This window comes from Nocardia sp. NPDC058633 (assembly GCF_042717045.1).
In the GTDB taxonomy this organism is placed as follows: domain Bacteria; phylum Actinomycetota; class Actinomycetes; order Mycobacteriales; family Mycobacteriaceae; genus Nocardia.
The window spans coordinates 173,015-229,699 of the sequence record NZ_JBHXRA010000012.1 but is presented as its reverse complement, the minus strand read 5'-3'; the positions used below and the strand labels follow the sequence as shown (position 1 = coordinate 229,699).

Below are 56,685 nucleotides of genomic sequence, written 5' to 3'. Positions count from 1 at the left end.
TCGCCCCACACGACCTCCCGCAGCGGCATGTCCAGCTCTGCCAGGACCGCGTCGAAGGCTTGCGCGAACACGGGGAACGCGTTGCACAACTCCCGCCCCATCCCCAACCGCTGCGCACCCTGACCCGTAAACAAGAAAGCGAGCTTTCCGTTCACCGTCTCCTCGATGCCCGCGCCATCTGCGATTGCTTCCAGCGCGGCGGCCAGCTCTGCGCGGTCGGTGCCGACCGCCACCGCGCGGTGTTCCAGCGCGGCGCGCGAGGTCGCCAGCGCCTTGCCTGCGGCCGTCAGCTCGCCTTCCCCGAGGGTGTCAAGGAAGTTCCGCAGTCGCACTGCCTGAGCGCGGGTCGCCGCCGGGGTCTTGCCGGAGATCTGCCACGGAATCACCGGGGCCTCGGTGCCCGGCGTGGTGGCGTCCTCGGCCGGTGCCTGCTCCAGGATCAGGTGCGCGTTGGTCCCGCTGATGCCGAAGGAAGAGACACCCGCACGGCGCGGGCGACCGGTCTCGGGCCAGTTGCGGGCCTCCGTGATCAGCTCCACCGCGCCCGCCTCCCAGTCCACCTGGGGCGAGGGCTCGTCCACGTGCAGGGTCTTGGGCAGTACGCCGTGGCGCATCGCCTCGACCATCTTGATGACACCGGCGACTCCGGCGGCGGCCTGGGTGTGGCCGAGGTTCGACTTGATGGAACCCAGCTGCAGCGGCGTGCCGTCGACTGGCCGCTGCAGGCCGTAGGTGGCCAGCAGCGCCTGCGCCTCGATCGGGTCGCCTAGCGTCGTACCCGTACCGTGCGCCTCGACGGCGTCCACGTCGGCGCCCGTCAGGCCGGCCGAGGAGAGGGCCTGTTCGATGACCCGCTGCTGGGCGGGACCGTTGGGGGCGGTCAGGCCATTACTGGCACCGTCCTGGTTGACGGCCGAACCCTTGATGACGGCGAGGATCCGGTGGCCGTTGGCGCGGGCGTCCGAAAGCCGCTCCAGTACGAGCATTCCGGCGCCTTCGCCCCAGCCCGTGCCGTCGGCTGCTGCGGAGAAGGACTTGCAACGACCGTCGGCCGCCAGGCCGCGCTGGCGGTTCATGTCGATGAAGGTGTCGGGCGTGGACATGATCGTCACGCCGCCGGCCAGGGCCAGGGAGCATTCGCCGGCGCGCAGCGCCTGGATAGCCCAGTGCATGGCGACCAGCGAGGACGAGCACGCGGTGTCGACCGTCACCGCCGGGCCTTCCAGGCCCAGGGTGTAGGAGATGCGGCCGGAGACGACACTGGCGAGGCTTCCGTTGCCGAGGTAGCCCGCGTACTCTTCGGCGACCCGGCCGCCGAGCCGGGTACCCCAGTCGTGGTACATCACGCCGGCGAAGACGCCGGTGCTGGTGCCGCGGGCCGACAGCGGGTCGATCCCGGCCCGCTCGAAGGCCTCCCAGGAGATCTCCAGCAACAGGCGCTGCTGGGGGTCCATGGCCTGGGCCTCGCGCGGGCTGATGCCGAAGAACTCCGGGTCGAACTCGGCGGCGTCGTAGAGGAATCCGCCCTCGCGGGTGGAACTCTTGCCCGAGACTCCGGGCTCCGGGTCGTACAGGTCCTCGATGTCCCAGCCGCGGTCGGCCGGAAAGTGCGACACCCCGTCGCGTCCTTCGGCGACCAGGTTCCACAACTCCTCGGGCGAGGTCACACCGCCCGGGTACCGACAGCTCATGCCGACGATGACGATGGGTTCGTCATCGGCGACGGCCACGTCCTGCCGTACGGCGGGCAGGTCCTGCGCGGGCGCCAGCTTCGAGGCGATGTGCTCGGCGAGGGCGCGCGGCGTCGGATAGTCGAAGACGAGGGTGGCGGTCAGGCGCAGTCCGGTGGCCGCGTTGAGGCCGTTGCGCAGCTCGACGGCGGCGAGCGAGTCGAAGCCGCTCTCGCTGAAGGCACGGCCAGGTTCGACGGCGTCGGCACCGTCGTGGCCGAGCACCGATGCGACCTGCACGCGGACCAATTCGAGCAGAGCCTCGGCGCGCTCGGGCCCGGTGCGGGCTGCCAGATGGTTGGCCAGCGTATCGGCGACCGAAACAGCGCCGCCGGCCGCGGCGGTACGGCGGGCCTTTCGGATGCGTACCAGGCCGCGGAGCACGGCGGGGATATCGCCGACGCGGTCCGCCAGCGCGTGGCCGCTGACCCGTACGGGGACGACCGCGGCCGTTCCGGTCCGCAGGGCCGCGTCCAGCAGTGCCAGGTTCTCGGCGGTGGACAGCGGTTCCAGGCCCAACTTCGCGATGCGTTGCAGAGCGACCGCCCCGAGGGCGGCGCCCATGCCGACGTCGCCGGTCCACAGCCCCCAGGCGAGCGCGGTGGCGGCCCGCCCCTGCGACCTGCGCAGGTGAGCGAGGGCGTCGAGGAATACGTTGGCAGCTGCGTAGTTGCCCTGGCCAGCGCTGTCCAGGAATCCGGCCGTGGAGGAGAACAGGACGAAGGCCTTGAGATCGATGCCCAGCTCAGCGGTGAGCTCGTGCAGGTGCCAGGCCGCATCCGCCTTGGGCCGCAGCACGACGTCGATGCGCTGGGGGGTGAGGGAGTTGGTCAGACCGTCATCGACGACCGCCGCAGCGTGCACGACCGCAGTCAGAGGATGAGCCGCGGCCACGCCCGCCAGCAGACCGGCCAGCGCCACACGGTCCGAAACGTCGCACGCGACGATCGTGACCTCGGCACCCGCCTCGACCAGCTCCCCGCGCAACTCCTCCACACCCGGAGCCCCCGCCCCACGCCTACTGGTCAACAGCGCGTGCCGCACACCGTGCTCCACCACCAGGTGACGGGCGACCAGCGCACCCAGACCACTGGTACCACCCGTGATCAGAACCGTGCCCTCACCATCCCACGGCGAAGGGAGTTCTTCGACGGGGACGACGCCATGGACGAGCCGGGGGGCATGGATCCGGCCGCTGCGGATGGCCAGCTCCGGCTCGCCGGTGGACAGTGCCGCGGAGATCAGGTCGTCGTCCTCGCGGTCGGTGTCGACGAGGACGACGCGGCCGGGGTTCTCCGCCTGCGCCGCGCGCACCAGGCCCCATACGGGCGCTAGTTCGAGATCGAGAGTGTCGTCGGCCGTCGTGGCGACGGCAGCGCGAGTGACGATGGCGAGCTTGGTGTCGGCCGCGGACTCGTCGGCCAGCCAGTTCTGTAGCAGCTCCAGCGCCCGGCCGGTGTTGCTGCGGATGGCATCGAGGGTCTCGCCCTCGGTCGCTTCGAGACGGACCACGTTCCAGCCTTCGGTGCTGGAGGCGCCGTGAGCCTCCAGGGCCGTCCACTCCATCAGCATCGGTACGACGCCGACGTGGGATGCGCGCAGCTGTGCGGTATCGACCGGGCGTAGGACGAAGGAGTCGATGCGGGCCACCGGGACGCCGATCGGATCGGCGACCGACAGCGAAACCGAGTCGGTGCCGGTGGCGGCGATGCGTACGCGGATCGAGGAGGCGCCCGTGGAATACAGCGACACCCCGGTCCAGGCGAACGGCAGTCGCGTCTCGTCGGAGACCGGATCCGGCGAAACGAAGTCGGTCGCGTGCAGAGCAGCATCGAGAAGGGCCGGGTGCAGGCCGAAGGCGCCTGCCTGGGAGGCGACTTCGCCGTCCAGGGCGACCTCGGCGTAGACCTCGCCGCTCGTGCGCCACACCGTCCGCAAGCCTTGGAACGCGGGTCCGTAGCCGTAGCCGTTCTCGGCCATGTCGGCGTACAGCGTGGTGATGTCGACCGGCTCGGCACCCGCCGGCGGCCACTGGGCCATGCCGAAGGACTCCGCGGTCACGGCCGGCGCACCCGCCCGGGCCAGCACACCGGTGGCGTGCCGCGTCCACTCCGCGTCGTCCGGCGCGCCCTCGGGACGGGAGAAGAAGCCGATGGTGCGGCGGTCGTCGGCTTCGGGGACGCCCACGACGACCTGGAGGGCGACGCCGCCGGTGGCCGGGAGCGCCAGTGGCGCCTGCAGGGTCAGTTCCTCTACCAGGTCGCAGCCGACCTGTTCGCCCGCGTGAGCGGCGAGTTCCACGAAGGCGGTGCCGGGCAGCAGGGCGACGCCGGCGATGACGTGGTCGGCCAGCCAAGAGTGCGAGCGCAGCGAGATGCGTCCGGTGAGGACCACACCGCCCGCGTCGTCGCCAGCGAGCTCCAGCACGGAGCCCAGCAGCGGGTGATCGGAGGCGATCTGCCCGATTCCGGCCGGGTCGCCGTGGGTGACGGGCGCGCTCAGCCAGTAGTGGCGGCGCTGGAAGGCGTAGCTGGGCAGCGGGATGCGGCGGGCGTCGAGCCCCTCGTAGCAGGCTGCCCAGTCGACGCCGGTCCCACCTGTGTGCAGGAGGGCCAGGGCCGACAGCAGCTCGTGCAACTCGTCGCGGTCGCGGCGCAGAGCCGGGGCGAAGGTAGTCCATGGCCCGCCGGAGACGCACTCCTGGCCCATGGCCGAGAGCACCGCGTCGGGGCCGAGTTCGAGGTAGGAGGTGACGCCGGCGGCCTCTAGGAAGCGGATGCCGTCGGCGAATCGGACGGCGTCGCGCACGTGCTCGACCCAGTAATCGGGCGAGCAGAGCTGCTCCGAAGTGGCGAGCGTGCCGGTCATGTTCGAGACGACCGGGATCTGCGGCGCCTTGTACGCCATGATCTGGGCGACCCGGCGAAACTCAGCGAGCATCGGTTCCATCAACGGCGAGTGGAAGGCATGGCTCACGCGCAGGCGCTGAGTCTTGCGCCCCCGCGCGGCGAGCTCGGCGGCGACTGCGAGCGCCGCATCCTCCTCGCCGGAGATCACGATCGAGTTCGGACCGTTGACGGCCGCGATGGCGATGCGCCCGGCGTGGGCGACCAGCAGCGGGAGGACTTCCTCCTCCGTAGCCTGGACCGCGACCATGGCGCCGCCCGCGGGCAGCTCCTGCATCAGCCGACCGCGGGCGGCGACGAGCGTCGCGGCGTCCTCGAGGCCGAGTACGCCGGCGACGTGCGCGGCGGCCAGCTCGCCGATGGAGTGTCCTGCCACAAAGTCGGGCTTGACGCCCCAAGACTCGACCAGGCGGAAGAGCGCGACCTCGATGGCGAACAAGGAGCACTGCGCGTACCGGGTCTGGTGCAGCAGCTCCGCCTCGGGGCTGTTCTCGGGGGCGAACAGCACGTCCCATAGGGAGAGCTCGAGCTGCAGGTCGAGGTAGCCGATGGCGTCCTGGAGCGCCTTGGCGAACACCGGCTGGGTGCGGCTGAGCTCACGACCCATGCCCAGGCGCTGGCTGCCCTGCCCGGTGAAGAGGAAGGCGAGGCGTCCCGCGGTGTCGGCGCCCTGGCCCCGCGGGTCGATGAAAAGCCCGGGAGCGGAGTGCTCCTCGGTGACGGCCCGCAGTGCGCGCTCGAGGCCGGTTCGATCGGCGGCGAGGACGACCGCACGGTGCGAGAGCGTGGCCCGCGTGGCAGCCAGCGAGTAGCCGATGTCCGTCAGCGAGGCTTCGGGTTCGGCGGCCAGGAGGGTGAGCAGTCGCGCGGCCTGGGCGCGAAGGGCGGGCGCGGTGCGGGCGGAGACGACCAGCGGCAGCTCCGTCGCGGCGCGCGGCGGGGCGGCGGCCGGAGCGGCAGTCGCGGGCTCCTCGGCCGGCGGCTCCTCCAGGATGACGTGGGCATTGGTGCCGCTGATGCCGAAGGCAGAGACCCCCGCGCGGCGCGGGCGGTCCCCTCGCTCCCACGGGCGGGCCTCGGTCAGCAGTCGCACGTTCCCGGCCGACCAGCGGATGTTGGGGGAGGGCTCGTCGACATTGAGGGTCTTGGGCAGGACGTCGTGGCGCATCGCCATGATCATCTTGATGATGCTCGCGGCGCCGCCCGCAGCCTGAGTGTGCCCCAGATTGGACTTTACCGAGCCGAGCCACAACGGCTCGTCCTCGGGACGGCCCTTGCCGTAGGTGGCGAGGATCGCCTGGGCCTCGATCGGGTCGCCCAGCCTCGTGCCCGTGCCGTGCGCGTCGACGGCATCGACCTCGGCCGCGGTGAGTCCGGCGTCGGCGAGCGCCTGGCGGATGAGCCGCTGCTGCGAGATGCCGCTCGGAGCGGTGAGGCCATTGCTGGCGCCGTCCTGGTTGACGGACGTGCTGCGCACCACGGCGTGCACGGTGTGGCCCAGCCGTCGAGCGTCGGACAGGCGCTCGACGACGAGCAGGCCGATACCCTCGGAGAAGCCGGTGCCGTCGGCGGCTCCGGCGAACGCCTTGACGCGGCCGTCAGGAGCCAGGCCCTGCTGACGGCTGAAGGAGGTGAAGATGCCCGGGCTGCCCATGACGGTCACACCGCCGACGAGGGCCAGGGAACACTCGCCGCGGCGCAGTGACTGGGCGGCGAGGTGCAGCGAGACGATGGCACCCGAGCAGGCGGTGTCCAGAGTCATCGCGGGGCCCTCGAACCCCAGGGTATAGGAGACGCGGCCGGAGGCGACGCTGGGCGCGTTGCCGATCATCAGGTAGCCGTCGAGGCCCTCGGGTGCCTCGTGCGCCTTGACGCCGTACTCGTGGACCTCGGCGCCGATGAAGACGCCGGTACGGCTGCCCCGCAGGGAGTCAGGGGCGATACCGGTGTGCTCCAGCGCTTCCCACGCGGTCTCGAGCATGATCCGCTGCTGGGGGTCCATGGCGAGGGCCTCGCGCGGGCTGATGCCGAAGAAGTCGGCGTCGAAGCGGGTCGCGTTCTCCAGGAAGCCGCCCTTGTTGACGTAGCTCTTGCGCGGGGCGGTCGGGTCCGGGTCGTAGAGGTTCTCCAGGTCCCAGTCACGGTCCGTCGGAAAGTCGGAGAGCACGTCCCGACCCTCGTCGACCAGCTTCCACAGGTCGTCGGCGTTCTCTATGCCGCCCGGGAACCGGCATGCGATGCCTACCACGACGATGGGGTCACCGTCGTCGACGGTGACCGGAGCAGGGTTCGCCGTATCCGTGCCGAGGTCAAGGCCGAGGAGTTCACGGCGCAGGAACGCGGCGAGGGCGGCTGGTGTGGGGTGGTCGAACCCCACGGTGGGCGGCAAGTCGAGCCCGGTCGCGTCGCACACCCGTGTATGCAGGGACACCAGGCCGAGGGAGTCCACGCCCTGATCCTTGAAAGGGAGGTCCGGGAGGACCGAAGCCGGGGGTTCGGGACGGATGCTCCGCAGGACTGCCAGTGCCTCTGAACGGACGAGATCAAGCAGCACCCGCACCTGCTCGGCGGCCGGCAGCGGCGCCAGTCGGCCAACCAAAACGGGCCGGACGCCTGGCGCGTGGTCCGGCCCGTGCTGGGTGTCAGAATCGAAGCTTCCGGACCCGCTCATCTGCACACTCCACACCTAATATTCATTGTTGCTGTTGCCACAGCCAGAAATTGTGAATGCTCCGAGAAATACCCGGAGCTGTAATATAGGACGGGCACCGAGGGCATCCACACCCCTATCGCCCCCTACGAACTCGTAACAGGATCTTGTTGCGCCAGTGGTTCGTTGAACATCCGGTGCCCATGGTGGAGACAACTCATGAGGTCAGCGGAAATAGTCTTTCTTGGACCTACCGCATTCCGCGATTCCGGCGAATGGAAGGCTCCCGGTGTCCGCCGAGTGGAGCCGGCCGCCGGAGCCTGTACGGCTGCGCGATCGGGGTGTACGCAGTAGGGCACGTCGAGGTATCCGCGACGGAACGCGGTGCGCAGAGCGCCCTATGTCCCCGTCGATTTGAGCACCGCGTCGACGAGGGCGCGCGCTTCCACATGGTCTGCGCATTGCCGCACGCGTACAGCGTTCTTCCGTACTGGGTCAGGGGAACTCGGCCAGGGCCCGGCATGGGGGTGCGGCGGCGATCAAACCCCTATCTCCCCTATCCGGAAGTGGATTTGTGGAGCCTTGTTGTGCACGGAACTCGAATTCACCTGAAGGACGGCCGGATTTCGTCAGGAATCTGCTCCGTACGGCGCAGATACTCCTCTGCGGTCTCGGCCAGCGTCGGAAGTACCGTGCGTGAGCGCCTCGGTAGTGCTCTGAAAGATGGTGCGCAGCCGCCGGAAGAAACGCCACCCCTAAAACTTTAGGGGTGGCACTCCCCTCCTCCCGGCCCTCCACTGCTCCGATAATGAGAGCGGGGCATTGTCGTTCCGATGAATTTCCGTAATGAAAGCAAGGAGGGCCTCACATGGGTCGGGTAGCTGGCAAAGTCGCGGTAATCACTGGAGCGGGGCGCGGCCAGGGCCGCAGTCACGCTGTGCGACTTGCCGAAGAGGGCGCCGACATCATCGCCATCGATCTGTGCGAGGACATCGCGTCCGTCGCCTACCCCATGGCCGGTGCCGACGATCTGGCAGAGACCGCGCGGCTGGTCGAGAAGACGGGCCGCCGCATCGTCACCAGGCGCGCCGATGTCCGGGACCGGGACGCACTGAAGGCGGCCATCGACGAGGGGGTCGCCGAGTTGGGCCGCCTCGACGTGGTGATCCCGAACGCGGGGATCCTGCCCATCGGCGCGGGGCGCCCGATCGGCGCGTTCGTCGACACCGTCGACATCAACCTCGGCGGTGTCGTCAACACCGTCCACGCTGCGCTGCCACACCTCGGCGAGGGCGCGTCGATCATCATCATCGGCTCGATGACCGCGCTGCAGCCGGGCCACGGCGACGTCTCGCCTGCCGGTCCAGGCTTCGCGGCGTACCGGTTCGCCAAACACACGCTGGTCGAGTACGTGAACACGCTCGCGCAGCTCGTCTCCAGCGCCGGGCAGCGCGTCAACGCGGTGCACCCGACCAACGTCGACACCCACATGCTGCTCAACGACTCGGTCTACAAGACGTTCCGGCCCGACCTGGAGGAGCCGACCCAGGCGGACGTCGATCCGATCTTCACCGGCATCCAGTCGATGCCGATCCCGTACGTGAACCCGATCGACGTCTCTCACGCGGTCGTCTACCTGGCCTCGGACGAGTCCCGCTACGTCACCGGCCTTCACCTGAAGGTAGATGCCGGAGCGGCGGTCAAGCAAGGCCTGTAGGACAGCGGCATTGCCGACCGCTGAACCTGGATCCACCGAGGGGGATACTGGGTGTCTCCACGCCTGCGGCGCGGGGATCGCTGGGCGTGGGTAGCCGGTAGTCGATGGCCTGCCCAGCTTTTCCACTGTCGTTCCTGGTAGGTCCGATTTCGGGTGGTGGATGGGTCAGGCCGCGGCGGGTGGTGCGAGGGTGGGGTGGACAGCACGCCCTGGCCCTGCGGGTGACCGGCACCCAGGCGTTCGACCTGCCGCACGATCAACGTCGCGGTGCCCCGGCGGCGTTTGGGTCTACTCACGACCGTGGCGGAGGGGATGCGGACGATCTCGGCGTCGCAGATCCAGCACCCGCCTCCTCGTCCCATAGACAGCCGAACTGCTGGGATTGTCAGTTCGAGCTGGACGGTGCGGGGATCGACGCGCTGAAATCCAGCGGGAGATCGCTGCGCCCGGCGACATTGAGCTTGCGGTAGATCCTCGTGAGATGCTGTTCCACGGTACTGATCGTGAGATAGAGCTTTCCCGCGATTTCGCGGTTGGTGTACCCGGTGGCCGCGAGCACGACCACGCGGCGTTCGGCCTCGCTGAGCACCGTGAGCGTGCCCTCGGCTTCGAAGGACTCGGCGTCGCCGTCCACCCCGATGTCGGACGCTTCCAGAGCAAGCTGCCTGCGTAGCGGCTCGATCTCACGCACCTCCGCCAAATGCGCGGCACGGCGCAGGATGGTCCGGGCCCGCTGGCGCTCGCCCAGCGCCTGGTACGCCGTGCCGAGGTCGGCCAGTGCCCGCGCCAGCTCCAGCTGGTCGCCGCACTCCTGCAGTTCGTCGACAGCCTGACGGAGCAACGCAACCCTGCCTTCGGGATCCCGCGTCGCCGCCTTCATCTGCAGCGTGATGCCGGACGCCCGCGCCTGCCCGCGGTCGAGGCGTGCGATCTGCTCGTCGATGAGCCGCACCGCGCGATCCTGTTTGCCGAGCCGCAAGAACACCCGTGCCGCGCCGGTCCGCCAGGGCAGGAAGCCTGGCACGTCGATCCCCCACTCCCCCATCAGGCTGCCACACAGGGCGAAGTCGCCGAGTGCGGCTTGCAGGTCGTTGGTGGCGAGATGGTATTCGCCGTAGGCGTAGAGATAGTGCAGACCGAACCGGGTTCGGTAGATGTCTTCAGGAACGGGCACGGCCAGGTACTCCGCGGCCCTACTCAACTCACCCATCGCGGTCGCCGCCATGATCAGGCTGGACAGCGGCATTCCGATGACTACTCCCCACGCTTGCGGGGTCAGCCGGGCGAGCGCGGCGTCACCACGCTCCAGCGCGATGGCCAGCCTGCCCCGGCGAATCGCGATCTCCGCGTGCAACGCGGACAGCCGCGCGATCCAGGCCGCGCTGCCCAGCCGCTCGGCTATGCCGAGCAGCGTCTCGCCGACCGTGTCTGCCCGGTCGAGGTCGTCCGTGTAGATCAGCGCGAGCAGCGTGCACTCGACTTGCTCGAACGCCTTGTGGGACAAGCGAACCATGCCCAGTGCCGCGGTGGCTGTCGTGATCGCGGCACCGTCCGGCCGTCCGCTGAGCACGTCGGCGAGCACTGTCGCAGCATATCGGAACGGCTCGGCCCGGCGGGACGTCAGAGGCGCTTGTCGTCCGGGTCCGGCTGGCGCCAGCTGGGCGAACAACGGCGGGTAAGACGAGGCAAGGAGTAATTTGGTCGAACCGAGGTCGACAGGACTGTGACCGGTCTCCCCCAACGCGCCTACCGCGTCGAGCGCGGCGGAGACCTCGGCAAACCTCCCGTACCGCAGCAGATACCTGACCAGCACGGCCGTGTGTTCGCTGCCGCTGGCGATTTCCTCACCTGCGTGCGCCACCTGTTTGATGTTCCGAGCGAGGTTGAACGTTTCGAGCTGCCAGTCGAGACCGGCGAGCTCGGTGTCGATGTCCGCGCGGCGCCGGTCGTCGACGCAGGACGCGCTCGCCAGCTCGAGGTACTGGCTGCCCAGCGCGGCGTCGTCCGTCTGCTCCAGCTCCTTCGCGGCCGAACACAGCATATCGACCATCCATGGTTCGTCGAGGTCGCCCGCGCCGAGCAGGTGCTCGGCTACGAGGGACGCGGGCGCGGACTGCAGATACAGCAGGCGGGCCGCACCCCGGTGCAGGCGGATCAGGTCAGCGGACCGGATGTCGAGGACCGCGCTCTCGATCGCCTCGTGCCGAAACCGCCCGGCGACCAGCAAACCGCTGTGCTCCAGGCCCTGCAGCACACTCGCGACGATGTCAGCAGAGAGGTCGAGCAGATCGCCGAGCAGTGCCGGAGTGGAGCACTCACCCAAGACGGCGAGCCCGCCCGCGATCTCGATCGCCGCAGGCTCATGGCGCAGCAAGCAGTCGAGCACGGCCTGCCGGAACGCGTCGCTACGGACGAAATGGTCCGGCAGCGGCACTTGCCCGGTGGCTCCCATCTGGCGGCGCTGGGCGACAACCGCCTGCAACAGCAACCGATTGCCACCGGTGATGCCGTGGTATTCGGCACCGTGCCCACACCCGCCGCCGCAACACAAGCACACCAGCTTGGCGACCCCTTCGACAGTCAGCGGGGCCAGTCGGATCTCGGCGCACCAGGAGAGTTTCAGCAAATCACTCCGATATCGCTGGTAGTCCAGTGAACGAAGGGCGGATTCGGTCAGCACGATCGCGATCCGGGCGGAGCGGATCCGTCGAGCGACAAACAGCAAGCACTGCAACGAAGCGACGTCGGAATGGTGAACATCATCCACACAGATCACCAGCAATCCCCTGTCGGCTATCTCGACGAAGATCTCGCACAGCTCGAAGACCAGTTGTGGCTCGACGAGGCCGTCATCGAGGCGCTCGGCGCCCGGCGTCGTCCCGCGGATCAACTGTGCGATGCATGTCCGCCACTCGTCGTCCAAACCGATGCCGGCGAGCAGTTGCCCGATCAAAGCGAGCGGCAGACCCTGCTCGAAGGTGGAACCCACCGCGGTCAACACGGTGGCACCCGTATCGGCCGCGTCCTCGGCGAATCTGTGCAGCAAAGTGGTTTTGCCGCTACAGACGGGGCCATTCACAAACGAGAGAGTTCCGTACCCGCGAGCCGCGGCGTCGAGCCGCGCGTTCAACTGCGCTAATTCGCGGTCCAGTTCCACCAAAGCCAGATCGGCGTCATAATGCACCGGATCATCGGACGAGTCCGGTGATCCGACTTGAATTCCTTCCACGTTTCCCCCCTAATGCAGTCGAACACAACTACTCTGGTGCGATCGTGCAGGCTGATTCGGTCGGCCAGATGCGGCTGATAGTTGACGAAGCCGTGCCGCACGGTCATGCTCTCCCGTGCGGGAATGTCGAGCCACCCGGAGTCTTCCACGCCAGTACTCCCGCGTGAGAGAGTGACGAACTCGGTAATCACGATGCCCGCTTCCACGTCGAAGTAGAACCCTTCGCTGACGGGATGCCAGCGACTCAGGGCCGTCGAACGCTCGAGCGGCATGATCGGCGATACCGACAGGAACCCCGCGGATACGCGAGCGGGGGGCGCTATGAGCGACACTGTTGCGAAAATTCGTCGATGCGCAAGCGACCACGCAAACGAAAGCACTTCTACCCCAAGACGGTTGGAACTTCACACCGCATCACACTATGTAGCCGCTGCGGCGAGATCGGCAGCGGCACAACGACAGTGCGCCGACTCCCATCAGTGGAAATACGGTCAACCTGCCTATGGGTAGCGGCTGCTTCCGCGATAGCGGTCGTCGCTTCCGACAGCGTAAGTCGATGGTTGATGATGCGATCAAGCGGAACCAGCACCCCCTGAACCTCTGTTGATTGCACGATCAGTTGGCTGAGCCGGTGCTCATCACAGTTTCGAAACGAGTTTGATGATCAAAACCTGGGCGCGGCCCTGCTCTACACCGGCAAGGATCGCGTGAGCAGCCTTGCCTGCGTCGGTGCGAGCGATAGGAGGTCGATTCGACGTTGCCGACATGAAGGATCCCCGCGTTGGCCAACGACACGTCACAGCGGCCGAAACGATCGACGGTGCTTGCATCGGAGGCGGCCACTTCCGTGCGGTCACAAACGTCGACCTGGAACGCCTCGACATCGCCGAGAGCTGTACACAGCTTCTGGGTCTCGCGGAGATTCTCTTCGCGTCTCCCTGCCGACGCGAGGTGAGCGCCTCTGCGGTTGAGCTCGATCGCCGGTTCGCGCCCGATCCCCGACCCTGTGCCAGGTAGTGCGACCACTCGCCCGGCATCGAAGTCAGGTTCCCACACCCTCGCCAGTCGTCCGAACAAGGTCATGACACGAGCACTTGAACCGCAACTACTCACGCATTGCAGCCTACGGCGACAATAGGTTTCGCGCATCCCAAGATGACACGCACTGGCATGAACGAGAGCCCCATCCGACTGTTGGGGGGCGCTGGTCGCCACCATGATCGACGGCATCCGAGCTCATAATCGGCCGAGGGCAATCCAGCTCGCCTGACGAAAACCGGCTGCCAATGGTAGAACCCTGGAGGTGACGATATTCATGATGTGTCATTCGACGACCGCTACTTCCGAGCACCCGTCGCCTTCGTTCGTCAACTCGCACACGAGGCTCCGGTCCACCGATTAGCCGGCCAAAACAGTGCTCACTCGTCCAGCCGTAATCAAGACCCCCGAAACGATGGTTGGCTTGCGCAGCGACAATGATCCCCAAACCTTGCGACAGCGGATCCACCACACCCTCTGCTCCCACATGCTCGCCGCCGAACCGCCCGACCACGACCGCCTTCGTCGCGTCGTCGCCGAACCCTTTACGCCGCGCGCCATCACCGAGCGAATCCCCCGCATCACCGCTATCGCCGACCAGCTCATCGATGATGTCGACCCAACCCGGACCGTCGACTTGGTCGCGGCCCTGGGCGTGCCGCTGCCGGTGCGGATCATCACGGATGATCTGTGGGATCCCGGTGTGTCATTCCGCAGGCATCAGCCGTTCATCACATGTTCTCGGCGGCGTCCTGTCCTGCGGTGTCGACGAACCGAACAGGGCCGCATTCGATTTCAGCCAGCTGATACCAACCAGCCTCGCCAGTCGCAGGCTGCGGCGCCGCGACGATCTGCCGAGCACTGCATCGGCGCCGAAGCATCCGATCCCGACCGCTCGAAACGCTGCCGGTGACGCTCCACTGAAACAGGCCCGCGGGCACCGGTACAGCAGCGAGCCCGGGTGCTTGCGATCCGGCGGACTGCGGCGTTGAGCCGGCCTTCCTCTGCGCGACAAACGATGGCGCACACGCCTGCTGTCTCGCCAAGGATCTCGGCGGCAGTCAACGTGCCGCAGCTGGCGATTGTTGGCAACGATGACCAGCGGTTTCGTAGCTCTGCGGTGTTCAGCCAAGGCTGAACACGTCGCCCCACACTGTGATGACTTCCTTCGACCTACCGGTGTCGACCGAGGCTGTCGCGAAGGCGCGGGCCTGGGCGTAACCTCCACAACCGTTGAGCGCGATTGTGGTGTCCTTCCAGCTCACGCTGGCGTGGTCACCACCGGCGAAGACGTTGGCGGGATTGTTGATTCGGGTATCGAACGGGCTCCGCTCCTCGCGGTCGAGAATGCTGAACGATTGCTGCTGTCCGGGACCGAGGCTGAGGCTGGCGCCACCGGTACCTGAAGGGGCCACGGAATCACTGGCCCCGGTCACGCTCGCGCCGCCGTTGACACCTCCGCCATTGATCTGCACCTGGCAGCCGACAACGTAGCCGGGGGTGAGGATGCCGAGCAGCGCTCGGCCGTTGGCCACCTCCACGCGCGCGGTGGCAGTGACCCAGGTATTGCGGTGCAGCGGAGTGGACCCCATGGACGGGTTGATATTGGCAGACTGATTGGTCAGCGTCACCGTCACGACGCTGCCATCGGGAAGGGTCTGACTCGTGACGGAATCGGCCAGCGGAATGAATACGTCGGCATTGGCCGCGCTGTTGGAGAACAGGCCTATCGCGACGGTGGTCACCGCCGCCAGGTTAGCGGCACACGCGGCCTTCTTACGGTTGATCATGGTGATTGTCCCCTTGGAACTCGGATGATTTCAGCGATGAGCGGGTTGACGAATTTCGACAATGTCAGCCAATGCTGAACGGCTGCCCGTAGAGCGTAATTCGTGAGTGGTCGACACCGATGAGCTCGACGTTCGTGTAGGCGCGGGCCTGTGAATAGCCGCCGCAACCTTCGACGTTGATCATCACGTCTTTGTACGCAACCGAATTCGTGCCGGTGGCGAAGAGATCCTTATCGGCGACCTTCACGAAAACCACCTGGCCGGGGCCGAGCTGAATAGCGATCGAACCACCGACGTTGCCGGAGTTCGGGGAGACGCTGACCGACAACCCCGCGGAAATTGCCGAAGTGCCGATACTGACCTGGCAGCCGACAATGTAACCAGTGTTGATGGCGGACGTGCCGTGCGTCGAGGAATTGTTGGTGCCCGGGGCATTGCTCGGGTACAGCTGCGGTCCGGCCGGACCAACGTGGACGCCGTCGGCGATCTCGGCGGTGATAGTGCCCGATACTCGCGCGGTGCGGCCGGCGCCGTTCGCGGACATGGACGGCGCGATGAACGCGGACTCGCCGGTGCGCGTGAGCTTCGTGACGCCGACGCCGGAGGTTTCACCGTCCGGAAGCGCCACGAAGGTGTCGGCGCTGGCCGCGCCGGTCGACAGAAAGCCGATCAGCACAGCCGCAGCCGCACCGGTAACGGCGGTCTTCGCGCTGCGGCCGAGAATCGCGGTGCCGCAGTGGGCGCCGCAGTTTGTAGCATCCGTGTTTTTCATATTGTGAGAACCCTCATCTTGTGGAAGGACTGTCGGACAGTGTCGAATGACACACCCGAGAAGCCTTCGAGCTGGTGTCCGGTGACTGCCGCATACGGATCAGGCTTCGGCGGTGGGCAGGGCGCTGGGGAGCAGGGCGACCATGATGAGGTCCCGATCGTGCTCAGCAGCGCGATGCCGATCGAGCCACCGACCTGCTGGGTCATCTCGACCATCTCCGAGGCGATCGCGTGCCTGCCTGGTCGACACCGGCGCCCGACCCATGCAGAGCAACCGATATCACCGCGCCCATCCCGAGTCCGAGCAGCAGCCCCGGCAGCACCGCCGCCGCGACGTCGATCATGTCTGCGCCGGGCGCAGTTCATCGGCGCGGTGACCAGGCAGTCGGCGAATACGGAGGCACGGCTAACTCGCCAGTGTGTCAACGGAATCGAGCTCTTGATCGAACTTCCGGCTGACATAGGTCAGCGACCCGATCAGCTCGCTCGAGGTCAGCGTCCGCGGACCTGAACCGTCGACCATCCCGGACAGCGGCAACCGTCCGATATCCGCCCAGCACAGGTAGCCCCGGTCATCGATATAGCTTCGGCTCAGACCGGGGTTGTCCGGGTGCAAGCAGTACGGGATATCGAGGTAGCCGCGTTCGAAGGCCCGCAGCATCGCGGTCCCGGGGTCGGCGTCGAGATTCAGCACCGCGGCAACGAGCGCCGCCGCCTCTCGATATGTTTGCGAATCATGCGACTCGGCAACCGATCTCGGCGTATCAGCCGCCACAGCGGCGGCGAATTCGAGTGCGGCGACGTTCTCCGCGACGGTCGGTATGCGCACCGATTCCGCCTCGGTCTTGACGATCAGACGCGCGCAGCCGGTAGCAGCCGCGAGCCGCGCCGCCGCGCCGAGCAGCGCGTACGCGCCCCTTCGCGTCGATGGATACACCCCCATGTACGCGTAAATCACGATGTGCCAGTCGGTTTCGGGCAAATGCTCGGCGCATAGGCGTTGCAGGGCGCGGACCGCTTCGGCATCCTGGATCGGATTGGTCTGCTGGGCATAGCTGGCCGAGATGCTCCGAAATCCGTGATAGTGGAAGAACATCGCCTCCAGCGCGCTGATCGCCACCAGCTCACTCGGCGGACACAGTTGACCGAGCATGCACCCGCCGAACGTCTCCAGATGCGGTTCCAGACCGGTGGCCCGCAGCTCGCTCAGTTCATCGCAGGATCGGATCCAGAACCTGGTCGAATCGCCCAGCGGCACCCGCCCGTAAGGCAGGCAATAGGACACCGGCCCGCCCTCGGAAGCGTCCAGACCCGCTGCCGTCATGGCGCGGAAGATATCGCCCGGATCGGCGCTGCCGTGGCGCACCTGAACCGGGAACTCCGGCCCGGCAATCGATGTCAGCACGTCGATGGTGGTGGAATGCTCATGGGAGACAATGGGATAGCCGTTGAGCGCTACCCCGCCGAGGACGGCCAGCTGCGCCGCCTCGAGGTCACCAACCCTGGTGTAGCTGTCGACGGTAACGGTGCCGACCGTTACGCCGACCGCGTCGCGGGTGGCGCGCAGGCCTGCCCGCATCTGCTCCGGCGCGCTCATCCCCATCCTGGGTTGCACAACCAACTCGCCTGCGCGGTGCGCCCGTCCGACGAACGCGCCGAATCCCGTATCCGCGGACGTGACGATACTCATGCCCGCACCGACTGCCATAGCGATTCCAGCACCCGATCGAACTCGACGAGTCCTTCGGCGCTGTCGTCGAAGACGGCAGTGAAACCGGCGTCGGTCAGCGTGCCGCGTTCGTCCGCACGCTGATCACCACGGATGCCGAGCTTCCCACCGATCACCACCGGCAGTTCCGCAGTACCGAATTGTTCGCGCAGCGGGCCGATCATCCGCATACCGTCCTGGTACCCGTGCCCGTTCACACTGCTCACTACGACCAGCGCGGGCCTGTGGCGCCGGCATTCCTCGACCAGCAGCCGTTCGGGCACGCACGGGCCGATATTCACCACCGGATAGCCGCGCTCCTCCAGAAACAGTTGCAGAAACACCAGATTCCAGGTGTGCGAGTCGGAGATGACGCCGGTCACCATGACCGGTCTTTGCTGGTCGTCGCGGGACTCATCGACAATCCTCATGACTGCACCTCGCTGACGCTCGGATCCAGCATGTGCGATGCGCTCTGCAACACGATTCCCTCGCTCATGACACTGGTGCTCCGATTTGGTAGTCGCGGACCTGCCGCAGGCGCGACGCGGAAATGACCTGCCCGCCGCTGATCAGTACTTCTGCCGGCGCCGGACGGCCGAGGAACATCGACAGGCTCGCGGTGACGCCGTAGGCGCCCGCGTTCGGGATGACCACCAGGTCACCCGGGCTCAGGGTGGGCAGCGCGATATCGCGGCCGAGGATGTCGCCCGGGGTGCACAGCGGACCGACCAGGCTGGCCACTTGGTCGTTGGCCCGGCCGTCGGGCTGCGGTGTCACCGCCACCGGCAGCAGCCGGCCCAATCCGGACATACCGCCGAAGGTGTTGATACCGGCGTCCGCGATGACATAGTTGCGACCGCGGCTCTCTTTGAGATTGACCACCGAACAAATCAGCTGCCCGCTGTCGCCGACGAGATAGCGGCCCGACTCACAGGCCACCCGGGGTGCGCCATCACGCCAGCCGGGGAACCGCTTGTCCAATGCCACCGAAAGTGCCTCGCGCAGCGCGGAATACACCGGCCGATCACCGAGGACCGCGTACGGAGCTGCGAATCCGCCGCCGATATCGAGGAAGCGGAACGCGATACCGAGCTCGTCCTGTAGCCGGGCGGCCAGCGTGATGGTGTGGGTGAATTCGGCGATCAGGCTCGCCTCGTCCTTGGCGTTACTCAGCGGAAAGAAATGCGCGCCTGCGACGGTGGCGCCACGCACGCCGAGCAGCTGATCACGCAGTTCGGGCAGATTTTCGCTGTCGAAGCCGAATTGTGAGGGCACACCGGTCATCCGGATGCTGGTCGAAGAGCTCGAGGTGGCGCTGTTCACCCGGATCAGGCAGTCGGCCACCACACCGAGTTGCTCGGCTTCCGCGCCGACATGCTCGAGGTCGGTGCGGGATTCGACGGAGAACAGGCGCACACCCGCGGCGAGTGCCTCGGCCAGCTCCCCGCCGGTCTTACCTGGTCCGGTATAGAGGATGTCGGCGCCGGTGAATCCGGCAGCCAAGGCCGCGGCCAGTTCGCCCGTCGAGCTGATCTCGGCGCGGCAGGCCTTGCCTGTCCCGTCCCGCATCGCGCGCGCGACCTGTGGGTGCGGATTCGCCTTGAGTGCGAAGAACAGTTCGACCTCCTCCGGGAGCGCCCCGAACAGATCGCTGCGCGCCTGCCGGATCCGGTCTATGTCGTACACGTACAGCGGAGTGCCGAACTGCTTGGCCAAGTCGGTGTAGTCGGTGTAGCCGGTCATCGGTCCGCCGCTTCCAGTAGCGAAACGAGCGCGGCGCGCGCGTGCTTGCCGTGCCGGGTGAGCGGAATGCTCTCGACCACCCGGCACTCTGCGGGCACCTTCTGCGCCTCCAGCCGCCGCGACAGTTCGCGAAGTACGACGTGCGCGTCGATCTCACCCTCGACGAAGATGATCAGATCGCGATCCCCCTCCGGCGGCACCGCCGCCGCGGCCCGCACCTGCGGGATATCCGTCGCTGCGGCCTCGATCTCAATCGTGCTCATACGCACCCCCTTTCGTTTGAACATGTCGTCACGCCTGCCCTCGTAGTAGAGGAAGCCGTCGGAGTCCAGTCGCCCGTAGTCGCCGGTGTGCAACCGTCGCGCGCCCGTCGGACCCACCCGGAACGTCCGCGCGGTGATCTCCGGAAGGCGCCAATACCCGGGCATGACATGCGGACCCTCGACGACGATTTCGCCGACTGCCCCGGTCGGCAGCGCCGAGCCGGACTCGTCGAGGATGTGCACGGTCGTACCCGGCAACGCCCTGCCCACCGACGAGCCCTTGGCGTCCTCGAATTCCGGTGGCAGCACCGAGATCCGCTTGCATTCGGTTTGCCCGAACTGGCGCACCACGACCGCGTTCGGGAAGGCCGCCCGCAACTGCTCGATCGTCGATTCCGGCAGTGCCGCACCGGTATTGGTGAACATCCTGACCTTTCCGTAATCGGCGCCGATCGCCGCGACGGATTCGTTCTCGCGCCGGACCAGCGAGCAGATCATCGCGGCCAGCGACGGTACGATGGGCACCACTGTTGCCCCCGATTCGCGAATCCGGTCGAGCAGCACCAGATCCGCGTCACCGTCGGCCAGCACCAGTTCACTGCGGCCGAGCGCGGCGAGCAGCACCTTGTACAGCCCGTAGTCCCAGGAAATCGGGAACCGGCAGAACACCACGTCGCTGGGCCGGTAGCGCAGCTCCGCGTTGATCGCCCGTGACGCAAAGACCATCTGGCGATGCGGACAGATGACACCCTTCGGCGCGGCAGTACTGCCCGAGGTGTAGACGAGCACGGCGACCAGGTCCGAATCGGTGACCTCGCCAGCCCGTTCGGTGCCATCGTGGGAGCGGAGCTGCTCCAACATCCGGCCCAGTTCGTGCACCGGCACGGAAGCGAACTCGGCGAGCTCGGCCGCCTGCCCACCATCCGCGATGACCAGCGCGGGTTCTGCGTTGTCCAGCACCGAGCGCAGATGATAGTCCTTCATGGCGGGGTTGACGGGGACGAAAATCGCCCCGACACGTGCGACTCCGTAGAAGATCGCCACCGCCTCGCGTGTGCTCGGCAGTCGCACGAGCACACGGTCGCCTACGCCAACCCCTTGGCGCCTCAGCCATTCGGATACGGCCAGGCTGTGGTCGGCGAGTTCTCGATAGGTCCAGCGACCGTGCCGGTCGGAGATCGCGACGGCCGTTGGGTCGGCGTGCGCCACCGCCTCGTCCAGCACGCCGTGCACCGTCATCGCCTGCTCGTCTGCCGTCACCGCGTGGTTGTCCCGCACCATAGTCTCCTGCGTTGTACGCGTGTCATCCGCCGCCCAGTGCGCCAGCTCGCGCCGATCGACCTTGCGATTGCTGTTGAGTGGTAACTCGTTCAGGTGCGTGTACCGGCGTGGCACTATCGCGGCGGGCAGCGTGCTACGGAGTTCGCGGGCAAGCTCAACCTGCGAGGTTGGCGCACCGGTGTAGAAGACCGCGAGTTCCACGGACCCGTCCGCAGTGACCGCGACGGCGACCACGTCCTGCACACCGGTGCAGGCGCGCAGCGCCGACTCCACCTCGGCCAGTTCTATCCGGATGCCGCGCACTTGGACCTGAGAGTCCGTCCGGCCCAAGTACGTCAGCTGCCCCTCGACATCGCGCCGCACCCGGTCGCCGGTGCGGTAGTACCGGCGACCGTGCCTGTCGAAGAACTGGCCGATACCGTCGCCCGGATCGAGGTATCCCGGAGTGAGCTGGGGGCCGGCGATACACAGCTCCCCTTCGACGCTGTCCGCACCGTCGTCGGTGTCGAGCAAGAGGTAGTCGTGGCCGCCATGGATCGCGCCGATGGGCACGGTATCGCGGGTGGGGGCGTCCGGATGCCAGCGGTGCACGGCCACTGTAATGGTCAGTTCGGTAGGGCCGTAGATGTTTTCGATAGCCGAATTCGGCGCGGCCCGATGCCAATCCGCCGCGTCGCGGTGGTAAAGGGCCTCGCCCGCGAAGAAGCTCCAGCGCAGCGACGGCAACGCTGCCGCGGCGAGGCCGGTGGTGCGGCGGACGAGCCCGATCGCGCTCGGCGTGGAGAACCAGACCGTAATTCCTTGTTCAGCAATATATTCCGGCAATTCTCGATATGCCGTCGCGGGCACTGGCAGCACTGTCGCGCCCGCCCCCCAGCCGCAGAACAGGTCGAACATCGCGCAATCGAAGTTGAGATCGAAGGTCTGCGAGAACACATCGTCGGGCCCGAAATCGTACCGATCGTCGAGCAGCCCGAAGTAGTGGGCACAGTTGCCCTGGGTCACCGGCACTCCCTTGGGCCGTCCCGTCGATCCGGAGGTGAACAGGATGTAGGCGATGTCCTCGGGCTTCGTCGCGCACGGAGCCGTCAACGCCTGCGCCGGATCCACCCGGATCTCCCCGGCACTCTCGCGCCCCGGTGTGCAGATCAACACAGGGAGGTCGACGCCCACCGAGCGCAACTCCGCCAGCGCTGCAACCGACTCTTCGTCTGCCACCAGTACTTTCACACCGCCGGCGTCGATCATCGCCTTGGTTCTCGCGACCGGGAACGCGGGTTGCAGTGGCACCACGGGAATGCCGGTGTACATCCCGGCAAGCAGTGCGACATAACCCGAAAGTGATTTGCCAGCAAGCACTCCGATACTCGTTGGAGTCGGCGCATGCCCCATCAGCGCGCCCGCGAGTACCAGGGCACGCTCATCGAGCTGTGCGTATGTCAGCGAATTACCACCGACGCGAATTGCGGGCCGGTCGGCGGATACCGCGAGACCGCGACGGAACCGCTCGACCAATCCCGAGCCGATGCTAATCATGGTCGGACCTCATCCCGTGACGCCGGCCGACAAGCTCGACAGCGTCGTCCACAGCACAGCGGGGGTAGCGAAATTGTCCAGCGCCAGTGCGTCGTCGACGAATCGGGTGTCGTATGCCTGCTCCAGCTCGCTGAGCAACTCGACGGTGGCGAGTGAATCCAAGCCGAGATCCCGCAGCTCGAGCTCGTTCGTCATCGACTCATCCGGTGACAGGAATGGCAGGTACTTCCGGAGAATCTGTTCAAATTGCGGGTCCCACATGGCTACTCCTACTTGTCGAAATAAGCACCGGAACGGCGAACCGGCATCATTGCCAGGCGCGGATTGGCCGGAATGACGTCAAACGAATTGGTGGTGCAGGCGACCCGCCCGAAGAGACTGTCCGGACCCGCGACGCATACTGTCCGCACCCCCCAGCTGTGCAACGAGGTCACCACTTCGGGCCAGCGCAGCGGCCGCACGATCCCGTCGAGCAGCATCTGCGCGACCTGGGCGCCGGTGCGCAGTACAGCGCCGTCTTGGTCAGCCATTACCGGCAGGCGTGGATCGGCGAAGTCCAGCGTCGGCAGCACCTCGTCGGCCACCCGATCCCGCAGGCCCGCGAATTGTGGGCAATGCATCGGGGGCCGCATAGTGTAAAGCGACATCCCGCCGACGGCCCGCAGGCGCTGCTGCAACCATTCCACCCGGCTCTCGCTCAGCGAGAGCATGAAGAAGCCGTCGTCGACGTAGCAGGAAATCTCGTTCCACGCACCGAGTGCGTCGAGTTCCGCACGCAGGTCGGCAAGTTTATCGGCGGGCACCCGGACGAACGAGTGCGTCACGATATCGGTGTGCTCCTCGGCAAAGTAGTCATCCATGCAGACGGCAAGGCGCGCGGTCAGGCACACCGCATCGGGCACCGAAAGCACGCCGGCGAAGGCGAGGGCGGCCTTTCCACCAAAGCTCGGACCGACGCAGATATCCGGCTCGATGCCGAGACGGTCGACCGCCCATTGCGCCGACGCCAGGCAATTGATCAGGAAGGCGATCTGCGCCGGGTGCGAATAATCGCCTTCGGCCAGCCGGAACGCATCGACCAACGAATAGCCGAGCGTCTCGTCGGCGACCTGAACCAGTTCTCTGGCAATCGGATTCGCCACCATGAAACGCCCGACCTCATCGAACGACGCGGGGCCCATGCCGGGAAAGATGAACGCTGTGGTCATGACAGGCTCTTCAGGAAGTCCACCATCACTTGGCGGAAGCGCTGCGGCTCCTCGAGATGCGGCAGGTGGCTCGATTCCTCGAAGACCTCCCACCTGGCCCCGGGAATGAGCTCGAAGTAGGGCTGCATAACCGCCGCCGTCGCCTCGTCGTGCCTGCCGTTGATCAGCAGCGTCGGGGTGTCGATCCGCGGCAGCTCGTCGACGATCGACCAGTCCTTCAATGTCCCGATGACATGAAACTCGTTGGGGCCGTTCATGGTGTAGTACACGGTCGGGTCGTTGTAGATCTCCATGAACGAGGACATGAAGTCGCGCGGCCACGGCTGGACCCGGCAGACGTGCCGGTCGTAGAACACCCGCATCGCGCCGACATACTCCTCGGTATCGGTGGTGCCCGCTGCCTCGTGCCTCCGCAACGTCTCCTGCACCGCAGGCGGCAACCCCGCCTTCAGCACTGCCATCTCGCGCCGCCATAGCGGCATCGAGGCGGGTGCGTTCGCGACCACCAGCCCGCGCAGTCCCGCCGGATTTCCCGCCGCGTGCTTCGCTGTGAGCGGCCCGCCCCAGGATTGCCCGAACAGCACATAGTTGTGGGAAATGCCCAGTTGGGTCAGGAGATTGTCGAGTTCCGCCTCGAACAGCCCCACCGTCCAGAAGTCCGCGCCCTGTTCAGGCAGATGGGTCGAGCCGCCGTTGCCGAGCTGGTCGTAATGCACCACCGGCCAGCCCTCGGCGGTCAGCGCGGTCAGGCTCAGCAGATAGTCGTGTGTGCTGCCGGGACCGCCGTGTACTGCGACGACGGCGGGTCGATCGCTGTGCAGATCGCCGGTCACTCGATACCAGGTCGAGTACCGACCGAACGGCACCGTCCCCTTCGCAGTAGGTTTGGGCGCTACGAATGACGCGTCCATTTTGCCTCCTCCCTGAGATCACCGGATCACGGGATCACGACCTTCAGCACACCCGGTAGAACCCGCCGCAGGGACCCCTAACCGTCCCCTAATGCGATGGCTCCGTCCCTGCGAACAAGAGGATTCGCCGACAGGGGCGGCTAGGGGTATGAAGCGCACGGACCCGTCGTTAGGGTCGGGTACGGTGCGCACGGACTGTTCGGTCACCTGGTGAATCACCTACGGCGCGAAAGGGTCACACGGCCATGATGAGTACCGGTCGAGGCCCTGGACTCCGCGACGAATCGTGCACGGCCGACATCGGACGGCTCGCCGACCACATCGTCGACGCGCTCGGTTCGCCGACCGAACGGCGACGGCGCTGTTCGGCCACAGTAAAAGCAGCTGCCTCGGTGTCGCAACGGCTTTCGCAACTTCGTGCACATCAGGACCATGACATGTGGCGGGATCAGCAGAACTATCCGGAGTGGTTACCCCGGACGCAGGTTGGTGGCGGACTTCTCGCCCCGAAGCGTCCGGTCGATCCACGCGATGACGTCGGCCAGGATGACCGGTCCCTCGGCTTCATCCTCCAACCCGTGGTAGACGCCCGGACAGGTCCTCAGTGTCGCCGACGGCACGAGGTCGACCACCCGGCGGCTGGCGGAGAGCGGATTGATCAGATCGGCGTCTCCATGAACCACGAGTAGTGGTACGGCGACTCGGGTGGCAGCCGATGCCACGCGATCCATCTGTGCCAAGACGTCGATCGCGAAGCGTGCGGTCGCTCGCCCATGGACCAAGGGATCGGCGTACCGTTCGGCGACGACGTCGGGGTCGCGATTGACATGCTCGAAACGCAGCCCGTTCGGCAACGTCAGCGTGGCGAACGCGCGGCCGAGGCTCCTGACCACGGCCACCTTCAGCCGCTGATTCCGCAGCTCCGAGTCGAAAGCGGGTCCGGTCACCACCACCGCGGCCACGTCCGTCCCCGGCCGGTCCGCTGCGTAGAGGAACGCGTAGAGCCCGCCCAGGCTGTGGCCGTACAGCACGACCGGTGCGCCGCCCGTTCGCGCACGCTCGTGTGCGACGAGATGGTCCACGGCCTGCGCCGTCGACTGGTATCGGACGTCGCCGCGCCGCCCTTCGGATCGCCCGAATCCTTCGTAGTCCATGGCAATCACGGAGAAACCAGCCGCGGTCAACAACCGAGCCGTGCTGTCGTAGCGGGCGGCGTGCTCGCCGAGACCGTGCATGATGACGACACTGGCCCGCGCAGGCCCGCTCGGGACCCACTGGAGTGAGGTGAGTCGGGGGCCGCCGCCGTCCGGCGTGAAGGAGTCGAAGATGGGTGATTCGTTCACGAGCAGTTCCTTTCTGGTCTGCTCGAGCCTCGCCGCTTCACCGTGGTCCAGGATTGGACCAACCTGCTAGGTCGGCAGGATCTCCCAACGGATCGTGCTGAACGCGGTGGGAGGGCCGCCGAAGGTTCGGCGACACGTCCTCGTGAGATGGGAGCTGTCGGTGAACCCCGCCAGGTGAGCCGCATCGGTGAGCGTCCGGCCCTGCGCGACCGCTGCGGTCGCCCGGAGCAGCCGGAGCCATCTCACGTAAGCCCGGAAGGTGATTCCGAGGTCCTGGGCGAAGAGATGGGACAGCCGGCTCTCCGACAGATGAACGGTCGCGGCGAGGTCGCGAAGCCGGATGGGTCGTGAGTCCAGCTCGGTCCGAAGGCGGGTGCGCGCGGCGGCGACTCCCGGATGAAGCGGATGCGAGGTGTTTCCGGGAGAGCGCAGGCGCCCTTCGACGTACGCGCTGTGGCCCTTGGTCAGGGTCTGTCCTGCGTGATCCCAGGCGCGAGCGTGGGACGGATCGTCGACCAACTCGATCAGCTCGGCACCCAGAGAGGACTCGGGCTCGACGTGCGCCACGACGCCCCAGGCGCCGGCTGCGCTGAACGCGTGCGACTGATCGGCGGGAACGATCGCCGCGTTCGTACGTCGCTGCCGGCCCTGGAGATCCTCGATGACGAACGACCCTTGGTGGGCGACGGCCACCTGCACGGAGTGGTGAGAATGTCGCGGCAAACTTCCCAGCGGACCCTCGATCTCGAGTACACCGGGACGCAGGCGCCCTGTGCCGGACCACCGCGGGTTCAATGGCTGTCGCTCGTCCGACGCGTGCATCGGCTGAAATATACGCGGCACGGGAGCGCTCCGACACCGCCGCGAAACGGCGGCCCCTGAATCGTCACCGTGGATGGCCATTCGTCAAGATGGATGGCCATCTGGTCAGGATGGATGGGCGCCGAATACCTTGCGCTGCTGGAGGACCCGCAGCTCGCGCAGCTCGCGGCGGTGGATCGACACATGGGCAAGGCCTACTTTCGGCACCGGCTGTCGGCGACGCTCGAGAACCCCGGCGCGCGATTCGCGCCGTTCGTCGACTCTCGACCGATACACACACCCGCCGGGATGCCAGCGCGGAACCGGCAGAGCTCGAAATCATCGTCCGGACAAATCTGCCCGACCTCACACCCGCCGCGGCTCGAGCATTGCCGCATCCTCACCAACCTCGCGACCAGGCCGCTATACAGCCGAACCCCGCGACAACAGATGTCGATCCCCACGGCCAGGGACGCTCCGGACGGCAAAGTTGCCGGGCGACGACAGAGGACAATTCACGCAAGCTCGTCGACGAATTCATCAAGGGCAGAAGTAGGGCATTCAGCAACGCATTCGAGAGGTTCGTGCGTGAACGAAATCTCGACATGAATGATCGGTACTGGTCGGAGCAGGACCAAGACCACTACGCGACCCACCGGGGGATGTGCACCTGCCGCACAGGAGCGGGCGTACCAGCCGAGGAACCGGCCCGCATCTTACCTGCTCTGTGGGTGTCGAGTTCGGGCTGATGATCGCGTCATAGCAGGTCAGGCGTTCGCGGTCGCGAGATATCAATCGCAATGAGTGTTAGGGTTCGTGGCGGAGTCCTTCTGCCGTTGCGGATCCTATGACGGTGGTCTGATCCCTGGCCGGGCACCTGTCTGGGTGTCGTGGCTATCTCCCCCGTATCTCGAGAAGAGAGTTAGGGGCTCGACATGAAAATCAAGAAAGCACGTTCACGGCTCTCGGCCAGGTCTTTGTGCGTACCCGCCTTTGCCGCGGCGATGCTCCTCTGCGCTGCACCTTCTGTCTATGCCGAGGCGGGCGTTCCCGGTGCCGACGGCGCGACCGGCACCAGTGAGCACATCGACGGCTTCCCCGGCGGCGACGGCCAGAACGCGACCCCCGACGGCGCGGGCGGTGCGGGTGGCAAAGGCGGTGTCCCCTCGGTCGGCGGGACCGGCGGGGCAGGCGGTCACGGCGGTGACGGCGCAGGCACCGGCGCTGGTGGCCCTGGTGGCGCAGGCGGTGCTTCCGCGGACTCGGGTGACACCGGTGGCGCGGGTGACGGCGGAAACGGTGGTGCGGGGGCAGGAGCGGGCGCCGGCGGTGCGGGCGGCGCAGGCGGCGGCGCCGCAGTCGGCCGTGGCGGGGATGGTGGCACCGGCGGAAATGCCAACGGGAATGGCGCGGGCGGCCCTGGAGGCGCGGGAGGATCCGGAGTCGCGGGCAATGGTGCCGGTGGCAATGGCGGTTCCGGCTGCAATGGCCTCAATCCCGGCCAACCTGCCCAAGGTAGCGCGGGCGGTGCCGGCGGCGAAGGCTGCTGAAACACGACTCGCAGAGGTGCGTTCCGCAGCGGTCGTTCTGACGCTGCGGGACGGACTTCGCACGTTGCCCCCGGCAATGAACCCTGTCGACGAGGTCGACGATGCTCAGCCCCACCGCACACGGCTGGCACCCGTTCCCGAGATCCCCGAAGCACTTCTACATGGGCGACACCAGCATGGCCACGCCACTGACCGCAGGCGGGCTCGCGCTGCCCCCGCGGCGCCGTCCAGGCTGTTGGCGCGCCAGGGCAAGAAGGTGTCGACCGGACAACTCCATACCCTCGAGATCGAGGTCACCTCGGCAGCCGTTCCGCTGCGGGTCCTGCTCGCCTACAGCGACTTCCCCGGCGAGACGTTGGTCAACAATCTGAATCTCGTTGTCCGGGGCCCGGACGGAACCCCCAGGGTCGGAAATACCAGGGAGGGCGCTGGACTCGACAAACAACGTCGAGGTCGTCGAAGTCGACACACCCACAGTCGAGGCGAAACCTTCCCCGTGCACCCACACGCCGCCGCCACGTCGAGGGGCACGCTCGACCTCAGTCGAGTCAGCAGCTCGATCATGCGAGCCGCGCCCGCCCCGACGGGGCGCACGCAGCGTCGGTTCCAGACCTACAAGCCCTGGGTGTGAGGGGCGGAAGGTGATCCGCTGAACTCGCCGACAGGCGCCGCGAGACAGGCTACTCGCGGGTTCTCGACAGGCCTCGGAGTTCAAAAACGTGAGGTTTCTGTGGGAATTGGCCAAAAACGTCAAATCTCCGAAAATGCGAAACCCCCTCCGACACAGGTCAGAGGGGATTTTCACTGTCGGGCTGACAGGATTTGAACCTGCGACCACTTGACCCCCAGTTCAGCCGGTGGGCGAAATCGCCTGGCCAGAAGCATCTTTCGGTGGTGCACCGATCAGCGCCGACATGGAGTTTGTTCGGTATCGTTCGTAGCGTGTGGTCCCGCTCCGGTCCCGCTGAACCTCGTGGCTCGAATCCTGAAATCTGCGGCCGCGACCAGCGCGATCTATGGACCAGCCGTCACAAGGCGGCACCATCCGCGAACGCAGCTGATGCCGCCTTGGGTATCGCGCGATATACGGCGATTGGGACCACGGAAAATCCCGGGGCCTGAGCCACCTCTGCTAGTCCGCTGTTACCGAGAGACCTCAAGAAGTCGTTGGTGGCCGCAGTAAAAACTCCGCGCCGAATATTTCCGTTGGCCGGGTCAACAACGTCATCGAAACTTGAGATGTCGCCAGCTTCTGCGTGATAACCAATCACGCCGACCACGGTCCAATCTTGAGAATCAAGACCGTACCGCGCGAATAGCACATCAGGTTCGGCGTCAAGATATTGACGGCCCTCTTGAAGTCGTAGCGAAATGTTAGCGCCAGCGTCACCAGCGGGGCTTAGGACCATAGATAACCCTTCAGGGTAGAGTCCACGCATAATCTTGACCATTCCCCGCAGATCCGATGTTTTGATACTGTCAGCGACAATCGAATCGGACCCAATATCAGGAATCTGATCCTCTAAATTTGATGAGTTATTCTTTCCCGGACCAGCGTTCTTTGATTGACGCGAACCGCCGGAGCCTGCCGGGCGAGACGAAGTTGGGCCATCGCGCTTGATTCCCATCAGCGAGAAACCTGACACCGCAGTTGCAAACCCCATCATCATTCGACCAAAGTAGCGAGGGTCAACCAATCGACCCTCTGCGGTAATCCGAACAATTGCCCCAGCGGGATAGTCTCGTCTAAGCAAGCCAGAGGAAAATGCCTCTCCCTCGGCGACTATCTCGGATATATCGACCAAGTATCCCTCCGCCTCCAATACCTCCTCAATTCTCGGAAACATCGCATCCGACAGAAGTCGATGTTCGGTTATATCCTCCTCATGCCCTTTAGCTACGAACGCAATTGAGCGAGGGCCGATCTGCCCACGACCGGATTGCTTTTGGGACGATTCACTAGAGTCCGGGACTCCATCGAATAGCTGACTGGCGATACCTTTTACCTTCTCGCTGTCAACATACAAATACTCGCGAAGCACATTCACTCGAACTCCTTTGGATGCGAAACGGGCGGAACACCTCTATGTGGCTAACCTCATCCTGCTAGCAGGTGGACGGAAATTCCCGGAACCTGCCGCTGTATTTTGCACGGTGTAGGCCAGAATCACCAGGGGCATACGCCTGACAGGTGGAGGCGGCCTCGGCTCGGGGTTGTCGCAGACCTGGGTGATCTCTCAGCCGGAACTGGCCCACCTTGGAAATCAGCCCATAATGCGTCCCCGAGCTGCTGGTTTGCATCTCAAGGGTTCTCGTCGGTTCTTGGCACATTTCGACGTCCGACGGCCTGCAGACGGCCTGGAGCGATTGCCCGCGAGACCGCCGTTCGGCGCCGGTCACGGCCCTCTCACGGTAGCGTCCGATCCATGTCGTCGAACAACATCCAAGTTCCGTCAGCGACCGCTAACTTCGGGGGGTCCGGCAGCATGTCAGCCACAGTCAGTATCTGGCAGCCTTTCGCCGTCCAACACTTGTGGACAGCGCTACATATGGCTCGACTGTGCAATGACCGCGAAGACGAACTGGTGGCACGCGGGAAGATGGGGCCTGACGTCGAGCACCAGTCGCTGGCTGCAACCGCGGCGATGTCAGCCGTCTACTTTGTCGAGGCTTACATAAACGACGTGTACGCCATGGCTGCCGACGACAACGGGACCCTGCGGTCCCAGCTAAACGGGATCGACAGCCGAGCCGCTGAACTGCTCGGTCTGGTTTGGAAGGGTACGGACGTCGCTGCGGAGAAGTGGCAGATCCTGGAGAAGTATCAGTACGCTTTGGCCGTCGCGGGACGACCGAAGATGGCCGCTGGCCAGAACCCGTTTCAGGATATGCAGCAGCTGATCAAGCTTCGCGACACCCTTGCACACTTCAAGTCCGAGTGGCAGAGGCATGACGTCCCACACAAGGTCGAGACGAGCCTCAAGAACCGCTTCCCTGACAGCCGGCTCTACGCCGGCGTTCCCTGGTTCCCCCAGGTCTGCCTCGCTTCCGGTTGCGCCAAATGGGCTTGCGACACCAGCATGGCGTTCGTGGATTCCTGGCGCGGAGAAATGGGCATGGAGTTCGACTACAAGACCACAGTGGCGTCGATGCCTGAGCCGTAGGGTCGCCACGGATCGGCCTTGGCTGGGTCGGGTTGCGCATGAGGTGTGAGGGGTGCGGGATCACAATGCAGGCTGACCCTAGCCAAGGCCGAGCGGCCAACAGGTCCTATGAAACTTGATGGAACCGTTTGGTGTTCGGCAACGCCTAACCAGGCATGACACAGACTCAGCACGTAGTCGTTCGGCCAGTGCCGCAGTACGAACCGGCGGTGGTAACGGAACCGACCGGTGATCCCGCGGCGATGTGGCAACAGCATCTAGCGGCTCTGGACGAGGTCGAAGCCACCGAGTAGCAGTAGCCGGGGGATTGGTCCCCTGCCGTCCCGTGGAGGGACAGCGACGCCACGCGGGCGGCACGTCCGGCCCGTTGATTACGAGTCGAGAAGCTCGTGTACGCCGACGGTCTGTTGACGTTCGGAATACTACGTGAGCTGGTCAGATGATTCCGCCGAAGTCCGGCCGCATCCGGGGGTGTACGGCCACCTTGTGACAGCGCGGTGACAACAATGGCGGTCCGACATCTCACGGCTGGGACCGGAACAGGCGGCCCGTCTATAGAGTTGCACCGCGGCCGATCATGAACAGTCGCACAACGACTCGACCAGAAAGTCATCGTATGGCGGACGAGAAACAGCCGGGAGAACAAGCAGAGGCGGTGCCGGGATCACTCGGGCCAGGTGAACGGTGGTTGGCGGGGATCCTAGGTACAGCATTCGGCGCTGCGGGCGGCGCAGCCGTCTTTCTGTCTGACAACCAAGCAGGATCGGCAGCACTGCTGATCCTGGCCACTGTCCTGCTGCTGCTGGGCGTACAGGGAACGGCGCTAACCCGATTCGGTTCGGGCGAACATAGCTTCGAGATGGCGGAGAAGCGGCGACAGCTCGGAAAGGCCTTGCGGCAAGAAGCCGAGGTGAGTGAAGACCCCAATGAAGCGGTCGTATACGCGCGGGCCGCCGAGATCGTGGCTCCCTCACCTGCCGGAGTCCGCATGGTGGAAGGCTTAGAATACGAAGCGAGTTTCCTCCGGGCTCTCGATCGGCTTGCCATCCCGTACTACCTTCCCAGTCAAAGCGATTCGCCGAGCACCGATGTCGTCGTTGTCGTCGATGGCATCGACGTGTACGTCGAGCTGAAGGCCCGCGCAAAGCCGCTTTCCGCCGCTGATGTCCGCCGCGAGTCGGTACGGCTGATGAAGATGGCCGCGTGGGATGGGCAATCTCGTCAGAGCCTCCTTGTTGTCAATCACGTCGACAGCCCGCTGACCGTGAGTAAGGCCCGCGAGATGATGCATCTCCGTGACAGCGGAACGTTCGACATCGTCGTTTGGAACGGCCCTGACGATGATGATGCTGTGCGTACAGCGCTCCTACGGATGGCGCCATACAGTCCCGACAACGACTAAATCGAATGCCTGAAGAGCGGAAGGTCGCCGGTTCGATCCCACCCCCGGCCACCGCATCCCGTCTGCCAAAACATCTGGTAGGCGGGATTCTTCATATCCATGGCTGCTGATGGCATGTGCCTGTCGGTGACCCTTTTACCGTCGACTTCCGACGCTTGAGGCACGCCGGGGACACGGCCGAATCCTGGTTTTGGCCCTGTGCTGGGTTGGGTTGCGCACACCAGGGGCTAGCTCACCGCCTGCCCGATACGGCCTGCCGTTCACGCGCAGAGGCTCGCAGGTCAAGAGTTGCTCAGCAATCAGCGAAGCTCACGCCATCGGCGTCCATGGCCGAATCTTCTGCTCCCGGACCGACTCGACCTGAATACTGTTGGCAGCCAACACCTTAACGCTCTCCGTCTATTCAGTCGCTGGACGCTACCGTTTGTCCTACTGTGCTGACGGTGCCGACTTTGATCCTGTCCCCTCGATTCACCAACGACTCCGTCCTCATGCGGGGGGGCAGCCGTACGTGCAGGTTGGCAGGTGCTGCGTTTGTCCGGATGGCGTATACCGCCGGACACGGTGGCCGGACCGGCGGTGATCTACGGCGAAGTGCTGTTCGCCGAAGCCGTGGCCGGACAACTCGGCCTCGCACTTCTCGACGTCCCGGAGGACTGGCTGCCCGGACTGCCCCCAAGGTTCCTGCGTCGTGAACTGCGCGTGTCGACTCTGGCTGCGGCGCGAGCTCATCCCGGGCCCGTCTTTGTCAAACCCGCCGACGGACGGAAGGGGTTCGCCGGGCAGTTGTACCAGGCAGGTGCGGGGCTCCCGTCCCATGACGCGTGCCCGGATGACACGCCTGTGTATATCGCTGAGCCGGTGACCTGGCAGGTCGAGGTCCGCTGCTTCGTTCTGGATGGTCGTGTGCTGACATGCTCGCCCTACCTTCGTGAGGGGAGCTACACGAACGGCGATTTGGTCGCTGACCCTCGAGGAGCGATCCGACGCCGAGACATGCGTCGAGCAATTGCTTGCCGTGGCACCCGCCCCACCGGCCAGGTTATCGATGTCGGCCTCATCGAAGGACGCGGTTGGGCGGTCGTCGAAGCCAATAGCGCATTCGGAGCGGGCGTATACGGATGCGACCCGGAGCGCGTTCTCGAGGTGCTCGCCCGCGCCTGCGTGCCCCGCCACGAACTCGGCGAGTCCGACGCTACCTGGGCGTTGCCGCCTGTCCGGCTCGAATGATCCACGACCGGCGGAGAGAGGGGATCCGACGGGCTGTGCGAACCATTGGTCACCATGTTGATGATGAACACCGTTCCTGGCGTTTGTGCTGGCGGGAAGGTTACGACTCAGTGGGCCTGACCTGGGGTTTCCGGGTTGCAACGTTGACTGAATTGGGCACCGATTGGCGGCACTGCGTACTCACTGCGTACCGAAGCTGCGGGACTGACACCCCGCAGCTTTGTCGTGTCCGGGGTCGGCATGGCCGAGGTGTGACACCTGCCCGACACCCCTGCGACTTCACTCCCCCGGCTTCCTCATACTGGCCATCCCTGAACTGAGGGAGGTCGTGTCAAGGGCGCTATTTCCCTTGACTCGGCCGAGTGAGGTCGGACAATCGTGCCATGAGGAGCCAACTCGACTCACGGGTTTCCCACCAGCCTCACCGCGGTAACCGGATGTCGAATTGATCGCGCCCGCGACCGGGTGCTTGACGCGGCAGTAGCCTTGCGACATGACGATCTCGCAGAGCTTCGTAAATATCTGTAGCGACCAACTTTCGACGACGCGAGACTTCTATGTAGATCTATTGGGCTTTCAAGTCAGCTTCGACAGCGACTGGTTCGTGCAACTGCGCGCGAACGACTCCGGGGCAACCATCGGCATCATGGCGCGCAACCACGAACTGGTACCCGAACAGGCCCGTGGCGCGGCGTCGGGTTCCTACATCACGATCGTGGTCGACGATGTGGAATCGGTCTTCGCACGGGCTAAAGACCTGTCCGTACCCATCGCCGAGGAACCGAAAGATCTGTTCTACGGCCAACGGCGGATGCTGGTCATCGACCCCAACGGTGTCCTGGTCGATGTGTCCAGCCCAACCGCACCACCGCCCACCGACCTTTGAGGAACCACCGGCCCGCGGCCTAGTCAATACTGCAATCCTCTGACCTGCGTATTTGGTTCTCGTCGTCCAAGCGGTGATGTACCGATTTCCGTTCAGCAATTCGTCGTACCTGGTGAGCGGCTTGGTGATCGGGACCCATGCCGCGGGTTCCGGGTGGACTGGTGACGGTGGGGTGACCATCTACGCGGGTTCGGCAGCCAGGGCCTTATGAGGCAATCGAGCGAAGCTCGTGCGGCAGCACCGTCTGGGAGTCGGTGAGCTGGTGGCCGTCGATCGGGGCATATGCCGGCCGAATCGGGCTCGGGAATTCCGTTCAGCAATCCGCGGCCTGGCTCTCGTTTGCTTTGTCCACTGCTCGGAGTCGATGCTGTGGTGAGCTTTCCGGAGCTCCGGCGGCGCGCACGCGCCTTGATGACAAGGGAACCAAGGGCAACCGACGCCGCTACGTGCCACTGATCGAGGAAGTTCGGCAACTCGTCCTCGACCGCATTGCCGTCATCGGCGAAGACAACACCGATGCCCGCTTGTTCGTCGGCCCGCGCGGTGGACGGATCGCTACCGGCGTTCTTCGCGATGCGACCCACTGGGACGAAGTGGTCACCAAACTCGGCTACGAACACCTGCGGCGCCACGACCTCCGCCACACCGGACTCACCTGGATGACCGATGCCGGCGTGAGCCTGCACCTGCTCCAGAAGATCGCGGGCCATGCTGACAGTTGAACAACTGAGCGATACCTCCACCCGGATCGGCGGGAGGTCACCGAGGCGGGCGACAAGCTCTCGAACCACCTTCGGTCCCGTTCTGGTCCCGCTCTACGTGTTGTGGGCTAACAGCAAAACCCTCTCCGACCGTGGTCAGAGAGGGTTTTCTTCTGTCGGGCTGACAGGATTTGAACCTGCGACCACTTGGCGCGCGATCCAGTTGTCCAGACCCTACCCATCAGTGCCCAATAGTACTCAGCGCCAAGCTTTTTCACGGAACGACCGTTCTCAACGATTCCTATGGATTCGCGTTGATTCCGGTCAAAAGTGTGGGGTTTCTGTGGGGCGCTATCCGAGCCGCACCCATGGCGTGGCATGGACTCGTCGATGTTCAGGCGTGCGCTGGGGCCGCCCAGATCGGTCTTCACCCAGCCCGGTGCTATGAGCGGCAACGTGCGCGGGTCGTCAACGTGCCGCGCGGCGAAGCTGAGCATCAGCTGGTTCGGGGCGGGCTTGCTGGCCCGGTGCTCCCTGGTCGGGAAGGCCACCACGGAAGATCTGGCGGGGCGGCCGGCGAGGGGCTCGAGCCGAACGGGCTCTTCGCGGTACTCGTGCTGCGGCGGTTCGCCGACCCCACACTGCCGGTACCACCCCGAATCGCGGACCCGCGGTGAGGCTTTCGTGGACCGCCCTTCCGATCGCCAGCGGTGACATCTCGACGATCGCGCCTCGGCAGCTGCGTCGCCCGCTCGGATCGGGGTATTCCACGGAGTGAAGGGCGGTGACGCCGGGTCGCTGTGCACCGTGGCATCACGATCGGCGGTCCGCTCATCGGCTCGACTCGCACGCGGCCCGCGGGCGGGCGGCACCACACGTATACCGGTGTAACCGGATTCGGAGACTGTCATGATTGTTTTCCTCGGCCTGGTCCTGCTCATCGCCGCGGTGGTGATCGGCACGGCGGGCGTGCTGAGCAACAGCGGACCCGCCCACACGCTCAGCGACGACTTCAGCCTGCTCGGCTACCACATCACCGCAACGTCGGGCACGTTGTTCCTGTGGGCAGTCGTGCTCGGAGCCCTCGGCATGCTCGGCCTGGTCCTGCTCACCGCCGGCGCGCACCGTTCGTCGCAGCGCCTGCGTCAGACCAAGGCCGATCTTCGGCTCGCCCGTCGCACCGGCACGGGCGGGCGGACCTTCCGTCCTTCGGCCGAACCGAAGGAGAAGGGGACCGTGCTCGCGAAGACACCGCGTAGTGCGAGCGCACGCCGCACCTGGCGACATCCCTTCGGTGACCGCTCCGCCGACGCCGTGACGCACTGACCCGACCGCACGGAATCGTCATCGACACATTGCCTACGTGGCCAACCGCGAGACCGGTAGCGTCCACGCGATCGACATCCGTTCCCGGACACTGACAGCCACCGTGAAGGTCGGTCGCGATGCGGCACATCTTGCACTCGATACCGCGTCGAACACCGCACACGTCGCCAATCGAGAAGACCACACCATCTCGATGATCGACACCACGTCGAACACGGTCGTCGCAACGGTTGATGTCGGCGGCAAGCCGCACGGCATTGCCGTTGATCCACGCACACAGAATGTGTATGTGACCAACTCGGAACGAAGCACGGTCATCGTACTCGCGGGGCGCCGGTAACTGCGTTGCCCCCGAGCCGTCTCTTGGGGATGAGAGTCCAGTATGCCCCGATTGGGATGCTCCGTGCTGGCTACGACGATAGGTAGACGCCCTCCGTACTCGAACGAAATTGGATCCCTATGGCACGCGAAGTCATTGTCAGCCTTGTTGATGACTTCGATGGCACTTCCGACGCCGACGAGACCGTCACCTTCGGAATCGACTGAGTCACCTACGAAATCGACCTGTCCGATACCAACGCCACCAAGTTGCGCGACACGTTCGACCAGTGGCTCCCTTACGCCCGCCGAGTCGGCCGCGCCATGACATCCACCGGCCGACTCGCCGCGAAAACTTTTGCGAGCGCACCGATTCGGCGCAACGATCTTGCTGACATTCGTGCATGGGTCAGCAAGAACGGTCACACAGTGTCGACCCGCGGACCGAGCTCGACCGAAGTTATCGCCGCCTACGAGGCTGCGTCTGCGTAGAGCAGAAGGTTGGTCTTTTTCGGCCACCCGGACCAGCCCCGGTTGACGCGACCTCCCGATTTCGCAACGCCGCCGCAGACACCCTCTCCACATCCACACCCGCAATGGCCTCGTGCGCACGCACGATCTCGAGCTACGTCTGTGCAGCGGCCAGCAACCTCTGATCACTCTCGGCGCCTACGTGCTGCAAATCCTCGAGTAGCACAGCACACGGGGCGGCCGAATTGAGTTGGTGCTCTGGCGATTCCATGGTCAATGGACCAGCATGGCTCGAAACCAGATCCTTCGGTTTCCGGTAGGCATCGGCCATCGCTTGACCAGCGGTATCGGACACCCCGCCACTGCGCCTACCGCGACCGCCGCAGCCACGACTCCAGGCACCGACCCTCAGACTCGCCACACCCATGACCGGCGCAGCTCTGACATTCTGACCCCGAATGAGGCTGCTAGCGTCGACCATTCGGGAGGATGAAGGCCCCCGTCACTACTCTCGGCAGGACACGCATACACGGTGGGAGGGGCTCGGACGAATTCGTCCGAGCCCCTCCCACCGTGTCAGCAGCCCAAATCAGCGGTCGCGCTGATGCGCTGCTTGGCGCGCCTCATCGATATCGGCTTCAGCGCGTGCTTTCTCCGCGGCGGCTTCCTTGCTGGCAGCCTCGCGCTGGGACTCGGCCTTGTCCTGCTGGGCCCGACCCTCTTCTTTGAGGTTGTCGTCGCTGGTAAGCGCACCGGCGGCTTCTTTGGCCTTGCCCTTGACGTCTTCGACGACGCCTTCGACGCCTTCGCGAACTCCGTTACCGTGCTCGGGCATAGTTTGACCTCTCGTCGCAAGGATGAACTGTCGTTTCCGGCATACCCCGACTCCTCCGAACCAACCAGGGTCGAATTCGGCCGCACGCTTCGCGTGATGGGCGCCGTCGGTCGTTACCCCCGCGGTCGCGCCTTCTCGATGTCCGGTCATGCGCGCGGGCGGTCACTGCGTATCCGAGGAGCGCTGCCACGAGCCGCGCACTACCTCAGGACCACCACGGCCGCTGAGCTCGGCCTCGACATGCAAAGGCCTCGACCTCCAAGAAAGCTTGGTGTAGGCGTGGATGCGCACGAGCACGGCGTCGCAGAGGTCGAGGGGGCGTGGACCGATCGAGCCTGGCTCGAGCCCCGCCACCGAAGTCAACAGCGTCGAGGTCAACGCCGCCGCAGTAGCTGACTGCGGCCCGGTACGGTGACGACCTCTCCCCAATCCTCAGCGTCGGCTTCGGTCACCGGACTCTGCGATCAACCTGAAGGCATGCTCTCGGCGGAGATCGATTCGAAGGGTTCGGCGACACCATCGAGCACACAGCCGAACAGTGTCAGATCAGCGGACCGAGACCGCAAGAGTGAACGTGTTGCGCAGTCCAGAAAGACAGACCTATCTACCCGCCGCTGCCAAGTAGATCTTCTCGACCGCCGGCGTAGATGAAGCCGCGGGCGAATCGGCTCAGCACTACCATTTGTTGACGTGCAGTACTGTGGCGAGCGGGGCGCGTTTGGCGAGCTTGAAGTCGGTGCCCTTCGTGTAGGCAACAGGCAAGAGCACGCCCTGCCGAATACTCGGGGGAACTCCCAGCGCCTCGGCGACCTCTCGTTCGTACTCCAGATGCAGTGAGGTCCACGCAGACCCGAGGCCGCGCTCACGCAGTGCGAGCGCGAAGCTCCAGGCGGCGGGGAGCAGCGAACCCCACAGACCGGCCTGGTTCCCCTCCGGCATCTGCCCACCCGGGACATGGATCGCACCGATCACCAGCACCGGTACCTGCTCCATCACCTCCGCCAGATAGGTCGCACTCGAAGCCACCTTCTCCGCGGTATCGGCGTCTTTCGGCGGCTTCGCCTGCCGCACAGCCGCACCCGCCGCAGCGTAGGCGGTGTAGGACTTGCGGTAGTACTCCGCCACGATCTTCTTGGGCTCGGGATCGGTCAGCACGATCCAATGCCAGCCTTGCAGGTTACTGCCCGACGGCGCCTGGAGCGCCACCTCCAATGCGTCGGTGACCACCTCCAGCGGCACCGGCCGATCCAGGTCGAGACGTTTGCGCACCGACCGGGTCGTGGTCAGTACCTCGTCAGCGGACAGGTCGAGATGCGGGAACTCGACAGTCATACGTTCTCCCATCTTGCGTTCGGTATCAGGATCGCCCCGTCATCCTGTCACGGGCATCGCCATCCCCCAGCACACCACGAATCCGACTGCCCATCCCGTTGCGGGCTCGGCGATCCGGCTGTTATCAGAAATGCGGCCCGAGGGGCAGAGAATGAGCGTGCCCCGCGATCCCCGCTCCCACCCTGCCGGCCCTGGCACGAAGAAATCGCTGTTCACCGATGCGATCAGCTCCGCAGGCCAGATCTTGCCCACGACCGCGGCGCGCGCGGGGATCGCGCTGGTGATTTCTCGATTGATTGCGACCGCCTGTAACGGGAAACCGTGAACAACAACGGTATCCGGCAACCGGAGTTCACTGGTGGCCTGTCGCGGTTCTCGCTGGTCGGTGACGCCGCATGATCGCAGGAGGTGTTGCATTGTCTGTCGACCAACGCGACGAGGAAGTCGCGACGGGCGCTGACAGCTCCGTCGTCGCGCATCACAGCGAGGCCGAGGCCGCCGAACGATTCGCTGTCCGCAGTGCCGCGGCGTTACTCGGCGCTCTGGGCATCGGTATCGGGTTCGGGGTGCTCACCGCACTGGTCCGGACGCGGTGGGAACCGATGCAGACCGCGGATCAAACGGTCACCGACCACCTGGTCGCCGTGGTGGCGGATAACAAGGCCCTGCAAAGCATGGTCACCGGCATCACCGAACTCGGAGCGACCAGCACGCTGGTTGTGGTGCTGACCGTCGCCACCATCTGGCTGCTGCTGCGTCGTCTCCCCCGACTTGCCGTCTACGTGGTGCTCACCGCCGCGGGTGGCCTGATCCTCAACCCGGTCGTCAAAGAGCTTGTCGCACGGTTACGTCCGGTGGTGGACGAACCCGTCTACACCACGGACGGTTGGAGCTTTCCCAGCGGACACGCGATGAGTTCACTGGTGTGTTACGGCGTCGTGCTGCTGGTCTTCACGCCCACCTGGCAGGCGGGCGCACGCCGCGCGGCGACCGTGTTCGCGGTGGGGATCGTGATCGCCATCGGGGTGAGCCGGATAGCGCTCGGCGTGCACTACCTCACCGATGTCCTCGGTGGCTGGTTGCTCGGCACATTGTGGCTCGTACTGGCAACTGTCGCCTTTCACCGATGGCGTCGCGACGCCCGGATCGACAGCACCGGCCCCTTACCCGGCGACGTCGCCCCGGCCGAGGAAGACGACTTGCGACCGGTTCCGGTCCAGCATCCGCCCACGCTGCCGCACCCATGGCGAGGGATCGGCGAGCTCGCGGTCGCGTGGGTGCTGCTCGTCGGTGGGCTGGTGGGAATCGGCATGCTGGTGCGCACCTTGGACACCGACACCGCTGTCCTGGGGTGGGATCACCGCGTCGTGGCGATGCTCGCCGAGCACCGTAATTCCACGCTCACGTCGATCCTCGGTGTATTCGGCGAGATCGGAAATACCATCGCGATCATCACGGTCGCTCTGATCGTCGCAGCACTCGCGGTGGGCATCGCGCGCAGTTGGCGACCGGTGTTGTTCCTCGGCACGGCGCTACTGGGCGAGATCACGCTATTCCTCACCACCGCTGCGATCGTCGACCGGGACCGGCCCCGGGTCGCACACCTCAATCCCGACCTTCCCCCCACGGCCAGTTTCCCTTCCGGGCACGTCGCCGCCGCACTGACGCTCTACGCCGGCACCGCCGCGCTGGTGTGGGCCACCACACGCCGATGGCAGTACCGGGTCTTCGCAGCCGCGGCACTCCTGATTCCGGCGCTGGTAGCGGCGCAGCGACTCTATGCCGGAGCCCACCACCCCACCGACATCATCGGCTCGATCCTGCTGTCCTCGATATGGATAGCGATCGTCTGGTGGGTCGTGCGACCCGTCTCGACCGGCGATAGGTCGGCACTCCCCAGGCTCGGCCTGCCCGGCGCAGTACATCCGCGAGCTGATCGTCGGCCGAATCGACCAGGCCCACCCCGACCAGCGCACGGTGACGCTGACGATGCTCTCGCGCCTGCACGACCTGCTGGGCTCGAGCGTCGATGAGATGCAGCGCATCACTCCTGAGCCCTTCCGCATCGTCGACGGAGCGCTCGCCGTGCCGCAGCGTCCCGGCTCGGCGTGGAATTGGACGAGGAACGCATCGGATCGGCCCACGAGCTCTACCTGAGTACCGCGCTACGTGCTGCTCGCCAGCGGCGCCCTCGCCGAAACGGCACCATGGATACAAAGTGAAAATGACGACCCGCACGCGAATGGTGCAGCGCTGCTTCCCAAACTCCCAGCCGCTCAAGCGCTCCCGAGTTCCAGGCATTCGCATTTGCGAACTGGCGCTTCACTTGGTGCGCTTCGACAATACCGTCGGCACGACGGATCACGAACTCGGCGCCATCGCGAAGATCACCCAGCGGTTCGATTTTCATCCATTCCGCTTGCCCCTGAATCACATCCAGCATCCTAGCTACGATCCACGCAGCTTCGTAGCTGTTGCCGATCTTATCCGCTTCACCGCCGGGCCTCGGGCTCACCGCACTCCTGACTTCGAAAGACCTAAATACCAGCACCGCAGCACAGAAAGACTAGCGCTGAATCCGTTGGCGAGCGGCCCCGCTGGGTGTGACGGGACCCCATGGCTCGGTCCACCTGCCGACTGAACGTGATTTTCCTCAGCCGGCGGGGAGCACTACGCGTATCCGGGCGCCGGACAACACAGGATGGTTTTGGGGCCCGGAGTCCAGGAAAAGGTCGCCGTCGACTGATTGCGCAAGCTGGCGGACCTGGTAGAGCCCATTCCCGCGGCCGGGACCTCGTGTTCCCACCCCCTTGCGAAGAAAGCGGTACGCACTTTCTGTTTCACGGCCGAACCCAGGGCCGCTGTCACGCACAGTTAGGATGACATCCCCCTCCTCAGCGCGCGCCGAAACGGAAATGGTGCCCCGGCCGGTGCTGTCGCGCACTGCTTCTGCCGCGTTGTCGACGAGTTCGAACACGACGAATGCGAGCAATTCTGCTGTGACCGCGACTGTCAGCCCTGATGCGTTGTCCACCACAAGATGGAGATCACTATGGGTGGCGACGAAGTCGCTTCGCATTGCCTGCAATACCGCGTCGATATCTGTTCGTCCTGTGAGGCGTGGATGCACATCGACAATTCCTGCAGTTTGCGCGTGCATACGGTCCCAGACGGCCATGCGGGTGATGGCGGCGACGGTTGGGTCGTCGACCAATCGTAGATACTCCTCGCGGGCGGGGCTGAGCGCATGTCGATGCTGAACCCACCTATCGAGTCGGAGGCTATCGGCGTCGACCGCGATCGATCGCTTGAGAACCTCCCTCTGGGCCTCCTCAAGCTTGGCGGGCGCCAGATCGCGCAACGCGACGAGCGCTCCACAAGATCGGAACCGAATTGCACCATCCGGCTCGTTGTTCAACAGCCACAGTGTCTCCAGTTCGTTCCATCCCGCACGCACCGCGTCGGCAGCTACCTCATCGTCGCGTTGGGCTGCGGCATCGGACGCGCGGCTCATTCCTTCGGCCTGCGCTGTGTAGGCGGCCCAGAATGCGAGTACGGCCTGAGGAGACCGACTGATCGGCGTCAGAATCGTCGCTGCCACGCGATCCCTGTTTCCACCGTCGCGGGCCCAGATTCCGATGCCCGCTGCTATCGGCAACCCGCGGTTCTCCCGCTGCAAAAGGTAGTCGAGCAGTTGGACGGTCAACCCGGAATCCAGTCCGGTTTGATAGGCGATCATGTCGGCAGCGACAGTGTCCCCGATTCCCGCGAGGTCCAATAGCCAGCACAGAGTCGAGAACCGATCACCTTCATTGTTTCCCCAGATCTTTTCCAGTCGTACGGGGCTGTCGGCCGACAAGGCTGCTATCGGCCATTGCCGCGCGGCCAGGCGGAGTACCGAGACCGACCGATATTGCGCGGGTTGCGCGACCAGCAGCAGCAAGTCGCGCAGCGTGATCGTCGCGACAGCGGTTCGCCCCACTGCCCTCGACTTCACGAGATCAGGTCCGAGTGCAATGTACGGTGTCGCGGTGACCAACTCGTCTGGAACGTGCGTCGTTCCGCGCTCAGCGACGTAGACCTCGATTGTGCCGCCGGGATGGAAACGGCGCGTCTGCGGGTGGTCGAAAAGATTGTGCAAAGTCGCCAAGGAGCCGCCTGCTACCGGATGAACGACGATAGCATCCCGGTCCGCGCCGAGAAGGCTGTTGAACGCGATGGCTACTTCCGAACTTGCACCCGCAATGTCGTCCCACAGCCGCTGGCAGGCTTCGACCGTGTCATTGGCCGCCGTGTCGCGTCGGTTGAGGCGTTCGAATCGCATCGGGCGACGTTGTGGCGCATCGGTGTACCAGCGCAGTACCTCTTCTGCTGGGTCAGTCCACTCCCACCGGGACAGGCGTGGCGCAGCCTCCGGACCTGTCGGTGCCGCACCGCTGTCGAGCATCCTTTGTGCGGCACGAAGGTGTCCGGCATCGATCAATGCTGTGTAGACCTGCCTTTCGGCAGGCTGAGACGCTTCGATGGCGTGCAGAGCTCGGAGCTCGGTGCGGCGACTATCGATATCCGTCAACAGCTGGTCTTCGAGCTTCCGAAGGTCGCGTTCGACCTTTGACCAATCCGACCCGCAGACGTCCATCCAGCAGTCGATGTTGCACACGAATGACACCCCTGCGTGCTCAGCGCGTTCCGACAGCGCCCGTAGGCGCACCTCGAGTTCGCCGCGGCGATCTTCCTGAGCGTCGTGAATGCACTTTCGAAGTCGTGTGGCGTCGTCGGTGAACCCCGGGCACTCCTCGACCATCCTGGATGCGACCTCGAACCTCCCCGCAGCCACCAATTCATCGAAGACTGCCGGTTCGTCCTGACCGGCGATGAGCCCGGCGAGCACTGCGTCCACAGCGGTCGTGCTGGCAGAATCAGGCGACTCTGTGAGCACGATCAGCAACTCCACGAAGCGGAACCGGCCCGGCCAGACTGCTAACACACTGATCGGCAACTGAGTCATCGGCGTACTTTCGCCCAGGTCGCCAACGGCTGGAGTCGATCCAGCAAGGCGAGTACCGGATACGCATGTGGGCGGGGTATTGCATTGGCGTCGGTATAGAGCGCATCCCTCGTATCGAGGACCAGGTTCGCCAATTCCGAATACGGCGCAAGGAGCAGGTCGTGGCGTGCTGCGGTTTCTGATCGGGGACCGGAATCGAGCAGCATCCGGGTCTGGAGCACGATGCTTTCGATGCTCCTTGCGAACGCCAGTTGCCGCGACCACTCCATCGGCTCCGCGCCGATAGCGGCTATCTCGTCGTCGAGATAGCCGCGCACGTCTTTCGGGAGCTCCGACGCCGAGAGTTTGCGTTCCGAGTCAGCACTCAGAGAAGCAGATTCGATCATCGTCAGCAACCCGTCGGGTTCGAATAACCTGCGATGCAGTGCCACGCCGACCGAAAAGCTGAACCGATTCAACCGCTTGATCTTGTCGATTTCGGAAGCGATCGTCTCCCATCGTGCTCGGGCATTCAGCCAGTTTCTCGAGCTGGTCAACAGCGGCAGAGCTTCCGATAGTGGAACCCTCGACCATGTACTCGCGGCCACACGGGCGGTGTGGTCTGCGACTGTCCGCCAAGAATCCGGCAGCGATTCCTGGAGAATCTCGGTCGCACCGGGTCCGTTGTGGCCAGACCACAGCAGAGTCTCCGCTAGTGCACCAGCCACACCGCCGATCTGTTCGTTCGGCTCCTGAAAGGACAACTCCAGCGCCGCATTGTCGAGTTCGGCACCGACCGGGACCTCCAACGCGGCTGCCGCGACCCATGCGTGCGGCGCAAACGGGGAATCCCGATCATGTCGGATTGCGCCCGCTAGCACCGCGGCCTCGACAAACGCTCCGCGCGCCCAGGCGTCCTCCAGCAGCCACCGCGTCCAGGTGATCCGTTCTGACGAGCCGGGCTCGGCAATTCTGACGAATGCCGCTGCCGCCGCCCGAAGTTCGTCGGACGGCACCCCCGATTCCCGCCAGGCGTCGAGCAGGGTCCACGGCTGATCGAGCTCGGCTATCCGCGCCCCGACCACATGGCCGAACCGGCCCGAAGCCTTGTGCCGCAGCGCATCGGCGCGGACGAGCAGCGCTGCTGACCGGCCGTTCGTCCGTGTGCCGACTGGGCTGGACTCATCCGTATCTCCGGCGGGCCGTTCGTTTCTGAACCCGCATCCGACAGCGCCGGCGATCTCGGCGGGAAAGGCATGTGATGTGATTCGCAGACCGAATCCGTTCGTTCCGCGCGAATGTGCATTTGCGCGGGTGATCGAGGCCCCCAACGGTACGAAGCATCCGATCACTGCTACGTCGTCGGCGCACACCACATTTGCTGCCGGTTGTCTACTGAGAATCCGAGGAGCGGTGGTGTATTTCTCGGAGCCGAGGCCGCAGATCGAGGGGCGTCCCGTGGATCGGTGGTCCGGTCCGTAGACGACTTGAACGGCGGCACCCGCGCGGAGCCGTTCGCGCAACACACCGAGCAGAGCTCCGCCACCGTCGCCGAAATCGGACGAGATGACGATGTCGCGCTCGGCGGCGTGAAGCGCCTCCCACATCGCGTCGTACTGTGTACCGCCTGAGAGGAATTCGGCCACCGATCCGCTGCTGTAGCGTCGGCGCAGCTCATCGCCCATGATCGTGCAGCATTCCGCCCACTTCTGTGCCCAGAGTTTCAGCGCCGGATGATCGGCGTCGGATCCGAGTCCTGGTGGGTGCAAAGTGCTGGTCGTGGAGGTCGCATGCGTTCGCGCGTGCTGTGCGGGCTGGAAGTCCTCCGCGCGCATCAGCATCCGCCTGCCCAACAACCCCGGTAGCCGGTCGGACGCCCAACGCAGCATCTCGGTGACTGCCGCCGGTTCTCTCGGCCCATCCGAGCCCGGGCTGATCACCACGCCAACGTCGCTCGCCTGTCCGGCTAGGTCCATCGTCATGACGCTGCGATAGCTGACAAGGGCATGGGTGTTGTCCTTGATCACAGCACACGCGCTGCTCTCTGCGCTCTTGGTCGCGGAGTAGAGCACAGGACCGCCTCGACGTTGGGCGAGTTCCACCAGGGCATTACTGACCGGGACGTCGAGTGCGGCTCCCGCTCGACGTCCCCAGACGAGAACCAGGCGGATGCCTCGGTCCACAGTCTCTCGCAGCAACGGCAACAGAGGATGCAGTGTGCTGTACCTGACCTCGGGGACCAGGAATACGACCTGCGTTCGGGCCGTGCGTAGCAACTCCTCTATCTGCCATGCGAAACCGGCGGCACGGTGCACTGGTGTCACTTCCGCGCGTGCCCGGTCCAAGACATCAATCCGTTCAGACAGCCGACTGAGTAGCCTGGTCAAGACCCTTTGTTGCGTGTCAGCTGAATTGACCTCGATGTCCGCGAGTTCGTGCACCACCGACCGCATAGCTGCCAGCGTCCGTTCTGCGCTGACCGCCTCGGTGCGGTCCATCCTCGCGTTGGCTGTCAATGACTGTACGAACGGCAACTCTGGCGGTTGTTCGAGGACTAGGTCGGCAAGATAGTTGCTCAGTCGCCATACTGCGGTGTGGCCCCACAACAGGTCGTTGCGAATAGTCGTGTGCAGCCGACCGGACTCCGAGTCGAGCCGGACGTCCGCGATCTCGTGAACCCACAGGTCCTTCGCAGGCTCGCGCAGTATCGGATTGCCGAAACCCACGCGCAGGATGTTGCGACGACCTGCCCAGCGTCGCTCACTCCGAAACGCTCGCTGTACGGCCCGGAGGAGCTCGGTCGGCGGTAGATCACGTTCCTCTGAGCCCGATACCCGAGGCAGAATCAAACTGCCCTCATGCGGTCGGGAATCACCCTGGTCTACGCTGAAGATGCGGCCGGTGATCGGCTCGAACAGAAACAATCTTCGCTGTCGGGTGACCGAAGCATCCTGGAGTGTTTGGTGCTTGGTGAGGCGCTCCAGCGCATGTTCGGCGAGGTTCAGCCGACCTCCGCTGTCGAAGTCGATGCAGATATAGCCTTTACTCCACAACGTATGCAGCACGTTGATCATGACCCGGTGCGGCACGGCGAACAGAGCCGACAGGCTTGTGGCATCGTGATGTTGAGGGTATTCGTCACCGTTCACTTGTGCCCGTGGCACCAACAAGGCCCGCGCGACCAACTCCTCGAGGCTGGTGAAGTCCGCCTCGTGGCCCACATCGACTGTCAGGATCACCTGCCGGCACGGGATCGCCAGTTCGACAACGCCGTTCACAGCCACTCCAGATCATCGATCCCGACCACAGCACCGTATCGTTCGATGGTCGAGACGATAGTGGTCCAGCACTCGCCGCCGTACTCCGCAAAGTGCTCCAGGTCACCGACCAGCACCAGCAACCGCTGCGCCCGGGACAACAGTACGTTGGCAACCTCCGGCTGACCCACGTGCCCGACATTCGACATCACCGTCGCTCCGCGCGCGGGTCCGGTGCGTACTAGTGATACCACTACTCGATCAGCCTGTCGCCCCTGGAACGAGTGCACCGTGTGCACTCGTCCGGCCAGTTCGCCCATGCGCCGTAGAGCAAGTACTTGGGAGACATAGGGTGTCAGGACAACCAGGCTGTTCTCGCCCTCGGCGCCGGCGGGCAGTGATTGTGGACGGATCGTTTCGACGAGCTTGGCGACCAGTTCGACTTCGCCTGGATTGCTCCAGCGTGGTATCTGCCGATGAGTCTCCGCTCCCTTCGTGTCGATCCACACCAGCGGACGCTCACAGAGCTCGGTCGGTGAGGTGATTCTGTGTGACGGATTCCATCCAGGCTTCGTACCGGTGGTGAGGAAGCTCATGGGCAGATCGTCCGCATCCTCCTGCGGTGGTGTTAGCGGGTAGAAAGACCGCCCAACCGGCTCTGCGATATCTGGATGCATACGGAACTGCTTGGTCAAGCTGTCCCATGGTCGCCGCGCGAGCTGGTCCGGCGACAGCGGTTCGGTCTCGCGCTCGAAGAAGGTGCGGAACAGGTTGAGTGTTTCCAAGCGCATCGCCTTCTGCTGAAAATGGGCTTTGACCGGAGAATCGTCGGAGGCTGTCGACAGACCATCGAGAAAATTCTCGACGTCATGTGCGCGATGCGCCCCGAGCTGGCGATGATCTCCGATCAGCGTCCACCGTGTGCCGAGGGTCAACGGGACGATGAGTTCCGTAGGCCACGCCTTGGCAGCCTCCTCGACGATCACCCAATCGAAGTGCTCCCCGGAACTCGGCACATCACTCCGCAGCTTCGCTGCCATCGAACACGTAGCCAGCACCACGTTCGCTCCGGCAATGATGCGATCGGACAACTCGATCCGGTCATCCCGAACGATCTGGGCCCATTGTTTGGCAAGCCGCAACTCCTCCGGCGACCACGACTCCTCGGCAGAGATCGATCCGTCCATCCGCGCGGCTATTTCGCGTTCGATATCGGCGACCGTGCGGTGAGTGAGGCGTTCGATCACATGCGGCACGAGATCCTCGTGGATCCTTCGGCGGCCAGCGGTGGCTGCCGAAGGATCTGTCCCTGCGCCTTCTGGGTCGGTATCCAGACTGTCGGATGTCCAGCGCAGCACAAGTGTGTGTTTCGGGAGCTTCTTGATCAGCTCGAGGCCGAGGTGGTCCAGCGCGAAGTTGGCCTGTGCGGTGACCAGGACCCGTCTTCCTGGATCTGCCGTCAGGTACCGAAGTAGAGCCTCCGACGCGACCATGGTCTTGCCCGTGCCTGGTGGCCCCTGAAGAGCGTAGAAGGGCTGTAGTGCAAGCATCTTGCCTATCACAGTCTCCGCGTTTCCCTGCAGCGTCTCCGGCGGTCCGGAGTAGTTCCTTCCACGGCTGAAGTCGATGGACGTGGGATTGCGTAGCGCGCGGATCAATGCGGTCTTGTTCTCCAGATCGATCAGCGCTCGGGCTTGTCGTCGCAACTGCGGGGCGGTTCCGCTGTCGGAGGTTGCGCGTATCCAGCCATGTGCAGGTATCCGGTCACCGCCAAGCGTCGACACCTCGATCTCGGTCGCGCTGCGTCGGCGGACAAAGTCGACCACGATGGTGGCCCGGCGAAAGTCCGGCCTGCGCCCGCTACGTGAAATCTCCAGCTGAACGATAGGTTTGTCCCCAGGGTCGAGCTGATCGAAGAAGTCGCCGAACATCGGCCGTCGGCGATGGTCAATGGCGAAGTAGGTCAACATCGGCGAACCGTGTCGACGGAGATCGTCACGTGCGGAGTCGAATTCGATCACAACCGTTCCGCGTTCCGCCGAGTCGATTCTATGGAAGGCATAGCAGCGTGCCACCGTCTCGGTCTGCTGATATTCCAGGAGGAACCGAAGTGATTGTACGAACTCGAAATCGGCTGGGTGCTTACGCTTGGTCGAGGTGACTCCGTCGAACATTGACTTCCAGGAAGGATGGCCGGTGCGATCCTTGTGAATCGGTGTGCGAAGCCGGAAGGGGATCAGCTCGAATGAGCTCACTCTTCGCCGAGGTCGCTTGCCGATGAGATCTCGGGCGAACGGGCGATCGGCGAGAAATCTGATCACCAGGATTCGGTCGTCGACGATCTCCTGCTCGCCGATCCACTCCTTGAGGGGAGCGCAGAACCACACTGCCTGCGCACCGATGAGGACCCACTGGGCATCTTCCAGTGCAGTATCGCCACTATAACGGGGCGGAACGTAGCCGATCGCCCCGGTCGGGCAATGCACCAATTCCGTTCCTGCCAGTTCCTTCCCCAAGAACGTCGCGAGTTCGGCTCGGCCGGCGGCCTCCGTCGGTGGGTGCGCGATCCAATGCCGCTCGGTATAGAGCGTTTCGACGGACAGGTCTGGCATGAAGGCGATCAGGTACGGTGCCGGGAGCGTAGTCTCGTCACGTTCGCTGAACATTTCCCAGTTCTTGGCTATGGCGGTCGCTGCGTCGAACGAAGTTGTGCGGGTGACGGGATCGCTGTCGAGCATCGACACCAGCAGCGTTGTGAGGGCCCGCGGTAAGTTGCCCTGGCTGGTCAGGCGGGACCGCATCTCGCGGTGCATCCGGGCAAGGGCATCAGCGATGTCCGAGCCTGTCGCCGCAGCCATGGCGGCATACGGTTGGGGGAGTAGCTCCGGTATCGGGCCGACGAACAGTTCCCATCCGAGAACACCCAATCCGAAGACATCGGTTGTCACCCACTCGTGCCTACCGTCGGCTCGGCTGTCGAAGAGGTAGGTGTGCAATTCTGGTGCAAAGTACAGGTAGTGCCGTGCACGCTCCAGGTTCGGCGGTGGTTGTAAGTACAACTCCCGCAGACGTTCTCGTTCCCGTTGCTCGCGATAGCTACCCCGGCGGAGAATGTCGCCGATTAGAGTGCTCATCTCGAAACCGCACAGGCGCAGAGCGCGGTCGCCATCGTCCGGATGATACGAGCGCAACGAGGCAATAGTCAGATTCCGATGCAGCACCTGCGCGCCGTTCAATTCACTCAGCGCATCTATGAGGAGACTGAATTGTTCCCAGGCTGCGGCTGGATTCGTGCGCGCCCATTCGATGGTCTCGTCGAGATTCACTGGCTCGCCAGGATAGTCCGTCAGCGTGAATGCTATACGTTCGGAGACGTCGAAAGCGCCGTTCTCGATCCGGGGGAGGGCGGGATGGTCCAACGCGTCCAGCCGCATCAGACTGTGCAGACCGTATTCCCAAAGATCCCCGGCGAAACCTTCAACTCCGTCGAACAACTGGAGCTCGTACCGACCCAGCTCGTCTCCTTTGCGGATGAGCTGGGCCCGCACCATTGTGTCTGCCGCCACAATGGTCGGACCGCCGATCATGTCGAACCCGCCGTACGGCGCGGACTTCCGACAGAAGAGCCGATTGATGAGAGCCTTGTACTGTTCATGTTGGCTGATCGCCTCAGATGTCATAAGTTCTCCTTGTTCAACCAGGCCGGATTCCAACGGAGTGCGACAGTGCCGTCCGATGTCGCGACGGCCAAGTCATTGCCGAGTACCACCATCGACAGCACTGGGGAGCCCAGCGGAATATAATGTTTCGGCTCGGGCGCAATCGGATCCCAGACACACACCATTCCGTCGTCGGTTCCCGCGACCAACAGATCGCCCCCGCCGCTGGGCAGTACCGCCAGGGCGACGATCCATTCCTGGAGGCCGTCCAGGGCGGAGCCGGATCGTTGCCACGTTTCGGTATTCCAGGTGAGGACGCACTCGCGATCCGCTGCTGCGAGGAGTTTCGTTCCGTCTCGGCCTGTCAGGAACGTGAGGCTACGCACTGGATAACCGAAGCCGGTCAGTCGCGGCGCGATAGCTTTCGGGGTCCACGGGTCCCATACGGCAACCGTATGATCGTCGCCGCCAACGGCCAAGATTGCGCGCCCCGCCTGGTCGTGCCCCGCGGCCACCGTGCGAACGCGTCCGTTGTGAGCGGCGAACGATGGCCGGGCCTCGCGCCCGGTCGACGCATCCCATAGGTGGGCCACGCCGTCGTCGTCACAGGCGACAACGACAGTGACTCCCCCTCCGTTGTCAAAAGATGCTGTTGCACAGATCGACTCGGTACGGGCAAGGCACGAAATCCTGACGTCCGCCAGATCTGACAGCCACAACGCTGATTCCGTTCCGATCACAAATTTCGTGCCGAGCGCGGACGACGCATGTAGCGCGCAGATCGGCTCATCGAGCATCGGCCGTGGCCGCGAGAGCTCCTCCCCGCTTGTCGCATCGAACAGGGTGATCCCGGCCGCGATGCCTGTGACGAGGACTGTTCCCGCACTCGAGGCTACTGCGGCAAGCATCGTGGGGTGGCCACCCGATGCGGTTGTCACAGGGCGATCAAGCTGACCATTCCCGACGGGGTCCCATACTCGTACGGTGCGATCGAGCCCTCCGGTGGCCAGTTCGACGCGGCCGTCCGAGTGGCTGACCGCCACGATCGAGGTGATCTCACCCGCGTGCCCTGTGAGCGGAGCGCCGACCGTATCGCCGGTGCTGGTATCCCACAGCCTGATAACGCCGTCAGCTCCGGCGGCGGCGAGCAACGAGCGGTCGGAGTATCTCAGCACGGTCAAGACACGCACGAGCGGCGCCGAGAGCGGCTGCCCGATCTGCCTGGAGTCCTTGTCCCACAATCGAACTGTCGAGTCCTTACCAGCGGTCGCGATTCTGAGCCCGCCATCTCGGTCCGAAAATACGGCTACGGTCGAGAACGGGATCGGACACCGCCAGCGGAGCGGAGCGTCGGTTCCGTCGTGGCGCCAAATATTCACAAAGAGGTCGGCTCCAGCCGAGACCAGCCGAAGCACTCCGGTGGGGTCGACCCAGGTGTGCAGGGCGGACACCGCAGCACCGTCGTGATTCGGCGGGCGGGCGGAGGTCGGTGTACTTGAATCCAGGCTCCACAAACGGATTCGACCGTTCCACCCGCCGCTGGCCAGAAGTATCGGCTGATCATCTTCGGCGATCAAGCACAGCGCTGAGATGTTCTCCTTGACCGGAAATGGGGCACACATCGGTTGACGGGTCGCGTAGTTCCACACATGGACCACCATGTCCGCGCCGAAACTTGCCACCGCGCCTCCCGCTGGCGTTCCGCACGCTGCCAGAGCGGTGATGGCCCCGGCGTGGGGCACGGGTGCCTGTGCGGCGAGATTGCCGGTGAGCGGATCCCACACCCGTACCAGTCCATCGCTGCTCCCGGTGGCGAGCAGCGTGCCGGAGCCGGACGGGAATGCCGCCAGCGTCCTGACTTGGCCGGGATGGGCGTTCAGTGTGAGGTGCAGCGAGTGGTGAGCCAAATGTGCCCAGCGGACACTCCAGACCTGATCCTCGGTGTAATGCGTGGCCGGAGGAACTCCGGTCGTGCGTGCGGATCCGAGTTCGCGTAGGCCGGCGCGGTTCGAATCGGTATCAACGGCCAAGTGGGCCGTCGCGATCGTGCCGGTTACTGCCGGAGGAAGCGCGTATGTATCGCCGTCTCTCATGGCGTAGAAGGCGACGGCCCTAGCATCCAGCCGATCGAGCACATCGAGGTGCTCGGCCACCAGGTCCCAACCCTTTCCTCCCAAGGCTGCGAGGTGAGCTGGGAGATGCCGCACAAGATAGGGATTGAGATCCGAACCCGCCTGTGTCGCGACTGTCAACAGCGCCTTCGCCGCGTTCTCCGCAGGGGCTGTCGAGACTGCAGATGCTTGCAGGGCCTCACGAAGCGCCTGATTGGCCAGCCGATACACACTCTGGCCGTCTTCGACATCGAGCAAGATGTAGGGGGCGGCAGCCGAGCGCGCCGCCGATATGTCAGCGCCGGTGACTTTTTCGCCGTACAGCGCTGTCGCCGACGCAGCCCAGATCTGCCCCGCCATCGGCAGACCTCTCCCCTGGGCGACAGCGAGGGCCTCCAACGCGCAGCGCGCTTTCGGAATCCGGTCGGTCAATCGGTCGACGGTGGCGCGAAACAGGCGCTCGTAGTCTGAAGACAGCAGCTCGACGAGCTCGTCTGTCCGTTTCTCGGAAAGTATCTCCCGGTCGGACAAGATGGCGTGCGCAGCCAGATTCGCGTCGAGGAAGGTGCGTAGTCCTGCGGTGTGTCCGGCCTGCACGGACCGAACGAGCCCGAGCACCTTTCCGACGTCGGCCTCGGCGACGCCCGCACCGGCCATCCGCCGCTCCAGGTATTCGGCGATAAGCTCGTTCGAGGAGGCGATGACGAGATCGCAAACATGCGGGTGACCCAACCCGAGTTGGCGTAGCAGAGTCGGATCACCGGCGGACTGCTGTGGACGTGACTCCGGTGTTCGAACACCCACCACGACGCGTACGCCGCGGAGCGAACCGATCTCGTTCAACAGCGCGGCCACCCCCATCGGTTCGGCGGCTTCATCGAGAGCATCTGCCAGGACGGTGAATCCGGCAGCCAGACCCACCTCGCCCAACGCGGAGACGATGTCGTGGCGCGGTTGCTCCGGGACAGCTCCTGGCGCGGAAATCCCCAGGTCATCGACGAGACTCGAGATGACTTCCGCCACGGTCATTCCAGCGAGATGGACCGACGCGTCGATTGTCGGCGGACGTCCGGACCTCGGCCATAGTCCGCTGGAGAATCCAGCTTTGTCCAGCACTCCAGCCAGCTCTGGGCGGGAATGCAGCAACAGGTTCCCCAATACCGCTGATTTCCCGACGCCGCGCGGGCCTGTGACAGCCAGGACTCCATGATTGGAGCCGGCCAGCCAGGTCGCAATCTCGGCTCGTTCGTGGTCGCGGCCGACGAAATGCCAAGCGACCTCACCGAGATCGGCGTTGCTGCCCATGCGTGCGAACGTGATCCGCTGCGGTGCGGGTAGGCCTTCAACGATCCGGGTGAGCTCGGCGAAGGCCTCGACCGAGGTCTGTAAACCTGGCAATCGAGTTGGTCGGACGATCGGGTGGCTGCGCGCAAGCGTGAACTTATCGACCAGACCCGGTACGAGCGACTCCTCGAACCGAGTGTGGAGGTCCGCGAGGCGAATGACAGTATCGGTCGGCTGCAGCTCGTCGATCCACTCCGCCAGCGCTCGCCGGAACCGAGCAAGGTATCCGCTGCTCTGGTCGCCACCGGAGCCGAGCAATAGAATCCCTTCGAGACCCCGCGTCTTGCGCAATTCGAGACCAACCTCGGATATGAACGCGGCCGCTGAGCATGCCTCGACCACGACGATGACCCAGTCGCGCCGATCACGTCGTCGGGCATATTCGCGGCGAATGTGCCACGCCACGATGGCGGGCTGTAGATCGAGGTCCTCACGCTCACCCCTCGCACCGCTGACGATCAGCGACGCGGAATCCGCGTTGGACGGTCCGTGTCCGATCCAGACGAGAACTGAACTTCGCCCGCTCGCCCGCCCTGACCACTCTTGCAATCGGTGGACGGTGGCCGAGAGGTCTCGCAGTCCTCCTCTCGGTTCCCATACGTGACCCTCGCCACCGAGCTGGTTCAGCAGCTCCGCGATAGCGGATGCCTCGGTATCGGCATCGAATTCCGGGTACCGCTGGGTGTCTCGGTATTCGCCGTGTGGCAGCAAAACGACATCGAATCGGTTCGAGCGGTCGTCCGATGCGGTGCTAGGGGTCGGGTTAATCGCTGTCATCGATATCGAGCCGATCGACCATCACCAATTGTGTGACCGGTTCGGCGCCACCGCTGACCGCAACTCGGTACAGTCCCGGCCGGTGGATGGTGACAGTGTCTACCACCTGGTCGTCGTGGTCTCGCTGGTAGAGCGTCGGCCGCGCTACTGTTTCGTCGTAACTGCCAGTGTTCTCGACACGACAGCTCACGCGGTCGGGTTCGGTGACGTCTGTGGCGACGATGTCGAACGGTTCGCCGACGGGAACGAATTCAGGGACGACTAGGCCGAGTTCGGCTTGACCGAGGACGAATTCGCGCTCCGGGACATGTGTGAGCAAGCCATAGGCCGCGTCGACCACCGTCTTCGATCGGCCCAGCGACTGATGTTGCTGGACGACGGTGTTCTCCTCGGTACCGGGAAAATCGCCAGCGTACCGGTAGACCGTGCCGTCACCCTTGTGGTTGTCCGCGATCGGGCGTTTCGTCCGGGGGTCAGTGACCACCGCGCCGTCGGGACCTAGACGGACTCGGAAGTTCATCGGCAGAACTGTTCCGTCGACCATGCGTAGGCTCTGCGAAGTCTCTTGCCCGGTGCCGACGAACCGCCGGTGCCCGACCATGGTGGTGTCGGCGAGTCGCCGGAATCTCTCGAAAGATTCCTTCGAGAGGTCGGCGTCGCCACCGATGGCGGTAACGTCGCTGACTGTCAATGCGGAGAGGCCATCG

Annotated in this window: 37 protein-coding genes and 2 pseudogenes (1 of these 39 running past the window's edge); 13 read left to right on the top strand and 26 right to left on the bottom strand. The window is 64.9% G+C overall.

All coding sequences use genetic code 11. The features are described from left to right. Positions 1 to 7,085 (bottom strand): SDR family NAD(P)-dependent oxidoreductase (locus tag ACFWUR_RS18190; protein ID WP_378908258.1); only part of this gene is annotated, 7,085 nt, incomplete at its 3' end. 1,069 nt (positions 7,086 to 8,154) lie between these two features. Between ACFWUR_RS18190 and ACFWUR_RS18185 the strand changes: the two genes are divergently transcribed. After that, positions 8,155 to 9,003 carry a mycofactocin-coupled SDR family oxidoreductase gene (locus tag ACFWUR_RS18185; RefSeq protein WP_378908257.1) on the top strand — a complete coding sequence of 283 codons (849 nt, stop codon included), beginning with the start codon at positions 8,155 to 8,157 and terminating at the stop codon, positions 9,001 to 9,003. 385 nt (positions 9,004 to 9,388) lie between these two features. On the opposite strand, the gene ACFWUR_RS18180 is transcribed toward ACFWUR_RS18185, so the two are convergent. The 4 genes and pseudogenes from ACFWUR_RS18180 to ACFWUR_RS18165 form a co-directional block, all read right to left on the bottom strand. Then, positions 9,389 to 11,728 carry a LuxR C-terminal-related transcriptional regulator gene (locus tag ACFWUR_RS18180; protein ID WP_378908271.1) on the bottom strand — a complete coding sequence of 780 codons (2,340 nt, stop codon included), beginning with the start codon at positions 11,726 to 11,728 and terminating at the stop codon, positions 9,389 to 9,391. Between the two features lie 15 nt (positions 11,729 to 11,743). Beyond that, positions 11,744 to 12,160: pseudogene (locus ACFWUR_RS18175) on the bottom strand (AAA family ATPase); the annotation flags it as partial. Next, positions 12,139 to 12,504: a hypothetical protein gene (locus tag ACFWUR_RS18170; protein WP_378908256.1), complete on the bottom strand. Its 366-nt coding sequence runs from the start codon at positions 12,502 to 12,504 to the stop codon at positions 12,139 to 12,141. The gene ACFWUR_RS18170 and the pseudogene ACFWUR_RS18175, both read right to left, overlap by 22 nt. Before the next feature lie 343 nt (positions 12,505 to 12,847). Then, positions 12,848 to 13,315, bottom strand: a complete 468-nt coding sequence (locus ACFWUR_RS18165; RefSeq protein WP_378908255.1) for an SDR family NAD(P)-dependent oxidoreductase — start codon at positions 13,313 to 13,315, stop codon at positions 12,848 to 12,850. A gap of 379 nt (positions 13,316 to 13,694) precedes the next feature. Between ACFWUR_RS18165 and ACFWUR_RS18160 the strand changes: the two genes are divergently transcribed. Next, complete coding sequence (locus ACFWUR_RS18160) at positions 13,695 to 14,183, top strand: hypothetical protein (protein ID WP_378908254.1); 489 nt, start codon at positions 13,695 to 13,697, stop codon at positions 14,181 to 14,183. 211 nt (positions 14,184 to 14,394) lie between these two features. Here ACFWUR_RS18160 and ACFWUR_RS18155 read toward each other — a convergent pair whose 3' ends face one another. From ACFWUR_RS18155 to ACFWUR_RS18105, 11 genes are all read right to left on the bottom strand, one after another. Then, complete coding sequence (locus tag ACFWUR_RS18155) at positions 14,395 to 15,060, bottom strand: MspA family porin (RefSeq protein ID WP_378908253.1); 666 nt, start codon at positions 15,058 to 15,060, stop codon at positions 14,395 to 14,397. 64 nt (positions 15,061 to 15,124) lie between these two features. Then, a complete protein-coding gene (locus ACFWUR_RS18150; RefSeq protein WP_378908252.1) occupies positions 15,125 to 15,832 on the bottom strand; it encodes an MspA family porin in 708 nt (235 codons plus the stop codon). A gap of 405 nt (positions 15,833 to 16,237) precedes the next feature. Then, positions 16,238 to 17,539, bottom strand: coding sequence for a methylaspartate mutase (locus tag ACFWUR_RS18145; RefSeq protein WP_378908251.1), 1,302 nt, complete (start codon positions 17,537 to 17,539; stop codon positions 16,238 to 16,240). Next, a complete protein-coding gene (locus tag ACFWUR_RS18140) occupies positions 17,518 to 17,970 on the bottom strand; it encodes a cobalamin B12-binding domain-containing protein (protein ID WP_378908250.1) in 453 nt (150 codons plus the stop codon). Before ACFWUR_RS18140 ends, ACFWUR_RS18145 begins: the two co-directional genes overlap by 22 nt. Before the next feature lie 64 nt (positions 17,971 to 18,034). After that, the gene (locus tag ACFWUR_RS18135) at positions 18,035 to 19,285 is read right to left on the bottom strand and encodes a type III PLP-dependent enzyme (RefSeq protein WP_378908249.1); all 1,251 of its coding nucleotides are present in this window, start codon (positions 19,283 to 19,285) and stop codon (positions 18,035 to 18,037) included. Continuing rightward, the gene (locus ACFWUR_RS18130) at positions 19,282 to 22,365 is read right to left on the bottom strand and encodes an AMP-binding protein (RefSeq protein ID WP_378908248.1); all 3,084 of its coding nucleotides are present in this window, start codon (positions 22,363 to 22,365) and stop codon (positions 19,282 to 19,284) included. Before ACFWUR_RS18130 ends, ACFWUR_RS18135 begins: the two co-directional genes overlap by 4 nt. A gap of 9 nt (positions 22,366 to 22,374) precedes the next feature. Then, the gene (locus tag ACFWUR_RS18125) at positions 22,375 to 22,626 is read right to left on the bottom strand and encodes a phosphopantetheine-binding protein (protein WP_378908247.1); all 252 of its coding nucleotides are present in this window, start codon (positions 22,624 to 22,626) and stop codon (positions 22,375 to 22,377) included. 8 nt (positions 22,627 to 22,634) lie between these two features. After that, positions 22,635 to 23,573 (bottom strand): ACP S-malonyltransferase, encoded by a 939-nt coding sequence (locus ACFWUR_RS18120; protein WP_378908246.1) that lies wholly within the window; start codon positions 23,571 to 23,573, stop codon positions 22,635 to 22,637. Beyond that, the gene (locus tag ACFWUR_RS18115) at positions 23,570 to 24,484 is read right to left on the bottom strand and encodes a proline iminopeptidase-family hydrolase (RefSeq protein WP_378908245.1); all 915 of its coding nucleotides are present in this window, start codon (positions 24,482 to 24,484) and stop codon (positions 23,570 to 23,572) included. The genes ACFWUR_RS18120 and ACFWUR_RS18115 overlap by 4 nt, the downstream gene beginning before the upstream one ends. A 470-nt stretch (positions 24,485 to 24,954) precedes the next feature. Continuing rightward, on the bottom strand, positions 24,955 to 25,827 hold the full coding sequence (locus ACFWUR_RS18110) for an alpha/beta hydrolase (protein ID WP_378908244.1): 873 nt from the start codon (positions 25,825 to 25,827) through the stop codon (positions 24,955 to 24,957). Between the two features lie 66 nt (positions 25,828 to 25,893). Continuing rightward, positions 25,894 to 26,550, bottom strand: a complete 657-nt coding sequence (locus tag ACFWUR_RS18105) for a helix-turn-helix transcriptional regulator (protein WP_378908243.1) — start codon at positions 26,548 to 26,550, stop codon at positions 25,894 to 25,896. A gap of 1,013 nt (positions 26,551 to 27,563) precedes the next feature. Here ACFWUR_RS18105 and ACFWUR_RS18100 point away from each other — a divergent pair. Together ACFWUR_RS18100 and ACFWUR_RS18095 are read left to right on the top strand one after the other, a co-directional pair. Then, positions 27,564 to 28,178 (top strand): hypothetical protein, encoded by a 615-nt coding sequence (locus ACFWUR_RS18100; protein ID WP_378908242.1) that lies wholly within the window; start codon positions 27,564 to 27,566, stop codon positions 28,176 to 28,178. A gap of 235 nt (positions 28,179 to 28,413) precedes the next feature. Next, positions 28,414 to 28,809: a hypothetical protein gene (locus ACFWUR_RS18095; protein WP_378908241.1), complete on the top strand. Its 396-nt coding sequence runs from the start codon at positions 28,414 to 28,416 to the stop codon at positions 28,807 to 28,809. Positions 28,810 to 29,206: 397 nt separating this feature from the next. On the opposite strand, the gene ACFWUR_RS18090 is transcribed toward ACFWUR_RS18095, so the two are convergent. Beyond that, entirely contained in the window at positions 29,207 to 30,226 is a 1,020-nt protein-coding gene (locus ACFWUR_RS18090) for a hypothetical protein (RefSeq protein ID WP_378908240.1), read from the bottom strand. A gap of 378 nt (positions 30,227 to 30,604) precedes the next feature. Here ACFWUR_RS18090 and ACFWUR_RS18085 point away from each other — a divergent pair, with 378 nt between their 5' ends. The 8 genes and pseudogenes from ACFWUR_RS18085 to ACFWUR_RS18050 all read left to right on the top strand — a co-directional run bounded on the left by ACFWUR_RS18085 (position 30,605) and on the right by ACFWUR_RS18050 (position 37,697). Continuing rightward, positions 30,605 to 31,342, top strand: coding sequence for a hypothetical protein (locus ACFWUR_RS18085; RefSeq protein WP_378908239.1), 738 nt, complete (start codon positions 30,605 to 30,607; stop codon positions 31,340 to 31,342). A 616-nt stretch (positions 31,343 to 31,958) separates the two neighbouring features. Continuing rightward, positions 31,959 to 32,744 carry a hypothetical protein gene (locus tag ACFWUR_RS18080; protein ID WP_378908238.1) on the top strand — a complete coding sequence of 262 codons (786 nt, stop codon included), beginning with the start codon at positions 31,959 to 31,961 and terminating at the stop codon, positions 32,742 to 32,744. A gap of 525 nt (positions 32,745 to 33,269) precedes the next feature. Then, positions 33,270 to 33,974 (top strand): ATP-grasp domain-containing protein, encoded by a 705-nt coding sequence (locus ACFWUR_RS18075; RefSeq protein ID WP_378908237.1) that lies wholly within the window; start codon positions 33,270 to 33,272, stop codon positions 33,972 to 33,974. A gap of 493 nt (positions 33,975 to 34,467) precedes the next feature. Next, the gene (locus tag ACFWUR_RS18070) at positions 34,468 to 34,860 is read left to right on the top strand and encodes a VOC family protein (RefSeq protein WP_378908236.1); all 393 of its coding nucleotides are present in this window, start codon (positions 34,468 to 34,470) and stop codon (positions 34,858 to 34,860) included. A 254-nt stretch (positions 34,861 to 35,114) separates the two neighbouring features. Continuing rightward, positions 35,115 to 35,582, top strand: a complete 468-nt coding sequence (locus ACFWUR_RS18065; protein ID WP_378908235.1) for a tyrosine-type recombinase/integrase — start codon at positions 35,115 to 35,117, stop codon at positions 35,580 to 35,582. 888 nt (positions 35,583 to 36,470) lie between these two features. Next, complete coding sequence (locus ACFWUR_RS18060; protein WP_378908234.1) at positions 36,471 to 36,887, top strand: hypothetical protein; 417 nt, start codon at positions 36,471 to 36,473, stop codon at positions 36,885 to 36,887. Between the two features lie 37 nt (positions 36,888 to 36,924). Continuing rightward, positions 36,925 to 37,227: a YncE family protein gene (locus tag ACFWUR_RS18055; RefSeq protein WP_378908233.1), complete on the top strand. Its 303-nt coding sequence runs from the start codon at positions 36,925 to 36,927 to the stop codon at positions 37,225 to 37,227. 119 nt (positions 37,228 to 37,346) lie between these two features. Continuing rightward, positions 37,347 to 37,697, top strand: a pseudogene (locus tag ACFWUR_RS18050) (Lsr2 family protein). A 568-nt stretch (positions 37,698 to 38,265) separates the two neighbouring features. Here the strand turns inward: ACFWUR_RS18050 and ACFWUR_RS18045 are convergent. From ACFWUR_RS18045 to ACFWUR_RS18035, 3 genes are all read right to left on the bottom strand, one after another. Then, the gene (locus tag ACFWUR_RS18045) at positions 38,266 to 38,511 is read right to left on the bottom strand and encodes a CsbD family protein (protein WP_358072573.1); all 246 of its coding nucleotides are present in this window, start codon (positions 38,509 to 38,511) and stop codon (positions 38,266 to 38,268) included. A 675-nt stretch (positions 38,512 to 39,186) separates the two neighbouring features. After that, positions 39,187 to 39,843, bottom strand: a complete 657-nt coding sequence (locus ACFWUR_RS18040) for a nitroreductase family protein (protein WP_378908231.1) — start codon at positions 39,841 to 39,843, stop codon at positions 39,187 to 39,189. Positions 39,844 to 39,882: 39 nt separating this feature from the next. Continuing rightward, positions 39,883 to 40,260, bottom strand: coding sequence for a hypothetical protein (locus ACFWUR_RS18035; protein ID WP_378908230.1), 378 nt, complete (start codon positions 40,258 to 40,260; stop codon positions 39,883 to 39,885). On the opposite strand from ACFWUR_RS18035, the gene ACFWUR_RS18030 reads away from it, so the two are divergent. Then, positions 40,260 to 41,876 (top strand): phosphatase PAP2 family protein, encoded by a 1,617-nt coding sequence (locus ACFWUR_RS18030; protein WP_378908229.1) that lies wholly within the window; start codon positions 40,260 to 40,262, stop codon positions 41,874 to 41,876. The two genes, ACFWUR_RS18035 and ACFWUR_RS18030, sit on opposite strands and share 1 nt — an antisense overlap. 116 nt (positions 41,877 to 41,992) lie before the next feature. On the opposite strand, the gene ACFWUR_RS18025 is transcribed toward ACFWUR_RS18030, so the two are convergent. The 6 genes from ACFWUR_RS18025 to ACFWUR_RS18000 all read right to left on the bottom strand — a co-directional run. Then, positions 41,993 to 42,286 (bottom strand): hypothetical protein, encoded by a 294-nt coding sequence (locus tag ACFWUR_RS18025; protein ID WP_378908228.1) that lies wholly within the window; start codon positions 42,284 to 42,286, stop codon positions 41,993 to 41,995. 210 nt (positions 42,287 to 42,496) lie between these two features. Beyond that, positions 42,497 to 44,851, bottom strand: a complete 2,355-nt coding sequence (locus ACFWUR_RS18020; protein WP_378908227.1) for a sensor histidine kinase — start codon at positions 44,849 to 44,851, stop codon at positions 42,497 to 42,499. After that, complete coding sequence (locus ACFWUR_RS18015) at positions 44,848 to 48,108, bottom strand: hypothetical protein (protein WP_378908226.1); 3,261 nt, start codon at positions 48,106 to 48,108, stop codon at positions 44,848 to 44,850. Before ACFWUR_RS18015 ends, ACFWUR_RS18020 begins: the two co-directional genes overlap by 4 nt. Then, on the bottom strand, positions 48,105 to 51,767 hold the full coding sequence (locus ACFWUR_RS18010; protein WP_378908224.1) for an AAA domain-containing protein: 3,663 nt from the start codon (positions 51,765 to 51,767) through the stop codon (positions 48,105 to 48,107). The genes ACFWUR_RS18015 and ACFWUR_RS18010 overlap by 4 nt, the downstream gene beginning before the upstream one ends. Then, positions 51,764 to 55,978 carry an NACHT and WD repeat domain-containing protein gene (locus ACFWUR_RS18005; protein ID WP_378908223.1) on the bottom strand — a complete coding sequence of 1,405 codons (4,215 nt, stop codon included), beginning with the start codon at positions 55,976 to 55,978 and terminating at the stop codon, positions 51,764 to 51,766. The genes ACFWUR_RS18010 and ACFWUR_RS18005 overlap by 4 nt, the downstream gene beginning before the upstream one ends. Then, on the bottom strand, positions 55,965 to 56,685 hold the 3' portion of the coding sequence (locus ACFWUR_RS18000) for a hypothetical protein (RefSeq protein WP_378908222.1). It continues 614 nt past the right edge of the window; the window shows 721 of its 1,335 coding nt (coding positions 615-1,335); its start codon lies beyond the right edge, outside the window — the gene reads right to left on this strand; the stop codon is at positions 55,965 to 55,967. The genes ACFWUR_RS18005 and ACFWUR_RS18000 overlap by 14 nt, the downstream gene beginning before the upstream one ends.

Coding starts and splice junctions, on each gene's coding strand:
- ACFWUR_RS18185 (WP_378908257.1), top strand. CDS start 8,155: ATGGGTCGGGTAGCTGGCAAAGTCGCGGTAATCACTGGAGCGGGGCGC.
- ACFWUR_RS18170 (WP_378908256.1), bottom strand. CDS start 12,504: ATGCCGCTCGAGCGTTCGACGGCCCTGAGTCGCTGGCATCCCGTCAGC.
- ACFWUR_RS18165 (WP_378908255.1), bottom strand. CDS start 13,315: ATGACCTTGTTCGGACGACTGGCGAGGGTGTGGGAACCTGACTTCGAT.
- ACFWUR_RS18155 (WP_378908253.1), bottom strand. CDS start 15,060: ATGATCAACCGTAAGAAGGCCGCGTGTGCCGCTAACCTGGCGGCGGTG.
- ACFWUR_RS18150 (WP_378908252.1), bottom strand. CDS start 15,832: ATGAAAAACACGGATGCTACAAACTGCGGCGCCCACTGCGGCACCGCG.
- ACFWUR_RS18145 (WP_378908251.1), bottom strand. CDS start 17,539: ATGGCAGTCGGTGCGGGCATGAGTATCGTCACGTCCGCGGATACGGGA.
- ACFWUR_RS18140 (WP_378908250.1), bottom strand. CDS start 17,970: ATGAGGATTGTCGATGAGTCCCGCGACGACCAGCAAAGACCGGTCATG.
- ACFWUR_RS18135 (WP_378908249.1), bottom strand. CDS start 19,285: ATGACCGGCTACACCGACTACACCGACTTGGCCAAGCAGTTCGGCACT.
- ACFWUR_RS18130 (WP_378908248.1), bottom strand. CDS start 22,365: ATGATTAGCATCGGCTCGGGATTGGTCGAGCGGTTCCGTCGCGGTCTC.
- ACFWUR_RS18125 (WP_378908247.1), bottom strand. CDS start 22,626: ATGTGGGACCCGCAATTTGAACAGATTCTCCGGAAGTACCTGCCATTC.
- ACFWUR_RS18120 (WP_378908246.1), bottom strand. CDS start 23,573: ATGACCACAGCGTTCATCTTTCCCGGCATGGGCCCCGCGTCGTTCGAT.
- ACFWUR_RS18115 (WP_378908245.1), bottom strand. CDS start 24,484: ATGGACGCGTCATTCGTAGCGCCCAAACCTACTGCGAAGGGGACGGTG.
- ACFWUR_RS18100 (WP_378908242.1), top strand. CDS start 27,564: ATGAAAATCAAGAAAGCACGTTCACGGCTCTCGGCCAGGTCTTTGTGC.
- ACFWUR_RS18085 (WP_378908239.1), top strand. CDS start 30,605: ATGTCGTCGAACAACATCCAAGTTCCGTCAGCGACCGCTAACTTCGGG.
- ACFWUR_RS18080 (WP_378908238.1), top strand. CDS start 31,959: ATGGCGGACGAGAAACAGCCGGGAGAACAAGCAGAGGCGGTGCCGGGA.
- ACFWUR_RS18070 (WP_378908236.1), top strand. CDS start 34,468: ATGACGATCTCGCAGAGCTTCGTAAATATCTGTAGCGACCAACTTTCG.
- ACFWUR_RS18060 (WP_378908234.1), top strand. CDS start 36,471: ATGATTGTTTTCCTCGGCCTGGTCCTGCTCATCGCCGCGGTGGTGATC.
- ACFWUR_RS18045 (WP_358072573.1), bottom strand. CDS start 38,511: ATGCCCGAGCACGGTAACGGAGTTCGCGAAGGCGTCGAAGGCGTCGTC.
- ACFWUR_RS18040 (WP_378908231.1), bottom strand. CDS start 39,843: ATGACTGTCGAGTTCCCGCATCTCGACCTGTCCGCTGACGAGGTACTG.
- ACFWUR_RS18035 (WP_378908230.1), bottom strand. CDS start 40,260: ATGCAACACCTCCTGCGATCATGCGGCGTCACCGACCAGCGAGAACCG.
- ACFWUR_RS18025 (WP_378908228.1), bottom strand. CDS start 42,286: ATGCTGGATGTGATTCAGGGGCAAGCGGAATGGATGAAAATCGAACCG.
- ACFWUR_RS18020 (WP_378908227.1), bottom strand. CDS start 44,851: ATGACTCAGTTGCCGATCAGTGTGTTAGCAGTCTGGCCGGGCCGGTTC.
- ACFWUR_RS18010 (WP_378908224.1), bottom strand. CDS start 51,767: ATGACATCTGAGGCGATCAGCCAACATGAACAGTACAAGGCTCTCATC.
- ACFWUR_RS18005 (WP_378908223.1), bottom strand. CDS start 55,978: ATGACAGCGATTAACCCGACCCCTAGCACCGCATCGGACGACCGCTCG.